Annotated in this window: 48 protein-coding genes (1 of these 48 running past the window's edge); 24 read left to right on the top strand and 24 right to left on the bottom strand. The window is 43.8% G+C overall.

Annotated elements, in window-relative coordinates:
• Positions 1-1,225: the 5' portion of a TIGR03013 family XrtA/PEP-CTERM system glycosyltransferase gene (locus OPS25_RS01845; protein WP_265615944.1), read on the bottom strand. 188 nt of this gene lie to the left of the window's left edge; the window shows 1,225 of its 1,413 coding nt (coding positions 1-1,225); the start codon lies at positions 1,223-1,225; its stop codon lies beyond the left edge, outside the window.
• 151 nt (positions 1,226-1,376) lie between these two features.
• On the opposite strand from OPS25_RS01845, the gene OPS25_RS01840 reads away from it, so the two are divergent.
• From OPS25_RS01840 to OPS25_RS01825, 4 genes are read left to right on the top strand one after another with little or no spacing between them, the layout of a single operon-like run.
• A complete protein-coding gene (locus OPS25_RS01840) occupies positions 1,377-2,018 on the top strand; it encodes an XrtA/PEP-CTERM system exopolysaccharide export protein (protein ID WP_265615943.1) in 642 nt (213 codons plus the stop codon).
• Between the two features lie 18 nt (positions 2,019-2,036).
• Positions 2,037-3,599, top strand: coding sequence for an XrtA system polysaccharide chain length determinant (locus tag OPS25_RS01835; RefSeq protein ID WP_265615942.1), 1,563 nt, complete (start codon positions 2,037-2,039; stop codon positions 3,597-3,599).
• The gene (locus OPS25_RS01830) at positions 3,599-4,486 is read left to right on the top strand and encodes an XrtA-associated tyrosine autokinase (RefSeq protein ID WP_265615941.1); all 888 of its coding nucleotides are present in this window, start codon (positions 3,599-3,601) and stop codon (positions 4,484-4,486) included. The genes OPS25_RS01835 and OPS25_RS01830 overlap by 1 nt, the downstream gene beginning before the upstream one ends.
• The gene (locus OPS25_RS01825; RefSeq protein ID WP_265615940.1) at positions 4,467-6,125 is read left to right on the top strand and encodes a hypothetical protein; all 1,659 of its coding nucleotides are present in this window, start codon (positions 4,467-4,469) and stop codon (positions 6,123-6,125) included. Before OPS25_RS01830 ends, OPS25_RS01825 begins: the two co-directional genes overlap by 20 nt.
• An 86-nt stretch (positions 6,126-6,211) precedes the next feature.
• On the opposite strand, the gene OPS25_RS01820 is transcribed toward OPS25_RS01825, so the two are convergent.
• Both OPS25_RS01820 and hldE read right to left on the bottom strand, forming a co-directional pair.
• Complete coding sequence (locus OPS25_RS01820) at positions 6,212-7,297, bottom strand: XrtA/PEP-CTERM system-associated ATPase (RefSeq protein WP_265615939.1); 1,086 nt, start codon at positions 7,295-7,297, stop codon at positions 6,212-6,214.
• A 93-nt stretch (positions 7,298-7,390) separates the two neighbouring features.
• Positions 7,391-8,824: a bifunctional D-glycero-beta-D-manno-heptose-7-phosphate kinase/D-glycero-beta-D-manno-heptose 1-phosphate adenylyltransferase HldE gene (hldE, locus tag OPS25_RS01815; RefSeq protein WP_265615938.1), complete on the bottom strand. Its 1,434-nt coding sequence runs from the start codon at positions 8,822-8,824 to the stop codon at positions 7,391-7,393.
• Between the two features lie 40 nt (positions 8,825-8,864).
• Between hldE and OPS25_RS01810 the strand changes: the two genes are divergently transcribed.
• Positions 8,865-9,209, top strand: a complete 345-nt coding sequence (locus OPS25_RS01810) for a GIY-YIG nuclease family protein (protein ID WP_265615937.1) — start codon at positions 8,865-8,867, stop codon at positions 9,207-9,209.
• Here the strand turns inward: OPS25_RS01810 and OPS25_RS01805 are convergent.
• A complete protein-coding gene (locus OPS25_RS01805) occupies positions 9,201-10,112 on the bottom strand; it encodes a DUF350 domain-containing protein (RefSeq protein ID WP_265615936.1) in 912 nt (303 codons plus the stop codon). The two genes, OPS25_RS01810 and OPS25_RS01805, sit on opposite strands and share 9 nt — an antisense overlap.
• Before the next feature lie 123 nt (positions 10,113-10,235).
• On the opposite strand from OPS25_RS01805, the gene glnE reads away from it, so the two are divergent.
• On the top strand, positions 10,236-13,097 hold the full coding sequence (glnE, locus tag OPS25_RS01800; protein ID WP_265615935.1) for a bifunctional [glutamate--ammonia ligase]-adenylyl-L-tyrosine phosphorylase/[glutamate--ammonia-ligase] adenylyltransferase: 2,862 nt from the start codon (positions 10,236-10,238) through the stop codon (positions 13,095-13,097).
• Positions 13,098-13,164: 67 nt separating this feature from the next.
• On the opposite strand, the gene OPS25_RS01795 is transcribed toward glnE, so the two are convergent.
• The 7 genes from OPS25_RS01795 to OPS25_RS01765 form a co-directional block, all read right to left on the bottom strand.
• A complete protein-coding gene (locus OPS25_RS01795) occupies positions 13,165-13,785 on the bottom strand; it encodes a toxin co-regulated pilus biosynthesis Q family protein (protein WP_265615934.1) in 621 nt (206 codons plus the stop codon).
• A gap of 83 nt (positions 13,786-13,868) precedes the next feature.
• Complete coding sequence (gene lpxL, locus OPS25_RS01790; protein WP_265615933.1) at positions 13,869-14,795, bottom strand: LpxL/LpxP family Kdo(2)-lipid IV(A) lauroyl/palmitoleoyl acyltransferase; 927 nt, start codon at positions 14,793-14,795, stop codon at positions 13,869-13,871.
• A gap of 99 nt (positions 14,796-14,894) precedes the next feature.
• Entirely contained in the window at positions 14,895-15,152 is a 258-nt protein-coding gene (locus OPS25_RS01785) for a DUF3081 domain-containing protein (protein WP_265615932.1), read from the bottom strand.
• Positions 15,153-15,227: 75 nt separating this feature from the next.
• Positions 15,228-15,782 carry an outer membrane beta-barrel protein gene (locus tag OPS25_RS01780; protein ID WP_265615931.1) on the bottom strand — a complete coding sequence of 185 codons (555 nt, stop codon included), beginning with the start codon at positions 15,780-15,782 and terminating at the stop codon, positions 15,228-15,230.
• A gap of 24 nt (positions 15,783-15,806) precedes the next feature.
• A complete protein-coding gene (locus OPS25_RS01775; RefSeq protein WP_265615930.1) occupies positions 15,807-17,033 on the bottom strand; it encodes a hypothetical protein in 1,227 nt (408 codons plus the stop codon).
• Positions 17,005-17,751, bottom strand: a complete 747-nt coding sequence (locus tag OPS25_RS01770) for an outer membrane lipoprotein-sorting protein (RefSeq protein ID WP_265616138.1) — start codon at positions 17,749-17,751, stop codon at positions 17,005-17,007. Before OPS25_RS01770 ends, OPS25_RS01775 begins: the two co-directional genes overlap by 29 nt.
• Positions 17,752-17,785: 34 nt before the next feature.
• Positions 17,786-20,104, bottom strand: a complete 2,319-nt coding sequence (locus OPS25_RS01765) for an efflux RND transporter permease subunit (RefSeq protein ID WP_265615929.1) — start codon at positions 20,102-20,104, stop codon at positions 17,786-17,788.
• A 229-nt stretch (positions 20,105-20,333) separates the two neighbouring features.
• Here OPS25_RS01765 and OPS25_RS01760 point away from each other — a divergent pair, with 229 nt between their 5' ends.
• The 4 genes from OPS25_RS01760 to OPS25_RS01745 all read left to right on the top strand — a co-directional run bounded on the left by OPS25_RS01760 (position 20,334) and on the right by OPS25_RS01745 (position 26,691).
• Entirely contained in the window at positions 20,334-22,586 is a 2,253-nt protein-coding gene (locus OPS25_RS01760) for an acyl-CoA dehydrogenase (RefSeq protein ID WP_265615928.1), read from the top strand.
• Positions 22,587-23,030: 444 nt separating this feature from the next.
• A complete protein-coding gene (locus tag OPS25_RS01755; RefSeq protein WP_265615927.1) occupies positions 23,031-25,055 on the top strand; it encodes a putative bifunctional diguanylate cyclase/phosphodiesterase in 2,025 nt (674 codons plus the stop codon).
• 7 nt (positions 25,056-25,062) lie between these two features.
• Entirely contained in the window at positions 25,063-25,653 is a 591-nt protein-coding gene (locus OPS25_RS01750; protein WP_265615926.1) for a thymidine kinase, read from the top strand.
• A gap of 546 nt (positions 25,654-26,199) precedes the next feature.
• Complete coding sequence (locus OPS25_RS01745) at positions 26,200-26,691, top strand: GAF domain-containing protein (RefSeq protein ID WP_265615925.1); 492 nt, start codon at positions 26,200-26,202, stop codon at positions 26,689-26,691.
• 12 nt (positions 26,692-26,703) lie between these two features.
• On the opposite strand, the gene upp is transcribed toward OPS25_RS01745, so the two are convergent.
• The 5 genes from upp to OPS25_RS01720 all read right to left on the bottom strand — a co-directional run bounded on the left by upp (position 26,704) and on the right by OPS25_RS01720 (position 32,416).
• Complete coding sequence (gene upp / locus OPS25_RS01740) at positions 26,704-27,333, bottom strand: uracil phosphoribosyltransferase (protein ID WP_265615924.1); 630 nt, start codon at positions 27,331-27,333, stop codon at positions 26,704-26,706.
• 54 nt (positions 27,334-27,387) lie between these two features.
• Positions 27,388-28,308 (bottom strand): class I SAM-dependent methyltransferase, encoded by a 921-nt coding sequence (locus OPS25_RS01735; RefSeq protein ID WP_265615923.1) that lies wholly within the window; start codon positions 28,306-28,308, stop codon positions 27,388-27,390.
• Positions 28,309-28,820: 512 nt separating this feature from the next.
• Positions 28,821-29,318, bottom strand: coding sequence for a GAF domain-containing protein (locus OPS25_RS01730; protein WP_265615922.1), 498 nt, complete (start codon positions 29,316-29,318; stop codon positions 28,821-28,823).
• A 142-nt stretch (positions 29,319-29,460) separates the two neighbouring features.
• Entirely contained in the window at positions 29,461-31,362 is a 1,902-nt protein-coding gene (locus OPS25_RS01725) for a M1 family metallopeptidase (protein WP_265615921.1), read from the bottom strand.
• 163 nt (positions 31,363-31,525) lie between these two features.
• A complete protein-coding gene (locus tag OPS25_RS01720; protein WP_265615920.1) occupies positions 31,526-32,416 on the bottom strand; it encodes a substrate-binding periplasmic protein in 891 nt (296 codons plus the stop codon).
• Positions 32,417-32,736: 320 nt separating this feature from the next.
• Here OPS25_RS01720 and OPS25_RS01715 point away from each other — a divergent pair, with 320 nt between their 5' ends.
• Positions 32,737-33,870 (top strand): NAD(P)-dependent alcohol dehydrogenase, encoded by a 1,134-nt coding sequence (locus tag OPS25_RS01715; protein ID WP_320411943.1) that lies wholly within the window; start codon positions 32,737-32,739, stop codon positions 33,868-33,870.
• Positions 33,871-33,899: 29 nt separating this feature from the next.
• On the opposite strand, the gene OPS25_RS01710 is transcribed toward OPS25_RS01715, so the two are convergent.
• The gene (locus OPS25_RS01710; protein WP_265615919.1) at positions 33,900-34,460 is read right to left on the bottom strand and encodes a hypothetical protein; all 561 of its coding nucleotides are present in this window, start codon (positions 34,458-34,460) and stop codon (positions 33,900-33,902) included.
• A 171-nt stretch (positions 34,461-34,631) separates the two neighbouring features.
• Here OPS25_RS01710 and OPS25_RS01705 point away from each other — a divergent pair, with 171 nt between their 5' ends.
• The 5 genes from OPS25_RS01705 (at position 34,632) to OPS25_RS01685 (ending at position 38,992) form a co-directional block, all read left to right on the top strand.
• On the top strand, positions 34,632-35,450 hold the full coding sequence (locus tag OPS25_RS01705) for a type 2 periplasmic-binding domain-containing protein (protein ID WP_265615918.1): 819 nt from the start codon (positions 34,632-34,634) through the stop codon (positions 35,448-35,450).
• Between the two features lie 182 nt (positions 35,451-35,632).
• Positions 35,633-36,658, top strand: a complete 1,026-nt coding sequence (locus OPS25_RS01700) for a phospholipase A (RefSeq protein WP_265615917.1) — start codon at positions 35,633-35,635, stop codon at positions 36,656-36,658.
• 44 nt (positions 36,659-36,702) lie between these two features.
• On the top strand, positions 36,703-37,422 hold the full coding sequence (locus OPS25_RS01695) for an SDR family NAD(P)-dependent oxidoreductase (protein ID WP_265615916.1): 720 nt from the start codon (positions 36,703-36,705) through the stop codon (positions 37,420-37,422).
• Between the two features lie 29 nt (positions 37,423-37,451).
• Positions 37,452-38,150, top strand: coding sequence for a class II aldolase/adducin family protein (locus OPS25_RS01690; protein WP_265615915.1), 699 nt, complete (start codon positions 37,452-37,454; stop codon positions 38,148-38,150).
• Entirely contained in the window at positions 38,147-38,992 is an 846-nt protein-coding gene (locus OPS25_RS01685) for an amidohydrolase family protein (protein ID WP_265615914.1), read from the top strand. Before OPS25_RS01690 ends, OPS25_RS01685 begins: the two co-directional genes overlap by 4 nt.
• On the opposite strand, the gene OPS25_RS01680 is transcribed toward OPS25_RS01685, so the two are convergent.
• Together OPS25_RS01680 and OPS25_RS01675 are read right to left on the bottom strand one after the other, a co-directional pair.
• Positions 38,974-40,116, bottom strand: a complete 1,143-nt coding sequence (locus OPS25_RS01680) for a histidine decarboxylase (RefSeq protein WP_265615913.1) — start codon at positions 40,114-40,116, stop codon at positions 38,974-38,976. The genes OPS25_RS01685 and OPS25_RS01680 overlap by 19 nt on opposite strands.
• Before the next feature lie 66 nt (positions 40,117-40,182).
• Complete coding sequence (locus tag OPS25_RS01675; RefSeq protein WP_265615912.1) at positions 40,183-41,772, bottom strand: ABC-F family ATPase; 1,590 nt, start codon at positions 41,770-41,772, stop codon at positions 40,183-40,185.
• 253 nt (positions 41,773-42,025) lie between these two features.
• Here OPS25_RS01675 and OPS25_RS01670 point away from each other — a divergent pair, with 253 nt between their 5' ends.
• Both OPS25_RS01670 and OPS25_RS01665 read left to right on the top strand, forming a co-directional pair.
• Entirely contained in the window at positions 42,026-44,050 is a 2,025-nt protein-coding gene (locus OPS25_RS01670; protein WP_265615911.1) for an NADPH-dependent 2,4-dienoyl-CoA reductase, read from the top strand.
• Positions 44,051-44,612: 562 nt separating this feature from the next.
• The gene (locus OPS25_RS01665) at positions 44,613-44,795 is read left to right on the top strand and encodes a hypothetical protein (protein ID WP_265615910.1); all 183 of its coding nucleotides are present in this window, start codon (positions 44,613-44,615) and stop codon (positions 44,793-44,795) included.
• Positions 44,796-45,072: 277 nt separating this feature from the next.
• On the opposite strand, the gene OPS25_RS01660 is transcribed toward OPS25_RS01665, so the two are convergent.
• Positions 45,073-45,528 carry a hypothetical protein gene (locus tag OPS25_RS01660; protein WP_265615909.1) on the bottom strand — a complete coding sequence of 152 codons (456 nt, stop codon included), beginning with the start codon at positions 45,526-45,528 and terminating at the stop codon, positions 45,073-45,075.
• 172 nt (positions 45,529-45,700) lie between these two features.
• Complete coding sequence (locus OPS25_RS01655) at positions 45,701-45,967, bottom strand: hypothetical protein (protein ID WP_265615908.1); 267 nt, start codon at positions 45,965-45,967, stop codon at positions 45,701-45,703.
• Positions 45,968-46,235: 268 nt separating this feature from the next.
• Here OPS25_RS01655 and OPS25_RS01650 point away from each other — a divergent pair, with 268 nt between their 5' ends.
• Positions 46,236-46,883, top strand: coding sequence for a hypothetical protein (locus OPS25_RS01650; RefSeq protein ID WP_265615907.1), 648 nt, complete (start codon positions 46,236-46,238; stop codon positions 46,881-46,883).
• A gap of 154 nt (positions 46,884-47,037) precedes the next feature.
• Here OPS25_RS01650 and OPS25_RS01645 read toward each other — a convergent pair whose 3' ends face one another.
• Positions 47,038-49,419, bottom strand: coding sequence for a TonB-dependent receptor (locus tag OPS25_RS01645; protein WP_265615906.1), 2,382 nt, complete (start codon positions 49,417-49,419; stop codon positions 47,038-47,040).
• Positions 49,420-49,742: 323 nt separating this feature from the next.
• Here OPS25_RS01645 and OPS25_RS01640 point away from each other — a divergent pair, with 323 nt between their 5' ends.
• The 5 genes from OPS25_RS01640 to OPS25_RS01620 all read left to right on the top strand — a co-directional run bounded on the left by OPS25_RS01640 (position 49,743) and on the right by OPS25_RS01620 (position 55,953).
• On the top strand, positions 49,743-50,789 hold the full coding sequence (locus tag OPS25_RS01640) for a Fe(3+) ABC transporter substrate-binding protein (protein ID WP_407080204.1): 1,047 nt from the start codon (positions 49,743-49,745) through the stop codon (positions 50,787-50,789).
• 84 nt (positions 50,790-50,873) lie between these two features.
• On the top strand, positions 50,874-52,511 hold the full coding sequence (locus tag OPS25_RS01635; protein ID WP_265616136.1) for an ABC transporter permease: 1,638 nt from the start codon (positions 50,874-50,876) through the stop codon (positions 52,509-52,511).
• Between the two features lie 3 nt (positions 52,512-52,514).
• On the top strand, positions 52,515-53,585 hold the full coding sequence (locus OPS25_RS01630; protein WP_265615905.1) for an ABC transporter ATP-binding protein: 1,071 nt from the start codon (positions 52,515-52,517) through the stop codon (positions 53,583-53,585).
• A 416-nt stretch (positions 53,586-54,001) separates the two neighbouring features.
• Entirely contained in the window at positions 54,002-54,715 is a 714-nt protein-coding gene (locus tag OPS25_RS01625) for an ABC transporter ATP-binding protein (protein ID WP_265615904.1), read from the top strand.
• Entirely contained in the window at positions 54,715-55,953 is a 1,239-nt protein-coding gene (locus tag OPS25_RS01620; RefSeq protein WP_265615903.1) for an ABC transporter permease, read from the top strand. The genes OPS25_RS01625 and OPS25_RS01620 overlap by 1 nt, the downstream gene beginning before the upstream one ends.
• 406 nt (positions 55,954-56,359) lie before the next feature.
• On the opposite strand, the gene OPS25_RS01615 is transcribed toward OPS25_RS01620, so the two are convergent.
• On the bottom strand, positions 56,360-56,548 hold the full coding sequence (locus OPS25_RS01615; RefSeq protein WP_265615902.1) for a DUF3185 family protein: 189 nt from the start codon (positions 56,546-56,548) through the stop codon (positions 56,360-56,362).
• Between the two features lie 172 nt (positions 56,549-56,720).
• Positions 56,721-57,389 (bottom strand): haloacid dehalogenase type II, encoded by a 669-nt coding sequence (locus OPS25_RS01610; RefSeq protein ID WP_265615901.1) that lies wholly within the window; start codon positions 57,387-57,389, stop codon positions 56,721-56,723.
• Positions 57,390-57,671 lie beyond the last annotated feature (282 nt).

Here is a 57,671-nt window from a genome sequence, read left to right as displayed (position 1 = left end):
GATTGTAGTATGGGACTTCTCTAACTAACTTCTCTACAAATTCAGGGCGTTCAGGTCTGGGCCCAATGAAAGCCATCTCACCCTTGAACACGTTAATTAGTTGTGGAAGCTCATCGACGCGATATTTGCGAATAAAATGCCCTATCCGGGTCACTCTATCATCATTCTTACTGGCCCATTTCGCACCATCTTTCTCTGCGTCAGGCCGCATGCTGCGAAACTTTATTATATTAAATAGCTTTCCATTAAGGCCAACTCGTTCCTGTTTATAAAAGACCGATGTGCGGGTGCGCCTGCCGTCATCCAACCAGATAATCAGGGCGGTGAGTAACATGAAAGGCCAGGTGAAAAGAAGGACAAATGTCGCCAGGAAAGCATTTAAAAAATAATCTAAAGCATCTCGTAAATAGTTTTGACTTTGAAAGCCATTCGAATAAATTACCCAGCTAGGGTACATTAAATTAACCACAATCTGGCCCGTTTCACGTTCCATAAAGTCAAGTAAGTCGGTTACTTCCACGCCGCGCAAGCGACATTCAAACAATACATCGATGGGCAACGTGCCGCGGCGCTGATCACAGGCAATCACAATCTCCTCAACATCATTATCCGCGATGAATTGCTGAAAATTTTCATCAACCTTTACATGAATGATCTTTTCTTTGCGAATTCCGTCTTCACGGTTATCGCCGGGAATCGGGATAAACCCAAGTAGTTCAAAGCCAATTCGATCAACATCACGGCGCATTCGTTTTTCTATTATTGAAGCACGTTCCCCTGCCCCAAGAACTACGATGCGCATTTTCCCCAGACCTAGCAATCCTAGTCTATTGGTGAAGTATCTAAACACAACAAGAGTTATGATAATCGTACAAACCGCAGCAGGAAGAAAATACGGATGCATCATCAATGCGTCGAAGAATGTGCGGCTGATTAATTCTACAAAGAAATAACTCAACCCCACACTGACAAATATTCGTCTGATTATTCCTCTGAATGTTTCTCTGAGTTTGGTTTCATACAAACCTACTGACAAAGAACATATCAATATTGCGATAGTTAACATTCCTACATTAACCATCAGCTTTTCAATAGGAACCGAAGGGCTAATATTAATTTGAGCAAGGATAAAGTGTGTAATATATCCCATGTAAGCGATTAATAAAGCTTCTGTAATAACCAGAATATTGGAACGCTTACTTTGATTACGCCTGTTTAGTGCCACCCTTGGCCCCCTAATTTTACTTCTAAAGTGAACATAATAATGATAATTATTGTAATAGACTACAAATGATGATGGCATTATAGTGGTATTTACCGTAGGGTAAATTACATTACGATAAAAATTTAACCATTCGAGCGCAGGATGATCTCTTATGTACTGTTCTAAATCTTTATTATATATAGCACTTGGAACCTCAATTACGCTTTTAGCAGGTTGCAGCACGTTAAATTCAAGTTCAACCTTACCTGAAGCAAGCACGCACGCATCACTTACCACTGATGTGAGTGAGTATCAGTATTTAATTGGTCCTGGCGATACGTTGAATATTTTCGTTTGGCGAAACCCTGATATCTCAGGCACGTTTACTGTAAGACCGGATGGTAAAGTTACTACATCGCTAGTAGAAGATATTCAGGTAGCAGGTAAGACGCCGACTCAGCTCGCTAGAGAAATAGAAGATAAATTATCTACATATATCAATAACCCGCGAGTGACGATTAGTGTTAATTCGTTTTCTGGACCGCTCAGTGAACAGGTTAGGGTGATTGGTGAAGCCATGAATCCTAAAGTTGTTAATTATACTAAGAATATGACGTTGCTTGATTTAATGATTGCGGTAGGCGGTTTGACCGAGTTTGCAGATGGCAACGATGCCAAGTTGGTACGAGTGGTTGATGGTAAAAAACGAACATTTGATATAGATATAGATGATCTTATTCGAAAAGGAAACATATCTAAGAACGTGGATATTCTTCCTGGTGATATTATTATTATCCCAGAAGCTTGGTTCTAGCAGCATCGGAACAAATTAATGCAGGATTTACAACCATCTATAAACCAGTTGCTCGACTTTTTGAAGGGCATCTGGATAAAAAAGCGCATCATAATAATTTGCTCATGGATAATCTGTCCAATCGGCTTTTTGTATGTAGCAACATTACCTAATCAATATCAGTCAAACGCGACTGTCTATGTGGATACTGGCTCACCTTTAAGGCCTATATTGCAGGATATTGCAATTCAAACGGATCCAAGGGAAGAGATTCAGATGATGGCGCAAACGTTGTTGAGCAGATCGAATCTGGAAACAATTGCCAGAGAAAGTGATCTCGACATAACTGTAAAAACTGACAGGCAGTTTAGTGATCTCATTGACCGACTTAGCGATGACATCACTCTCGAGTCTACTGGCAAAGATAATATTTTTACTATTAATTACCAACACCGAAATCCAAATGTTGCGCAGCGGGTTGTGCAGGAAACATTGGAACTGTTTGTTGAAGGTTCACTGGGTAACAATCGGCGGGATACCGATACCGCAGGACGATTCCTGGATGAACAGATAGCCGATTATGAAACTCGGTTATCTGATGCGGAACAAAGGTTAGCCGACTTTAAACGTAAGTATAGTGACGTCTTACCGCTTCAGGGTACTTTTTACAACTCATTGCTAGAGTACAAAAACCAGCTTGAAGCTACTCAATTGGAAATTGAGCAGACCCAGCGCCAAATTGAAACTGTCAAAGGGCAAATTTCTTCAAAAGTCTCGGATAGCTTTGGCGTTCGAAGTGAAGGCGATGTAGGTTTGCAAACTCGCTATGATGACCGCATCAAGGCGTTAGAGGATCAGCTGGATAATCTTACGCTTCGCTTCACTGATCAGCATCCGGATGTGATTGAGACAAAAGCTCTGCTCGCGCAACTTGAAAAATCTCGTGATGAAGAACTCCGGCAGTTTCTTGAAGAGCAAGGATTAGCTTCGGGTCAACCTGTAGGGGAGCTCAATAGTCAGCTTGCGTTGGAAGTGAGTCGGTTACAAAGCCATATCGCCTCGTTGAAAGTTAAAGAGAAAAGCTTACAAAATAAAATCACCAGCTTAGATTCAAAGGTGGATTTGGTGCCTCAAATCGAAGCAGAGCTTGCCTCTCTAAACCGCGATTATGGCATCACTAAGAAACGTTATGAAGAGCTGTTATCCAGACGAGAGTCTGCTGATCTTTCGCGTCGAGCAGAAGTCTCTGCTGAAGAATTCCAGTTTAGAATAATTGAGCCGCCGCTGGTGCCAAACGAACCAGCCGGACCAAATAGAATCTTGCTGTATTCGATGGTATTACTTGTTGGTTTCGGCGTGGGCGTAGCCATAGCGTTTTTAATAAGCCAGTTAGCTCCTGTTTTAGTAAGGGCTAATCAACTGTCCGATATTACCGAGTACCCTGTGTGGGGTGTAGTGAGTCATTTACATGCCGACTCGATTTTGAAGCGTAATCGTACGCATATGGCAATATTTGTAGCCTCATCGAGCGTTATTGTTCTAATGTATGGATTTCTGGTGAGTACAGTAATTTTTAATATACAGATACCGGGTGTGTTGTAATGAGAAGTACCATTGAAAAAGCGCTACAAAAGCAACGGGAAGCTCAAGCATTAAAAAAACAGCAGGATGTACCTACATCCTCTGCGAATGTTGCAGTTAAGCCAGAAGTGGAACGCCCCCCCGTATCACCAGTCCGCATCAGCGATACCGAATCTTTTGATATAGACTTTAAACGTTTGACAGAAAATGGTCTGGTTACATTAGATGGCGGGCGAACACAGATAAATGAAGAATATCGAGAGATTAAGCGTAAGCTTATAAAGAACGCTTTCGGTCCCCTCTCGAAAACACTTAATAACAGCAACATTATAATGGTGACGAGTGCCCGACCATCTGAAGGTAAAACCTTTACCGCGGTAAATCTAGCCTTGAGTATTGCTTCAGAACAAGATAAAACGGTTCTGCTCGTTGATGCAGATGTATTAAAGCCAAACGTATTGAATACATTTGGTTTACAAGGTCGAAAAGGCATTATTGAGTATTTAACAGGGGAAGTTGATGATATTGCTGATGTGTTATATCCCACAAATGCAGATAAACTGAAAATTATCCCAGCAGGTAAATCTCATCATTCAACTACTGAACTACTGGCAAGCAGAAAAATGCACAAGACAGTGGATGAATTCGCCAATAGATATCCGGATCGAATTGTTATAATCGATACCCCTCCTCTGATAGGAATTAATGAAACCGCAGTGCTGGCGAATTTTGCAGGACAAGCGGTTGTTGTAGTCGAAGAAGGAAAATCTAAGCTGTCAGATATTAGATATGCAGTTGAACGCTTAAGCTCTAATATGGCAATAGGATTCGTAGTGAATAAATCTATTGATTCCGATCCCGAAGGAGCTGGTTATTACGGATACTATTATGCAGAAGACCAAAATTAATAAGCCCCATAGTTTTAAGGCAGCGGTAAAAAGCAGTGTTATTGCTACCAGTATAGCATTAACAACTTTTCCCACTTTCGGTGCAGTTAATTTTGAGGCTAGTGTTGAATCAGATTTGATATATCAAAACATTGACTCCAACCGGCTAGGCAATAACGATGTGTTTTCTCTCCAGTTAAAGCCGGTAGTTGGAGCTCAAGTCGAAACGAAGTCTCTCAAAGGCCACTGGATAGGTTCTGTTACCCACCTTCAAAGAGAAGGATCATCGGCCCCTGACAGCGATACATTTCCTGAATATGAATACAACTTAAATTGGGAAGCTATTGAAAATTTCCTCACTTTTTCTGGAGCCGGCAACCTGCAATACAGAAATGTGAGTGCTGGGGATTTTTTGATTGCAGATAAGTTAAACAGTGATGACAATCTAGTTAGTGCTCAAACTGACCGATTCGGTGCGCGCTTGACTCTACTCCAGGGTGATTGGTTCAGGAGTGTTGCGTCAATTAGTTATGGAGAAACTGATGCAGACGATTCCTCTCTATTTAGAGATTTTGCTGTAGATAGTAAGAATTATAATGCTAGAGGAAGACTGTATAACGGTGATGAGGCTAAGCGATTGTACTGGGAGGCTAAGGGCTCTTATAATAAAACCGAACGTTCTTCTCGCGGCTTAGATGATTTTATTAGTCGGGATGCTAGCGCCTTTGCTGACACGCTCGTTTATGGCAACTGGGGTGTCAGACTTACAGGCTATCATGAGCAAAATGAAGTTTCTGAAAATCGAGCGGCGCTTAACGACAGAGATGAATTCTCAAGCGTTGGAGCCGGGGTTGTTTACCGACAATCGAGTAATCGGTATATTGCTTTAACAGTAAATGAGTCTATATCCGATGATCCGAATATTGATGGTGAACAATTCGTTGGCGCAGATCTAAAATGGGCATTTTCGCCCCGTACATCGGTAGATTTGGATTTAGGCAAAAATAATTACGGACGGCGGGCATCTGCTGCAGTTAATTATCAAACTAAATATACCAGCGCAAGCCTGGTCTATCATGACCGCGTTACCAACACGACTCGTTTACTTACAGAATCCACTCCAATCGGGATTTACGTATGTCCGCTTGATATTGGGACCCTCGCAGGGTGTGATGCGCAAGATGATCTAAGTTATATCCCTGTTGAAGGTGAGCAAGTTATCCCTATTTTGGAGGAAAATTTTTCACTGGACGATAGCGTAATTTTGCGCGAATCGTTAATCGCAACCGTTGGATATGAAAAGGGAAAAATGACCCTAAACGTCTCCTTCCAAGTGAGTGACGAAGAGTCTCTGGGACGTCAACTAAGTAGAGAGACTGACGCTGTATCGGTGGAGTCAAGATATCGCTTAAATAGAAATCTTTATTTTATAAATAATTTAGCTTACGCCATCTCAACTCAGCGTTCTCCCACCCTCACTGATGGTGAGACCAAAAATTTATCCATACACACGGGCTTCGATAAATACCTTAATCCCCGATTGCTTTTTCAGAGCTATTTAACCTTTTTAGATAAAAACGGAAATTATGGTTCTGGCAGATATGGCTCTGACTATAGGGATATAAGATTAAGTGTAGGCGTGCGCTATATGTTCGACTGATAAACCCACCCAGGTGACGAAACTGTAGGAACTATAAAGCCCACACTAGCGGGAGCGGGAAAGACCAACTAGTGAGGCCATTTTTATTAGTCTTCATCACCTTTTAGACGCACATAGGTGCGATATTTTTTCTTCAACAATTTATCTATATATTGCGTCAGCTTAATTTTATGACTAATGGCATCGTCCAACGCATCCACCAACTCGCTTAACATCCCTTTATAGTACTCGACTTCCTTAATTTCATTCCCATTGGGCGTAAGAACCTTTTGAGTAGGTTTGAAGGCTCCCTCATTAGCGCTATTCGCTCCTTGAGACTCTTGTTGCTCCTCTGGCTCTTCGAATTGTGGCGTGTGAGGAACAAACATCTCATCTTTCACTTCGTCTATTACCGCGTTGACCGCTTCTTCTGTTAACACCTCTAACTCTTCAAGAAATCCGTATAACAAAATACGGTCCATCAATGTATTGATTTTTCTTGGTACCCCACGGGTGAACTGATATATATGAGAAAAGGCTTTGTCCGATAACAGTCGGTGGCCCTGCCAGCCTGCGTGCTGCATTCGAAACTCAATATAATGTTGTGTCTCATCCTCGGTCATCGGCGCCAGATGACAAGAAGCCACAATACGTTGCCTAAACTGTTCCATATTTGGCGCGCGTAATATGGGTTGCAGCTCTTCCTGTCCTAATAGAAAACTTTGTAATAGAGGTTTTCCAAATTGTTGAAAGTTAGACAGCATGCGCAGTTCTTCAATCGTTTCGAGCGGCAAGTTTTGCGCCTCATCGACTAGTAGCAGCGCTCGCTTACCTTGCTTACTCAAGTCATATAGAAAGTGTTCGAGCACATCTAAAATATCAGCTTTGGATAGTCCGGCTACTTCTAAGTCAAATTTAGCCGCCACCATTTTTACCAATTCATCCGGAGATAATTTAGGCGTTACAATTTGCGCTGCGACGATATCGTCTTCGATTTCTGCAAGCAGGCTGTTAGCAATAGTGGTTTTTCCTGTCCCGATATCGCCCGTGATGACGATGAAACCTTCAGCTTGAGACAATCCATATTGAAGATAGGACATAGCCCGTTTATGCCATTTACTGGCAAAGAAAAACGCCGGGTCTGGCGTGAGCTGAAACGGCTTGGAATCCAGCCCATAATAACTTTCATACATGTATGTTACCGCTTATCTGTTTGGCTATGCTAAAAGTGCTAGCTTATATGAATAGCCGTTTGACAGCTATTCATGTTATTTACATATAATCACTTACTGTAGTTTTACGTTCTTACCGACAATTTGTTCAATTATACCCGTGGTCGACACACCTTCTTCAAAGTGGAGTACCCTGACTTCCCCACCATTGGCTTGTACCTCATTTGCACCGGCGATCTTTTCCACTGTGTAATCCCCGCCTTTTACCAGAACGTCAGGTAATAGTCGGCCGATCAATCGCTGCGGAGTCTGCTCAGAAAATGGCACTACCCAATCTACCGCGCTTAATCCCGCCAGCACCGCCATGCGTCTGTCGACCGAATTAACCGGCCTACCTGGCCCTTTTAATCGAGTCACAGACTCATCAGTGTTTACCGCAACTATCAATCTGTCACCTAATTGCGCCGCTGCCTGAAGATAAGATACATGCCCTGCGTGCAATATATCAAAACAACCATTGGTCATCACGACCCGTTCTCCATTGCTTTTTGCCTGTTCAACAGCGCGTATCAACTGATCTTCGTTCATAACCCCACCATCAAGGTGACCGCTTTGTTCATTCAAAGCTAATGCCAATTCTGTGGGTGTTATAACGGAAGTGCCTAGTTTACCCACTACTATTGAGGCAGCTATATTTGCCAGCACGCAAGCTTGTTGAGTTGTTTGGCCACACGCCAGCGCGACTGCGAGTGTGGATACAACGGTGTCACCTGCTCCGGTAACATCAAATACCTCTCGTGCTTTCGCAGGCAAATGAAAAGGAGCATCAGCACTGTACAAAGACATACCTTTTTCAGAGCGGGTTACGAGTAAATTATCTAGCGCCAGCGAGTCTTTCAAGTTTGTCGCCTTTTCCGATAGCTGAGACTCATGCACGATCTCTCCCACGATAGCTTCTAGTTCAGCCATATTAGGCGTTAATACACTTGCCCCTTGATACTTTGCAAAGTCACTGCCTTTAGGGTCAACGACAACGGGTTTGTGCTGTTTTTTAGCCTCATCAATCAGCGCTCTCACATCACTGAGCGCCCCTTTGTTATAATCAGAAAATACCACTAAATCTGCATTATGCAGTTGTGCTGAGAAATGCTCAGCCAGGGGCGTTTTATCAACCTGGGCAAAGCTTTTCTCAAAATCCATACGTAATAATTGTTGATTCCTGCTTAACACACGCAGTTTAGTGATTGTAGCGAACCCTGAAACAGGCAAAAAGCAACATTTCACCCCGTAGGATTCCAGCCTCGCTCGGAGTATCTGGGCATTGTCATCTTCTCCACACAAACCTAACAATGTCACCTTTGCACCTAATGATGCAGCGTTAATTGCCACATTCGCAGCCCCACCCGGGCGGTCCTCTATTTCATCGATGTTAATCACTGGGACCGGAGCTTCAGGAGAAATACGACTTGTGCCCCCTTTCCAATAACGGTCTAACATTATGTCGCCGACAATTAAAATTCGAGCTTGAGTAAAATCTGGTAGAATCATGATTTCTATTAATTTCTAAATATTGGTTACTAGTATAACAGTGGAAGCAACGGTTGAGGACTCACAAAAGCCTGTCTGGTATGTTTACCTGATTGAAACACATTGTGGCATGCTATATACGGGGTCAACCACTGACCCTAAACGTCGATTCAGGCAGCACTGTGGTGTATTACAGGGCGGTGCAAAGTTTTTAAAAGCCCGTAAACCGCACACCTTCAGAGCCATCTTTAAACTGTCAGATAAATCCACGGCCTTAAAACTTGAATGGCGCATAAAACGCCTGAGTAGATCCCAAAAATTATCCTTGCTCACGTCCCATCGACTTGACGAGGTTCAGCTAGTTTGTGCGCTTGATGCCGTTCAAAGTGATAACTCTTCAACCTAAGAACCCCAGCACGCCGTTAACTATTAGCGCTATGCCGATACTTAAGGTTAATGCCAAACACGCCACACCCACGTTATGCTGTTGATCAATTTCCTGACGAAAATCCATACCAAATAAGATAACGTGCTTACTTAGTGTTACCAACACCATCAAGGAAATAGTCAGTACCACAGAAACGCCGAGCCAGCCAGAAACATTGCTGACATACCCCACTGGGTTATAGTCTAAAAGACTGCCCGCTGAGGAAACGATGGTTGCGGTCCCTAGCAAATTCCCCGAATGTTCAATGGCAAGTGCTAACTGTCCTTTGCGCAAGGCGCCTTGAAATGAATCGTTTTGATTTCCCTTCGCATACCTTCTTTCAATTAGTCGAGTTAGCACCAGCAATACAGCCAGCACCACTAAAAAGCCTGTCGTGATAGCGATAATGGCATTTGCGTCACTACCATCAACCCAAAGCATCATGCTGCGCAAGATGATGGCGCTAGCTATCAGGCTTGCTGCATCAACTAGCGCTACACTGACGCTTCTGTCAGCGATCATCGCCTGACTATCGATTCGATTCAGCACGAGTTTGTCGTGCGCAAAGCGACCGAATTTAACCAGAATTATTCCCACCAGCCCGAAGGTTAGCATACCGACAGCGGCTTCTTCGTAGCCCAGGCCCACATGTCTGCCAACTACAGAACTTAGCACGATACAAAGCGATAACATACCGCCAGCGATGCTTATCCCAAAAGCAAAATTATCCTTGACCCCAAGCTCTTCGGTCACCGAACTTTTTCTGAATGCACCCGCCATCCACTTCAATAGCAATAACAACAACAGCGCCAGACCCAGGTCTATGAGTAGATACACCCACAGATCAGAAGGTAAGTCGACCATCTTTACAAGTGTTTCCATCTAACAGGTACCTTATTTCTGAATTAAAAAAACTTTTTGTATCAACGTATTGTCATTACCGAACTAGAGCAGATAATGTAGTTAATATTACTTTTTATATAACACTCCTTCAGCATGCATACGATGAGCGAAGAAAACAAGTTTATTCAAGCACGTAGCGAACATTTCTTATCGGAGATGAAGAATAAGTTGCCAACTATGTCGGATAGACATAAATGCATATTGAGCAAACTTGTAGGATATAGCGACTTCGCGGCACGACAATTAACCCGTCATCCCGAATGGATTGAACACGTACTCAACACTCTTGATTCCAGTGACATGAATTATGTTGAGGGTCTGGCCCTGCAGCTAGCCGATGTAACGACGCTTGAACACTTATATCAGGTGCTTCGTACCTATCGACACTTTCACATGCTGTGCATATGCGCACGCGATTTGTTGAATATCCAAGATATTGAAACGTCCTTGCGACACGTATCACAACTGGCTGATGCGTTAATTATGGGTGCATACAATTGGCTCTACACTTATTTTTGTAACAAGCATGGCGTACCTGAAGGTGAACATGGTCCGCAGCCTCTTATTATCCATGCGATGGGGAAACTCGGTGGCAAAGAGCTGAATTTTTCATCTGACATAGATCTAATCTTCACTTTTCCCACCAAGGGCACCACTCGGGGAGTTAAGAAACCGTTGGAACATCAACAGTTTTTTATCAGACTCGCGCAACAATTAATAGCCGCTCTAAATAAAATCACTGACGAAGGGCAGGTTTTCAGGGTAGATATGCGTTTGCGCCCGTTTGGAGATAGCGGCCCTTTGGCCATGCATTTTGCCGCGTTTGAAGATTATTACCAGGACCAGGGACGCCACTGGGAGCGGTTTGCCATGCTCAAGGCAAGAATCTTAAATCCGCCCTCTCCTTATACAGTTCAGTTAGAAAACATTCTCAAGCCCTTTGTTTTCAGACGTTATCTTGACTTCACTACGCTGGATGCACTCCGGGATATGAAGCAGCTTATCGCCCGTGAAATCAGGCGCAGACAGCTAGCCAATAATATTAAGCTTGGCGCTGGGGGGATCCGTGAAGTCGAATTTTTCGCGCAAAGTTTTCAGCTTATCCATGGCGGGCGTGAGCCTGCCCTCCAATGTAAGAGCCTAAAACAGGCCCTGTTTGCCTTGGTGGATTTAGACATTGTGGAAGAAGACGTTATTTCCACACTCTATAAACATTATTTATGGCTGAGGAAAACTGAACATACCCTTCAGCAACTGGACGACCAGCAGACTCAGACATTGCCAGCAGAAGAGTGGCAACTGTACATCCTTAGCCAAGTCATGCAGTTTGATAATATAGAGGCTTTCAAACTGCAATTAGCAAAGGTGATGGAAAATGTGCACAGCCAGTTCAATGATTTAGTGGAAGAAACACATGAATCCCATAGCGAAGACGATTCTCTCTTTATAAAGTGCCGAGACTGTTGGCGCATGCCTCTGGAACAGGACGAGTTTGTCGAGCTTTTCAGGGAGCATTTAAGCGCAACCGAATGTAAAGGCATCCACCAACAGTTAGAAGAGTTTAGTCAACAAATGAGAGGTTTTCGCTTAGGACAACGCGGCGAAGATTCGTTGAAAAAATTGATGCCGGAAGTATTGTATGTGTTAGTTGAGCAGCACCCGCAGCGCTCAGACAAAGTGTTAAGTGCCGTTCTTCAGGTAGTTAACGCCATTTTAGGACGAACTACCTATTTAGATCTGTTGCTAGAAAACCCTGACGTATTACAACAATTAGTGTCACTGTGTTCCCGAAGTGATTGGATAGCTAACCAAATCAAACATTTCCCGTTGCTGCTGGACGAATTGCTTTCGCCTGTATATTTGCAAAAACAATGTGTGAGTTTGGAAGAAACTAGGATTGAACATGCCGACGAGCTTCGTCAACACCTGCTAAGAATCGACCCAGATGATATAGAACAATGGATGGAGGCGGTAAGACAATTTAAGTTATGTCAGCAACTACGTATTGCGGCGAGTGATATCAGCGGTTCCCTACCTGTTTCAAAGGTAAGCGACAAGTTAACCGTGCTCGCCGAAGTATGTATCAGCACTGTTTTTCAACAAGCGTGGCAGCAAATCACGGCGAAATACGGAAAACCCGAACATTTGGTTGACCAGGACACCGGCTTCGCCATCATTGGCTATGGGAAATTGGGCGGATACGAATTAGGATATGGCTCGGATCTGGATTTGGTATTTTTGCACGATTCCCCCCCACAAATTCAAACTAGCGGCCCTAAGAAAATAGGTACGACACAATTTTATATCAAGCTGGCACAACGCATTATGCATTATCTCACTACCTCTACCTTGTTTGGCCGCTTATATGAGGCTGATCTGCGTCTACGGCCGTCGGGCGACGCCGGGTTAATGAGTTGCCATATTGAAGGATTTGCCAGTTACCAACAAACAGAAGCTTGGACCTGGGAACATCAGGCACTGGTAAGAGCCCGGGTGGTATGGGGAGGGAAAAAACTAACGGAAAGATTTAATACGATCAGACAGACCACTCTGGAAAAACAAAGAGCCAAGAATAAGCTTAGTGTTGAAGTAGTGGAGATGCGCCAGAAAATGCGTGACCACTTACTGAAAAAAGATGCCAAACAAATTGATTTGAAGCAATGTGAAGGGGGGATTGCTGACATCGAATTTTTAACCCAATACTGGGTATTAGCCTTTAGTTATGATCATCCAAAACTGGCTCAATATACTGATAACCTGCGAATCCTCGATGCCGTTGCGAAAGCCGAGATAACTGATAATAAGATCACCAACACCCTGAAATCGGCGTATTTAGCCCTGAGAGCGGAATACCACCAACTCACTTTGTCGGGAAATAAACTGGCGGACGACACCGATGAACTCTCATCAATCCGCTCGAGGGTAACTCAAATATGGAATGAAGTTATGTTGCCAGGTACGTGACTATTAAGAGTATCGATACTTGGCAACCTTATTAATAAAGCAACGTAAAATGTACTAATTATGTACCTCAAGAACGTTTCACTTCACTGCATTCGGCTTTTAGGTATTTGGTTTTATTTTCTGTGACCACCAACGAACGTTGTTTAGGGCAAATATACGTTCTCACTTCACCTGAAAAATTACTGTCTATCGCCGTCGCAATATCTGAGAGCGCTTTCACAATGGTACCGTCAATCTGAAAATGGTGTTTGATGACAAAATCTTGATCAAGATCCCAAATTACTTGCATCCCTTCCAGCTCGGCATAGGATGAAATAGTTTCGCGAAGCGTCCCTCCCGCTTTAAAACTACGCAGCTTATACTCACCTACCCAACGTTTGTTGATAGGCTTAAGATCACTGGACATATCCTGAAGTTTACTGTCGAGGTTTTGCTCACCATTCGTCACATCAAGAACAAAATCACCATTATTTTCTTTAATCTTTTCGTCAGACGACATGCGAAATTCTCGATAGAAATCGCTCAGTCCATCTGCAACGCTTTTTTGCTTGGTTTCACCTTCGGGAACCGGCGCAGATTCGTTTTCAGATTGCATGTAAATTAAGACCCCGGCGATAATAATTAGTGCCAGGGCTAACCCTAAATGTTTTGCCCAAAACATTGAGCTAGAAAAACCTTTTTGTGCCATATTCTTACACCGTAATTTACGCACAACACCGTTTGCTAGCGGCTTATAATATTGGTATCGGCAGCGCGTGTATTATTGTTATTTTAATAGAGTGACGACGCCATGTCGTGTGGCCTTGTTTTAAAGCGTTTATGCATCCACAAATAGCTTTCTGGCTGTTCCTGGATGATCTCTACTATGCGTGCATTAAGCAGTGTCAGCGCTTCTTCATCATTCATATCAGCCAGCTCGGACATAGCAGGATATATTTTAACCTTATATCCATCACTTGTGTACTGAGACGTTATAAGAAGTGGAACGCAATTTGTACGTCGAATAAACATTAGCGTCGCAGTGGTGGTGGCGGTCTCTTTTACCCCTCCAAATGGAACAAAAATACTTTGCGCCCGGCCATAATCCTGATCGGGTAAATACAAACACAACTCGCCTTCATCCAGTGCTGATAACAATGCTTTTGCATTCCGTTTGTGAATCATATATTTATTTGATTGGGCACGGCCGCGGTACTGCATAAAATCGATCAGGTCATTATTATGCTTACGGTAAAACCCTACTGAAGGCCACGTATACCCCATTCCTCTGCAAGCAAATTCCAGATTTACATTATGCAGGGCCATACCGAAGACGCCTTTGCCTTGGGCAAAAGCTTTTTCAATATGCTCAAAACCTTCAACGTGAAAGACGCGCTTTACCCGCCACGCTGGCCACCACCACCCCATCGCGGTCTCAAAAAGTGCCATTCCGGTACGTTTAATATTTTCCTGTAGCAGCTTTTCGCGTTCATCTACCGACATCTCGGGGAAACAAAGTTCAACATTTCGTCTGGCTACCAGCACACGTTTAGGCGCCACCCTGCCCATTAGTAAACCCACCTGAGCGCCCAGCCAGCGAATAACAGGAAGAGGTAACCAGGTGACGAGATACAGCGCAGCACTACCCAGCCATATAGGCCAATACTGGGGTAAAAGAAAGCGTAGGGAAAATTTGGGCGGCTTAATGGCAGCAGACAACGATACAATTCCAATAGTTTTTCAGATATTGTACCCTCTTAGTGCCTTGCATTGAAGTACGAGCAGCATTGCCTGACGTTTAGTCAGACAAATAGTGAATTAATACTGTTCGTCTATTTGTTTCAGTTTTTTCTGAAACTGTTCGAAATGTTCAGATGACTCATAATCAAAGTGGTATTGATTATGAAACCCAAATTGCAGCTTCACCTTGGGATCTTCCACAAACAACGTGTAACCGTCTAGATCAGTAAAGGCGGTAATTCCGTTTAGACGATACTTATCATCCTGTTTTTCACCAAATTGACGTATCTTCTCAAACACTTGCAGTAAGAATTTGGCATCCAGCTCGTTTTTCATAGTATGTTTTTCGCTTTTCACTTTTCGCATTCAAAAGAGGTCTAAACAAAAGTACTGCGTTTATACCAATATAGATTAGTTAAAGTTATACCGAATACCCAAATTAACCACATTTGCTTTAAAATCTTTTTCGCCACGAATATGCTCGATTTCCAAACGGATCATCGTTCGTAAGGTTAAATGATAGTCAAATCCCAAGGCTATCATACCACCCAGCAATCCTTCATCGTAATCACACAACCCAGACATTGCTGACACACTGCCTAACGTACATGATTGTGCATCTGCTGGTTGATAGCCCTGCACATCTATATTCATCACGCCTAATTTATAAAACAGTTCACCCACCTGATGGCCAGCTTTACCCAATACAGCAAGATACATGGAGGACGCTTTCATTGCAGTCATAGCTGCCTTTTCATCAAGGAGTTGGCGCAAGCCTACTTCCGCATACCACTGGCGCTTGAATTGATGACCAAGGCCGAGCGAGTAATTAACGCTATCCGTTTCCAGTTCATTAAATTTCAAATCGGTATAGCCAGACGTTACGACCCCGTACATTTTCTCGGTGGCGAACGCATTAAAGGAAACGCTCACGCAGAACGCCCCCATCGCAAGTATTTTTTTCATCACTATTATTGTTATTTTAAATGGTTAAAAGAAATGCTCTAAAGATAACTGAATATGATCATCTCGTCTTAAAAAATAAAAAGTATCCGTTTCATCATCGGACGAAAAGAAGTATGCGTCTATCTTCCAGCGCCAACTATCTGTTATTCGGCTCGATGCTTCCACAAACCCACTGTACGTTTCAAAATCATCCAGATCCTGAATATAACCAAACAAGAACTCAGTACCGTCTATATCATTCCATACCCAGCGCACCCCTGTCATCAGGTCATTCTGGCCGGTGGCGAAAAAATTGTCATCGCGTTCATCATATTGATATTCCATCAACAACCCTAAATCGTATTGGGTATCAAATACACCTACACTTGTTCGCTCAAACCCAGCTACCGCCGCCGCAAAATCTTCACTTTGCCCTGTACGGTAAATACCTTCAAATTTTAGTAGCCACGCACCCTGTACCTTGAGTAAGTCAACACCAAACTGTTCGATTTGCGCATAGTAAGGCCTGATACTCGCGTTGCCAGTGCCGTCGAACTGGGTAAGTAACTCAGGTTCACGGGATGTACCATCAAAAAAAGATACGCCTACTTCCCATTGCCCAATACTGTTGCGCCAACGAAGTGCGTAATCGACATGAGACTGTTCATCGTCAGACTCATATAAAGCATTGTCGCCGTCAATAGGAATCGGCGGACGAAGACGTCCATCCATTCCCGCAAATGTTCGCTCTCTAAAATAGGGTAATACAAACGCCGACAATGTGCCCCAGTCACCAAACACATTTAAGTTCACCATGGGTTGGCCAAGTTTATCTTCGCCATCTACTGCTTCAATTGAGTCAGTCTGGTTAATAATATCCACCAAATGGATAGACTCGGTTTGTCCCCAAAAAACGTGTGCCACGCCAACTCGTGTTTCCCAGTTCTCAGACGCATGCAGCCATTGCAGCTCACGTATATCGAAATGAGTTCTTTCTTCGTCATGCTGGTCTATCCGGAAAAAAGGCTTGAATAGAATGCTGTCAGCACGGTCATTCCACTCATAATAAAACTCAGGTTCAATATACGCGGAAAGGTACTCACGTTGTTGTTCTGGGTAAGCAGCGTCCTGCAAAAAATAACGGGCTTCAATACCAGCTTGTCCCCCAATATCCACCTCTGCCCTGGCTGAGAAACTAACAAGTAGAAATCCTGCACTCACTAAAATTGTTTTTATCACGGTTTTATCTTGCTCTTCGTAAACTGTTTTCATCAAAATCTGAGTCTTCTAACCCGACACCAAACTCTAATTCATGTGTGATTAGCTCAGTGGATTTTTGGGTTTGAACGTTATACATGAAACTTTTTAAAGGCCGCCAGAACTTATCATCAAATAACGTATAGTCTTCGAATTCCAGTGTTTTTAGCAAATCGCCTTTCCGATCGAAGAACTCTACCTTCCTCACCCGGTAATGCTCTTTATCGATCCACACAATTTGCTTCGAATAACCTGAGAAGTCGTCTTGCGGGATTTGCGTGATGACATACACATCGTCACCCTGATATGTATCTTCCCGCAAGAAGTCGTAGGTAAATTTATCCACCTCAAATGATGTCATGTCTTCAAAGGCAAACTCACTACCCATAAACGGACCCGACTTATTTTGAGAAGCTATGCGTTTTACGCGCTTAAGTGCAGGCAAATAAATCCATTGTTCATCCGGCTCTTTAGAATGAGAAAAACTGAGGAAAGCCGTTCCGCTGACATCCCTTGGCGAGTCGAAGATAGTCAAGGCTTTATCTCCATCTTCCTGTACTTCTAACGTCTTCACACGCAATCTACGTTCTGATTCCTGACCCTGTGCATTCCTTAAAATCATAGACATATCAGCCAAAGAGTTATCCCAGCCACGATCGCTGTTTTTGCGCTCAGTAGCAATGCGCAACCCTTCTTTTTCTGATTCTTCATCAGCCTTAACGATAGGTGTCATTAATATGGCACAGGTGATCAGGCCCCCTAACCAATTATGTTTGTTCGCTAATCGGATCATGCTTAACCGCCCCTTTTCGTTTGTTTAACCACATTAAAAATGCGGGTAAGAATAGTAAATCTATTAATAATGCAGCAACAATGATAATGACTGTCAGTGCCCCCATGTCAGCATTCAAGGCGAAACTCGATAACGTAAGTACACCAAAACCTGCTGCTAATACAATCGTTGTAGTGGTTAAGGCTAACCCTACGGTTCTGAATGCATAATGAACAGCCTCTTCAACGGTTCGTCCTTCCTGACGCGCCACCTGATATTTTGAAAGAAAATGCACCGTGTCATCTACAATGATACCTAACGTCATGCTTAAAACCACCGATAAGGCCATATTGATTTCGCCCGATAGTATCCCCCATACGCCAAATCCTACCCCTGCGGGGACCAAGTTGGTGAGGAGACTCACTCCACCTAAAAACCAGGAACGTAGTGCAATGACAATTAAACCTGATATCAAAACCAGCGCTAGTAACGTTCCGCCCACCATACTTTTCATATTGCGCTCACCAATGTGCGCAAACATGAGCGGTGGACTTGCCGCTTCCAAACGCAAATCCGGTGCCAATTCCGCAAATCTGGCCTTAGCGCGGCGTTCGAACTCAGTAAATTCCTTACTGCCCAAATTATCCAATACGGCAATGACCCGCAAAGCGGATTTATCAATATCTATCTGATTATTAAGATCAAGACCGTAGGGCAACGACATCTCGTAGAGCAGCAGGTATTGGGACGCCAGCTCTCGGTTTTCTGGCAAACGATAAAATGCAGGTTGATCTGCATGCATATTCATGTTCAACCGCTTCATCGTATCGGAAAAGCTTAGTACGTGCTGAACTTCAGGCTGCGTTTCCAGCCACGTGGCGAACTGCTCGATTTTGGTTAAAAATGCCGGATCGGTTATCCCATACTGTTCATCGGTATAGGCAACAAAATCCATATTCGACATTCCACCAAGATACTCTTTCTGAACATCAACGGCCTGACGAAAGGTACTTGACTCATCGAAGTAATTCACCGCCACATCGTTCAACTCGTTCTTAGCGGAGAACAATGAAACCGCTATCAGGATGAGCGCAGAGACAGGCAAGACCTTTCGGTAATGCTGGGTTACCCACTTCCCTGCTTGCTCAAAACTCTGTTGCTTATTTGCCTGCGATGACGCCCCTTTAAACGGCATCAAGGTGAGTAATGCGGGTAATATCGTCAACGAGAATACGCAAGCCAACATCACGCCAACCGCCGTCATATTGCCAAGGTCAGCGAGTATAGGAACCGCAGAAAAATTCAACATCAAAAAGCCAATGGCGGTGGTCACACTGGTAATAATGATGGGTTTTTTGTTGATAAGCAGACTTTTGTGTATCGCATCAGATTTAGACATGCCTGTATCTAAAAACAGACGCATGCCCACAATGATATGTATACAGTCGGCGACTGCCAAGGTCGTCACCATGGTGGGCACATTTACGGTTGCCGTACTTAAAAACAAACCGTACCAACCGGCTAGCCCTAATGTGATGGAGATGGACGCCGCAACAATAATCAATGTTGAAATAGCCGCATATAGTGAGCGGGTTAATAGCCCAATTAATACAGTAATAATTAAAAACATTAGCGGCACCAATGTTTCCGCATCATTTTGGGCGGCCACGGCAAACGCATCGTTCATTATCACCATACCATTTAAATAGATTTGGTGGTCTGGATAGGCTGCTTCATATTTTTGTTCAAGGGTGCGGGCATAGTCAGCAATTTTGATGACTTCCTTGGTCTGGTCTCCATCAGGCAATTGTACTGTTACATCAACTACCGTGACCTTCCCTTTATCTGATACCAATCGTCCTTCAATTTCGGGTGTGGAACGGACTATATCCTGCACCCAGTTAATATGCTCTTGATCTGTCTGACTTTTCCGAATGAGATCAGTAACAATCATGTCATCTTGTTCAGCGTAGGTGTGCTGGTAGTTGGAAAGAGATTCTACCCGTAATGATAAAGGGAGCTGCCAGGCATCTTCCGTAAGCGCCTGGGTTAACTCAAACGTACCAGGCTGATAAACGGTACCGCTGTCCGGCACAATCAGAAAGGAAACATTTTCGCTTTTATTAAAAATGTTTTGCATTTCTTCAAAGGCGACACGTTGGGGATTGTCCGCTTCAAAGAAGACTTTGTAGTCACCACGAAAATAGAGGTTTTTGGCACCAATCGTCGCTAAGACGCAAGTAACCAGGAATAACGCCAAACCTAATTTAGGGCATTTAATAAACCATGCAATCCAGTTGGGAAGTGCTCGCATCAATGATTACCTGCTTTTTATGAATCGGAACAATAGTTTGGGATTAAGTGTATGCCACACAAGCGCTTTTTTCGATACCCAAGTACGAAAATCTATCTCAGATTATAGCGTGTACTGCAGCTAACGATCTGTTCGGGTATAAGGATCGCTTTTTTACGGAAAATTTGATCTTTAGATAAAAATATGTAGTATGACTACAAACAACTGGTCAGATGAGCGGATGAGTATTATGAGTATCAGAACTAGCTTGAAAAAAGTATTGCCACCAATTTCGATTACCGAACAAGAAGCCCTTGATGCGGGCGATGTTTGGATCGAGTCTTCTATTTATCGTGGTAAACCGGATATGCAAGCACTACGCTCCATTCCACAGGCAAAGTTAAGCGCAGAAGAGCAGGCCTTTTTAGATGGGCCCGTTCAACAATTGCTTGAAATGGTAGATGATTTTGAATTAAGCAATGACAAACATATCCCCCAGGAAGTATTAGATTTCTTAGGTGAAAATCGCTTCTTCTCGATGATTATCCCGAAGAAATTCGGTGGTTTAGAGTTTAGCCCTTACGCGAATTCCACCATCGTTGCGACTATTGCAGCCAAAAGTGGTGCGATTGCCGTTACTGTCATGGTGCCTAACTCATTAGGTCCAGGCGAACTATTAATGCACTACGGTACTGAAGAGCAGCAAAACTATTGGTTGCCTCGTTTGGCCGTTGGAAAAGATATCCCCTGCTTTGCATTAACCAGCCCAGAGGCTGGGTCTGATGCCGGAGGGATCCCTGACGCAGCTATCGTCACTAAAGGGGAATATAACGGCGAAGAAGTACTTGGGTTATCTGTTAGCTGGGACAAGCGTTATATCACGCTTGCTCCGATTGCGACGGTACTTGGTCTGGCATTTAAAGTTTACGATCCGGAGCAATTGTTAGGTGATAAGCTGGAACTGGGCATCACTTGCGCATTACTCCCTAAATCACACCCAGGTGTGGAACTGGGTAATCGCCACGACCCTATGGGAGTACGCTTTTATAATGGTACTACGCGTGGTGAAAATGTATTCATACCGATGGATTTCATCATTGGTGGTCAGAAAAACATTGGTCGAGGCTGGCAAATGCTGGTGAGCTGTCTAGGGGCAGGTCGCGGTATTTCACTTCCTGCCATGGGTACAGCGACGGGTCAATCTGCGTTAAAGAGTACCGCTGAATATGCCTTCGTACGTGAGCAGTTCGGTCTGCCAATTGGTCGTTTTGAAGGTATTCAAAGTAAAGTAGCTGACATTGCAGGGAAAACTTTCTTGCTTGAAGCAATGCGCGTGTTAACAACTGAAGGACTTGGGCTGGGTGTAAAACCAGCGGTAGTGACTGCGATAGCCAAGTACCACATGACTGAACTGGCGCGCGACGTACTTAATTCAGCGATGGATATTCAGGCAGGTAAAGCGATCCAACGAGGCCCCCAAAATACGCTGGCTGGTGGCTATTCAGCTTTACCCATTGCCATCACTGTGGAAGGGGCAAATATTCTTACCCGTAACCTGATGATTTTTGGTCAGGGGGCGATGCGTTGCCATCCGTACCTGAAAGAAATGGTGGATTTGATTCATAGCAACGATTCATCCGCCGATGGGGAATTTAACCAAGTATTGAGAAAGACGATTGGGTTTAGTGTCAAAAATGCTTTCCGTAGCTTGGGTAAGAGTTACCTGCCGTTTATCCGCGAAGCGGAATCCAGTTTACCAGAAGTGCGTGTATACGAAAAACGTATGAATGCGTTAGCTGCGAAACTTGCCCCGCTGGCGGATTTATCATTGCTTGTATTGGGCGGTGATCTTAAAAAAGCGGAATTGCTTTCTGCTCGCCTAGGCGATGTGATGAGCTATCTATACGGTGCGATGGCTTCCATCCGCTTTTATGAACAGCGTATCGAAGACCGTAAGTTAGCTAAGCCTTATTTTGATTATGCGATGCAATGGTCACTTCAACAGGGTGAGCAGGCAGTTGTTGATTTCATCAACAATTTCCCCAATGCAGCGACTCGAGGCTTGATGCGAGTGTTAACAAATACGTATTCTAATAGCGTAAGCAGTATCAGCGATGACTTACTACGTGAATTGTCGTTAGCGGCTATGCAGGATGACAGCGTCAAAGCCCAGCTTACTCATTTAGTTCGCCCTATTCCTGGTGATGGGAATGATATTAACGAACAGGCGTTTAAAGCCAAGCATGCTGTAGCGCACTTACTGACGAAAGTACAAAAAGCATTACGCAAAGAGCCGGTTGTGCCGTTTTTATCGCTGGAGAATGCGTTGAACAAATTGCAAGCAAAAGGGGTCATCTCAGCTGCTGAAGCGACATTACTTCACGATTACAATGAGAAACGCAAGCTTGCAGTTCGTGTCGATGAATTTACTTTCGATATGGAACTGCTTGACGCTAATGGCAACCTCCCAGCGGAAGAATCAGCCAGACAAGACGCGGCATAGCAGAACTGTAAAGTTATCTCTTAGGCAACCTCCGGGTTGCCTTTTTTATTGCCACTTTGTTATACCATTCCGCTAACACAGGGAGTTAGTATACAGTTGAGAAGCACATTTATAGGAGTAACTAGGCGGTAATGTACAGTTAACGAGCACCCTTTTGGGCTTAGTTTTCGGCCGGAAGACATAGTTTGCCAGTTTCTTTAATTTGAAAGGGAGGCATTCTCACCCGTTAGAGGTGCAACATCTGTATTGTGTTCAGCCCCCTCTCGTCTTTTACGGCATGGGTTTTCGCTACAAAGGAAGCTTCCATCACGAGGCAAGGAGATTTCAGCGGGAACTTGATTGCCTATGTCCATTTTCACACGAGTAGATTTAGACTGTATGACGTATTTCTTGTAATGTACTCTCTACATTACTAATTTTAAAATACTTAGGTAGGCAACCAGCTTGGACGTCAAGTCATTGTTATTAGCCCGACCAGAAGATCAATATAGTAGCTATGACGTGATATCACTGCTTCATGGCAATATTCTCATTGGTTTGCTAATGACAATATTGGCCATGGCGTGCCTGGTATTTGGTTTCGAGAACCCCGCGATTCATTCAGTCAAATTGTATTTTTGGTATACGTTAATTGGCATTGTAATGCTTCGCCTTGCCGATACTCTTTATTGGCGGTTGGCCTTACAGGGCACGGACTACGATCCGGAAATCCCGTTAATTAGATTTTCAGCCGGCGCTATAGCCAATATCACACTTTGGTCAGCGTACGTAACTGTTTTGTACCACCACATGAACACGATGGAAATTATGACTACTCTAGTCATCGTGTCTGCGATGGCTGGCGGGGCTGCCACGCTACTTGCACCAAGCCGGCCACTGGTTTCCCTCTACTGTACGTTGCTGATACTGCCTGTCTCAATTTTGGCACTTACTGACATGCGCTATGAGTTTAACGTTATCGGAACCCTTGGCGTCGCCTACTGGATACTTTTATTTAGCATTTCTCTCAAATCCAGCGCTTTTTTCAGCAAGGCGATTGAGATAAAAAAAATCAATGAATCGTTAATTAACCAGCTTAAAAGCGAACGCAACGAAGTGGCCAGGGCCAACGAAGCGTTAAAAAGTATCAATGAAAAGTTGGATAATTCCAACGTTACCCTTGAAGAGGAAGTACTGAAGCGTACCGATGACATTCACCGCTTATCGAACCGTGACCCGCTGACTGAATTATTGAATAGGGCGGGATTTAAACGTCATCTTGAAAGCATCATTAAAACCAGTCGTAAGCATGATAACGGACTGGCTGTACTATTCGTCGACTTAGACGGGTTTAAACAAGTCAATGACAGCTTGGGGCATCAAATTGGCGACAAGGTGCTTATCGAAGTAGCTACGCGATTGCGACGTTTCTGTGAACCCGATCATATTGCTCGCTGGGGCGGGGACGAATTTGTAGTGGCCCTACCCTACGCCAACCGGGATACCGCTATCGCGGTTGGGCAGGCCGCTAGAAGTGGGCTTACGATTCCGTTCACTGTGGATGAAAATCAAATTTTACTGGATGCCACCATCGGTATCGCCCTTTTCCCTGAACATGGAGAGTCGGCTTCGACATTGATTCAAGAAGCCGACGTCACTATGTATGAACAAAAGCGCATTCAACCGGGAACAGTGGGGGTATTCAATGCAACAATTTACGATTCCTTGCGCAAAGAGCAGGCATTGAGAGATGGATTACGTCAAGCAATCAATCGACGTGAGTTTTCAGTGGTGTACCAACCTATCGTTAATGGTCTGGACAATGGGGTTTGGGCTGCCGAAGCGCTGTTGCGATGGACATTCCACGATACACCTGTCAGGCCTGATTATTTTATCCCCATTGCGGAAAAAATCGGACTCATCCACGAAATTGGAGACTGGGTGCTTAATCGTGCCTGCATCGATGCAACGCAATGGTCTTTAGGACATAATGTAGCCGTGTCCGTCAATGTATCGGTTATCCAGTTAATGGATAATAATTTTATTCAATCCCTTGATCGGGCGTTAAAAAGTTCAGGACTTGCACCCGAAAGGCTACACCTGGAAATCACTGAGTCGGTGTTTGCCGACAACCGAGAAAGAGTGCAGCGACAGGTTAATGCGATCAAGTCGCGCGCAGTACAAATTTCGATCGACGATTTCGGCACCGGTTTTTCGTCACTAAGTCAACTGCAAACCCTTAATTTTGACCATATCAAAATTGACCGCGCTTTTGTGCAGAATTTAGAGGAAGGCAGTGATACTATCATTCGAGCAACCTTACTAATTGCGAAAGAATTTGGTTACAAGACGGTAGCAGAAGGGATAGAGACACGCGATCATGCAGAACGTTTAACGCGTATGGGTGTAGATTTTTTGCAGGGTTATTATTATGCTCGCCCCCTCCCTGTGCGTGAGTTGACCAACTGGTTCGAACAACACCAACAATAATAAAGATATGGCACAATTATATTTCTATTACTCTGCAATGAATGCAGGCAAATCAACATCATTGTTACAGTCCGCCTATAATTATCGCGAGCGTGGTATGCATGCGGTTATCTTTACCGCAGCGATTGATAATCGTTACGAAGTAGGCAAAGTCACTTCGCGTATTGGCTTGCAAGCAGAAGCGCAGCTATACCAGGAGAGCGACAATATTTATCAGCGGGTGGCGGCACTTCAGGCCGAAAGGCGATTAGACTGCATCTTCATTGACGAAGCACAGTTTTTAACTAAACAACAGGTAATGCAAGTTGTTGAAGTGGTTGATGAACTAGATGTGCCGGTTTTAGCTTATGGCCTTCGTACCGATTTTTTGGGTGAAACCTTTGTCGGGAGTCATTACCTGTTGGCCTGGGCGGATAAACTGTTTGAACTTAAAACGGTTTGCCATTGTGGCAGAAAAGCCAATTTTGTCGTGCGTTTAGACGAAAAGGGCAATGCGGTTACCACAGGCGATCAGGTGGTAATCGGGGGGAATGATCGATACGAATCTATGTGCCGAAAGCATTTTAAAGAATTAGTCTGGGGCGATTTAAGTGGGTAACCTATTCCGTTGATACGGAATGCCACCCGATTTTTTTATTTCATAGATAGAAATCGCAGCCGGCTTTTTTTTGTAAAACTCATCCTCACGTATACGACGTTTTCGCCATGACTATACATAGTAAACGTAGTGGCAGCCTAACCCCGAACACCATTCAAGTGGTAGCATTACGCTTAGTAACGAGGGGTTCAAAGAAAACAATGGCTGGTTAGCCCAGAATTTAAACAATTATCTGCGTTTATTGGCCATACAAGCATACGTGATGGATGTGAAATTTTACCGGCAGTCACAGCGGAGCCCGCCACTTCATTACCCCTTATGGAAATAGTAACTGATTCGCCCCATCCGCCAGAGGGCCCGGTTCACCTACATCATTTCGTGGCTCTACTAATCCGTCTATTATATAAACATTCTTTCCAGTGAAAGAGACTTTTTAGTTAATAAGTCAAGCAATGCACAATCTCATTTTGCTACTTTTCAGTTCGTTAATTTGATATGTTCATCTATACATTGCATTTGATCTCCTAATTCGTAGTAAACCCCATTATGGTTGACATTGATCCGCTCACTGATCTCACGATAAAACTTAGCCGTCATTTAGTAAGCAGAGAAAGCAAATTTAAAGAAATATGCGTCTGCGTGAGTCGGGTGATACGCAGTGCAAATAGGATCTCTCTGTGGCAATTTAATGAAAGTAGAAATGCAATAACCTGTTTGTGTTTGCTGGAAGATGACACTTTTTCATTAGATGTTGATCAGAACTTGTCAAGTACATCATGCCAGGATTATTTTTCCGCACTTTTCCAAAAAGACGTGGTAATAGCACCTATCGCACAAGAACATCCAGATACCAGTTGTCTGAGTGATTCCTATTTACAACCTAATAACATTTATTCACTGTTAGATTACATCTTCCATCAAGATTTTGTACCCATTGGAATTATTTGTTGCGAGGCAACAGACGCGCCAGTGGCTTGGACTGAGCATGACGTTGCTATGTTGAGGCGAATAGCCAATATCACTTCAATGTTTTATTAGTCGTTGTGTGCATTAGCGGGTACCAAAAAGCTTATCCCCGGCGTCACCCAGGCCAGGCAATATATACCCTTTCTCGTTAAGTCGTTCGTCAATTGATGCGGTGAAAATATCGACGTCCGGGTGCTTTGAAGTGACCGCTTCGATCCCTTCAGGTGCAGCAACCAGAAATAGCCCCATAATATGCTTACAGCCTTTTGATTTTAATAAATCGACGGTGGCGTTAAAGGTGCCTCCAGTGGCCAGCATAGGATCCACAATTAACGCCATGCGTTCCTCTATTTGCGCTGCCACTTTGTCAAAATACGGTACCGGCTGTAGCGTTTCTTCGTCTCTGTAGAGGCCGACCACACTGATTTTTGCGTTAGGGATCAACTCTACCACCCCGTCTAACATACCTAATCCCGCGCGTAAAATAGGTACGATGGTAATTTTTTTTCCTTTAATGCGTTGGACTTCTATATCGTCACCAGTCCATCCTCTTATCTTGACCGTTTCAGTGGGAAGATCTCGGGTTGCTTCATAGGTCAGCAAATTACCTATTTCGCTGGTTAAATCTCTAAAATCCTTAGTACTGACATTTTCTTCACGCAACAAACCAAGCTTATGTTGCACCAACGGATGTTTAATTTGATGCACTGACATCACACTGCCTTAATTTCGGTTACTCTATAATTATTTAAACAGGAAACACCGGATTTAGAAAGCATGGTGGCGATTTAAGTTGGTATCGGTGCTCTTTTTTCGAATGACAAAGACCAAGTCATTGTGTTGCCAGGCTAAATATCCAAGCGATAAAAGGCTGATGAGCATAGCGCTGTATTTCACCATTAAACTGGAGAGCCGCCTTTTCTTTATATAGTTATTTTTACCTAACTCTGTTACGAGTTCCAGATTATTCCTCTTACAATAATCTCTAATCCCAGCACGGGATATGCAGTCATCGTAAACGACTGGGTAAGGTGCGAAACCTGGTTTTCCTGCATTTTCACATTGTTTTACGTGGCGATAATAAAAAATGTGCGACCAGTGCGGAGAGTGACGGGCAAGAAAGCCATATACAGAGTCGCGATCAGGAATTTTTAAGATCAGCAAACCATTTGGTTTAAGCCAGCGATCAAAGTTATTCAACACCTGTACGGCGTTTTCGATGTGCTCCAATACAAAAGCGTTATAAATTAAATCAAACTGCTGAGCGGGTAAGTCTAATACCCTCAAATCTCCAACAATTGCTGTGTTCAAGTCGCCACTATTTTGCATTCTCAGAGCTAGTGCATCTTCGTCGACATCAATACCTGTAAGCGTGTAATCAGTGCCATTTAAATCCAGAGCCCAACTTTGCCCACATCCAGCTTCAAGAATAGATAGATGATCGAGGTTAGAAAAGTGCTTACGCACATAGTCAGCGAGCAGCAATGATTCCACTTTGGAATTCTCAATTATTTTAAGGTCCCGCACACTCGCATTCCTTAGATACCCTCGCTGAAATTGAATTATGACCCACTCGTTTACGTTCGGGGTGGATATTTCGTTCAGCAGGATCAGGAACATGCTAACAACTATCGCCCCGCTCTCAGCTGGACTGGCAGTGAGCCGGCGGATGGTTACTTGCGATGGCATATTTCTCAAGTGTCCAGATTTTTAACATCGTGAGCATCTCGCGAAATGGGAAACTATAATATTCAACAACTTACACAATGGCATCATTAATGCTTAAGTCATTTTGACATAATTAAATTCAACCATATTACACTGTTGAATTGTTTTCTCTGGTCAGTCTCTGGCTACTCACTACGAAAAAAGCGAACTAATTTAGTTCGCTTTTTTTCGTTTAGCATAACTCTCAACTGGCTATATCTGCAGGTTATTCTATTCCGTGCACTAAGAGCTGACGGGACGATGGTATCCTATCCCCTAAAACCCAACCAGCTTTACACATGGTGAGAGCGTATAGTGACCAAATGAATATATGTCATAAATAAAAGTATCTGCTCCCGTGTAAAATATAAGGGTTCCCCTGCTCAGACTCACGCTGGGAAGAAAGCTCCACCATAGAGTCTGAGCAACGCGGCCACTATTTCATGACGGTTAAGTGCATCCTCAACGTTGTACTAACCACTGATAAACATAACTTAGTTTGGAGTGAAACCTTTTTTGAATTCTTGTTCGACCATCTCCCCAAAGTTTTTCAACATCTCTATATCTTTTGGTGAAAATTCGCGGGGTTTATCATGAATTATACATAATGTGCCAAGTTCATGCCCATCTGGGGAGTGCACAATAATACCCGCATAAGCGCGAATAAACGGATCACCTGTTACCAGTGGATTTTTAGCGAATCGGAAATCTTCATGGGCGTCCGGAATAATTAAATATTCTTCTTCCGCTATAGCGTATGTGCAAAATGAAATGTCACGTGGGGTTTCACAAACATTCAGGCCCTGCCTCGATTTGAACCATTGTCTATCTTCCGCCACCAAACTTATTAAACAGATTTTGCATCGAAAATATTCCTGCGCAAAACGGGTAATTTTATCGAAACGCTCTTCGGGAGGCGTATCGAGGATACTCAGTTCATATAGTGATTGTAAGCGCTCAACTTCATTTTTTAGTTCCGGATAGCTCCGCATCGACCTCTCCCAGTGATGACTTTTACAAACTACGTGCCATGATAAAAAAGGGGACTCACCCACTTTTAACCCTTCTCTTTGATCTAGAGTGAGGGGATTTGGGAGAACTAATAAAAGAGTCCCCCCTTTTTATCGTTAATTGCTAATTTACAAACCCTTCATTCGCCTTAATGGTTAACGGATGATAGCCCGATTTCGCTTCCTCGAACGCCCTTTTAGCAAATGCTTTGCCTTCTACTGTCTTTGATAACTCACGGTACAAAGGTTTAACCAGTTTATTGCGACCAATGCTGACGAGATATTCATGCAACCTGGAAAACGCTGGTTTATATTCATTTTTAACCGCGATCAACAGCCAACTATGGGCAATTTCGTTATTTTTACTAGCGGTAAGCGCAAAAGCCTTATCCAACTCGGCGAGTTGCTCATCAGAAAGGGACTCTGGCATATTATTCAAAAAGTAAAGCCATTCGTGTACAGTCCACTCTTGTGTAGAAATATCCTCGGCCGCCACCTCATTGTTTAACCATGCCGAACGAGTCGTATCTATGTTGAAAAATGCATTAGATTGCGGCTCTGGCGCTCCCTCAGGAATACCCGGCTCAAATATCCACTGCTCAATGCGGTTCCGATCTAATTTATCTGCGTAAGTGCTCAACAACGTCTTATCTAAGTAAGCAATAAATTCATCCGTAGTAATACTTTGAAATGCGAAGTGGTTAAAATATTCTCTTAAAAAGGCATCAAAGTTATCTCTGCCAACTTTTTGTTCTAGTTCTCTTAAAAATAACGCGCCTTTTTCATAAGGGATATTAGAAAATACATCATCGGGATTTCGTCCGCGCAGATCAATCGCCAGGATTTCATCAATACTTTCCAAGGCTTCCAAATCTGCTTCAAGATCCTGATATCCCAGCACGGCTTCTTTTTTAAATCGGTCATGGCCATATACCATTTCCATAATTCGATAGGTCAAGTAGGTGGTAAAACCTTCGTTTAACCAAAGATCGCGCCAAGTGGCATTTGTGACCGTATTCCCAGACCAGCTATGGGCAAGTTCGTGGGCAATCAGTGATACAAGACTCTTATCTCCGGCAATGACGGTGGGCGTTATAAACGACAATCGCGGATTCTCCATCCCCCCGAATGGAAACGATGGAGGTAAAATAAGTAAGTCATATCGATCCCAACTATAAGGACCATACGTTTTTTCTGTTACCTTGAGCATGGCTTCGGTATCTTCGAACTCTTGAGCGGCAGCATTAAGTAATTCAGGTTCGGCATACACGCCTGTACGCTCGCCCATGGCTTTAAATTCCAGGTTTCCTATTGCCAGTGCAATTAAATATGAAGGAATAGGCTGCGGCATAATGAATTCGTATTCACCATCTCGTGGCGTATCAGGGTCGTTTGCCGCACTCATTACTGCTAACAACTCTTTCGGGGTACGGATGACAGCGTTATACGTTACCCGTACTTGGGGAGAATCCTGTAATGGTATGAAACTTCGTGCATGCACTGCCTGGGCCTGGGTAAACAGAAAAGGGTGTTGTTTCCCAGCCGTTTGGGCGGGTGTCAACCACTGGACGCCCGACGCCTCTGGCGATGTCGCATAGGCAATAGTCACAGTATCGGCGTTTTGAGGCAAAGAGATGGTCAATGCCGCGCCCAGTTCTTCGTCTGCTTCACCTAGCTTGTATTGTACCGGCATTCCGTCCACGGTAACATTTTCTATCACCAGGTCACGGGAATCCAGTATCAGTGTATCTGCCTTTTCCTGCTGTCTTTCCAACGACAACGTCGCGTGCCCTGATAACTGTTTTACCCTAAAGTCAGCGGTTAAATCCAGCGCTAAATGAGTCACCCTAATTTCATCAGGATTGGCAAACGAATGGTAATCTTTGCCCTCTTCCATTGATGATTTCACTGCAGTGGCATCGGGTTGATCGGCAACGGCACGCGCCTTCGAAGCCTCTTTGGTTTGAGAGTCCACACAAGCGCACAATAAAGTAGCAGTCATCGCTACTATTCCAAGCTTTAGCATAGTTGTCCTTTTATTTGAATTTAACACCACCGCCTATATTACCGTCTTTTACGGTATTTCCTACCGTTAACATCTTACACAAAAAGTAAGCGTCATAATTTAATTACAAGCTCACTATAGTGACTTATGATGCCTCTTTGCGTTAAACAAAGGATGGATAAAGTTAATAACGGGAATAAGAAGACCATATTGCGCCAAGTGATTCAGGGGTCGCCCGCTCCAAGTACTCATTCATATACTTCTGCGTTATGCGATTAACCATCCCATTGCGTTTCAAGCGATAGAGCTCTATGTCAAATTGCATAACAAAGTCGTCTTTGAAAGGATAGTTTTCATCGTTAATGCTGGTATACCCCAAGTAAGCATCATTGGTCGAAATTACATCCATCTTAACTAACCTGACCATATTACCTTGTGATCTTTTAGAACCTTGTACTTCCTTGGCGAGTTCACGGCTCAACCAGTCATAAGGTATTTTCGATGTCACTGTACAATCGGCTCTGCCCAGACGCAATATTTCAATAGCCGTCTTTACGTCGTTTACCCGGGAGACTGAAATTCCACTCTCTTTTTCCATTTGATCAAATTTGGTTCCCGCTCTGCCATCGCCACGCCACATAACGAAATTCAGCCCTTCATAGTCCTCCGGGAAATTGGGCCGGGCCTGCACAGCCGTTTCTTCGTTGCACACAACAATATCGTGCTGAGTGTATAACGACATTGAATAGGGCCAGATATAAGGTTTATCAGTCTTTTCACTTAACCAGTCGTGGGCATGAAAATAAGGGGCTAATATAGCGAACGCTTCGCCCTTTTCAGCCATCATTTTAGCGCGCTGCCAAGGCACAACCTTAAACACCACTTCGTACCGGGGCATTTGCCGGATTACCGTTTCGACCAATTCCACGTACAGTCCGGTTAACTTTCCATTTTCGTCAGTATAGGCAAAAGGAGGTAAAGTATTATACGTGTAAACTTCTACACGCTGGACAGCGGCGTAAATCCAGTTGGAATAGAAACCTGAAATCAAAATCGATACAAATAGAAGTCTCATCCTTCTCTCCTCTTCACTGTATAAGCATAGCGCTTTATAACACGGGTAAAATTAAATAGTTGCGCAGGAAAAATCGTATACGCTGGTGCGTATTGGAAAGGTATGTTGCGTTCCACTGTATTAAAACTGCATTGTATCTAGAGTTAGACGGGAGCCAGTGAGAAAAGCTACGTTACGCGTTCCTTAAGATGAAATAATTTAAATATACTGACCCTTCGCATGCAGAGGCACGTAGGCAACGTGAACAATAAATTATTTATTATCAAAAACCCTCACAAATTCCACCGCCATTTGCGGTGGAAAGTAAAAGGAGAATGGAAATGAAAGTATTCGGTTTTGGCGCACAGGATGCCGATAAAGAGTTAACCCCTGTCGTATTTGATCGAAAAGATCCCAGACCAGGTGAGGTAGCATTCAAGGTAACATATTGTGGCGTTTGTCACTCCGATTTGCATCAAGTGAGAAATGACTGGAGTAACACCAAATATCCTTGCATACCCGGTCATGAGGTAGTAGGAGAAGTCACTGAGGTGGGTGACGGCGTAACCCGCTTTAAAAAGGGCGACCTTATTGGCGTCGGCTGCATGGTTAATAGCTGCCTGGATTGTGAAAAATGTGATGATGGAGTCGAAAACTACTGTCAGGGTCCGATTGGTTTTACAGGTACCTACAATGGACCAGTTAAAAGGAAAGATCAAAACACCTACGGCGGTTACTCTTCACATATGGTTGTACGCGAAGAGTTTGGCATCACCGTTCCCCACAACTACGATCCTAAATACGTTGGCCCTGTCATGTGTGCGGGGATAACCGTTTATTCACCGATGAAACATTGGGATGTCAATGAAAATACTACATTGGGTGTCGCTGGTGTAGGCGGCTTGGGCCATATGGCCATTAAACTGGGTAAGGCGTTAGGGGCGAAAGTGGTGGCTTTGACGCGCAGTGAGGGTAAAAAAGATAAGCTTCTTAAGATGGGCGCGGATAAAGTAGTGATATCAGAAAATGACGACGACATGAAGGCTGCGGCGCAAAGCATCGATGTATTAATAAACACTATTCCAGTCCCCCACGATATAAATCCCTACGTCAATTTAATGAAGCCCGATGGTACGATTGTGATCGTCGGTAATCTCATCAATTTTGAAAATGTGGTACCCGCTCCTCTCATTATGAATCGCGTCAGTATCGCAGGTTCGTTAATTGGGGGAATTAAAGAAACCCAGGAAGTACTGGATATTTGTGCTGAGCATGATATTTCACCCGATATAAAAATGGTCAAAATGCAGGATATAAACGATGTAATGGAGACCTTGGCGAAAGGCAATGACAATGACTTCCGCCATGTCATTGACATGCAGTCGTTACATGACGAAATTGATAATTTGCACGACAAAGCCACGCAAATAGATAGTCCGGACCGTGGCGACGTAGTTAATCGGAAAGCTGGCTAACCGAAATATCGCCCGCCCTGCGGGCGCTTTTACTCTATTGTCACGAATCCATCTGCTGGCCAACTGGGCTCCCCGATTCGTTTCAAATTTAATTCAATGAACGTAAAGGGGGGTTGGTTTTCAACAATTCGCTGTCCGATTTCGTGCCATGTATCCTCTTTGATCGTTGCTGTATAGAGAATGGTGGCGGACGGTGTTTTTATCTCCCACTTGAATCCATCATCTGTCACTTGCATGGGGTAGTCACCACTTCGCCCCATCGCATAGGTGCGGAAATTATAGGCGTGATTGTTCGGGTCATAAGAAATAATACCTAAAGCATTAAAATTAAGGTCCCCTTCAAGCGAATACCCCCGACCTTCTATCATTTTAATATCACCACCGAGGAAGCTACCAACGCGTTCTGTTTGAATAAACTCAATTTTTTCACCGTCTTTTGTCATTCTCCATGACTTACCTCTCCACTCACCATCTAACTTGTCGAACTTTTGAATTGCTGCCTTTTGCTGTGTGTCGGCAATAGCAGGTGTTATACTTACCAGAACGGTCAATATTATTGTTTGCAGAATATTGCGATTGAGAGCGTACATTTCCATTTCCTTTTGAGTTTTATTGCTATGGTTAATAATTACGCTATATCGCAACTGTGTTCAAGTACTTCACATTGCTTAGTATTTGGCAACTAATATGAATAAAGATAAATCTCGTGAAGCGGTTAAAATGGCTAAATGTAAAGTTTTTTTAAGTAGAAGCGAACGGTGATGAGCGTAAGGTTTACTAATTTACTCTTTTGTAAATTCATCGCTGCCTCACTGCTTTGGTTGATGTCTAATAATGTGTATTCAAACACCTATCTTGTAGGTATCCAGCAATTAGACTACTACCCACACTATGACCTTTCTAGAAGCGGCGATAAGGGCATCGCCTGGCATATATTAGAACAATTTTCCCGACAGCATAATGTCTCCTTTGCGTATATTCCTTTACCTCCAAAACGTCTTCAGTTGGAATTGGGTAAAGGCACTATCGATTTCGCGTATCCTGATAACCCAAGATGGCAACCCAAGGATGAACAACCGGGTCGAAATAAAGTGTTTAGTCAGGGACTGGCACTTGGCATTTACGGCACCTTAGTTAAAAAAGAAAAAGTAGGCCAAAAATTGCGTCAATTTTCACGGCTGGCTTTCCCTCTCGGCTTTACACCAGTAAAGTGGCACGAATTAATAACGCAAAATGGTATTGAGACGATAGAAACTTACGACGCCATGGGTGCATTACGTGCAGTAGCGAGAGGCCGCGCCGACGGGGCCGATGTGGAGTATAATGTAGCGGCATACCTTACTTCTATAACCCCAGATAACATCCATTTAGTTCTCGATCCTGAGCTTCCTTTCAGCGCAGTTCAATTTTCTCTGTCCACCTTTGCTTATCCGGAGCTGATTGAAAAATTCAATCAATTTCTCATTGCTGAAAAAGATCAGATCGAGAAAATTAAGGCGAGATATCGTTTAAAACAATCTATAGAGCCCCGAGACTATTATACCAATGAAGATAACCTGGTCGAACACTCAGCAAAATAGACAGAATCGAGACGCCACGCGTTGTTATGCTTTCTAATTTAAAAATTGTGGCTGAATGAGGATGTTTTAATCGGGTTATGATAATCATTTATTATTCTATTTAACTTCTATTACGATAAACAACGTGTTCGCACCATGATAAAAACGATTCAGCTTATTATGTTATTGGCCAGCCTATTCTCATGACGAAATATATCATTTGCTGTTTAATATTCTCCCTTATTACGGCGAATGTGCTCGCAGATAGTAATTTTGAACAAAGGTGTGTTCTTGACCTTTACCAGTCAGGTAAAGGTGACTTAACTCTGGCTGAACTAAGAGCTATATGCGGTACCATTCCTCCATCTCACACAGATTCTGAGCAAGTAGAAAGTGCACAGGATACCGATGTACTATTGGGTGGAATCTCTCGTCGCATAGTGAGCGAGCGAAAAACTGAATTCGACCCCTATGTCATCACTCCGCACAAAATGAATTACATTTTACCAGCCTGGATATCCGATGAAATTAATCGACAAGCCTATCGAACATTAGAAGGATACGAAGGCAATTTGGAAGATATAGAAACGAAATTTCAATTAAGTTTGAAGGTGCCACTGAATACGGGCTCGATGTTTATTGACGGCGATGGGCTGTATTTAGGCTTTACTTTAGAGGCTTGGTGGCAAACCTATTCAAGTAATATTTCAAAACCCTTTCGGGAAACCAATTACCAGCCCGAATTATTCTATATCGCTCCCCTCCCCTGGCGTTTCGTCGGCGGCAATACTGGTTTTGTGGTGGGGGTAGAGCACCAGTCGAATGGGAGGGGACAGCTTCTGTCGCGTAGCTGGAATAGAGTGTACAGCCATTTTTTATTTGAGAAAGAAAACTTAGCACTATCTTTTAAACCCTGGCAGCGTTTAGTTGAGGAAGCGAAAGCCTCGCCCCTGGACACAGATGGTGATGATAACCCAGACATTGAAGACTATTTAGGTCATTTTGAGTTGAGCATGGTTTATCGGTGGCAGGATCTTGAATTCAGTATTCGTACTCGTCAAAATCAACGCACCCACAACGGGGCTATGGAAGTAGGATTGACCTTCCCCTTATGGGGCAAGTTACGCGGTTTTGCCACAGGCTTCACCGGTTATGGGGAAAGTTTAATTGATTACAATCATAAACAAACTCGCATGGGCATTGGAGTGTCGTTAAACAATGTTTTGTAAAACATTTTATTATGGTTCACTTGTGGTCTGAAAAGGTAAATTAGATGAAAAACTATATCGTTTCTGGTGGTTCCACCGGCATCGGCAGAGAGGTCATTAAGGCACTGCTAAAGCAAAACAGCAAGGTCATTAATATTGACATTAAAGCACCCGAAACATCTCTTGCTGGTGAATCATTTATCAAAGCGGATATGGCAAACTATCGGACGTTAGCGACAAATGTTGCGTTAACGGGTAAATATGACGGAGTTTTCTTAAATGTCGGGATCCACCGCAGTGGTTCTATCTTCTCGCAAGATTTAGATGAAATTGAAAACATAATTAATACTAACTTACTGTCACATATCGCTCTATTGAAAACACTTGAGCATAACCTTAATAACCCCGCGTCCATCGTTTTGAATGGTTCTGACCAATGCTTTATCGGCAAGTCCAATAGTTTTGCCTATGGATTGACCAAGGGCGCCATCGCTCAAATGACTAAATCGCTGGCTTTGGATTTAGCTAGTCGCAATATTCGGGTGAATACTGTCTGTCCCAGCACCACGGATACCCCTTTATACCAACAAGCGATAGCACGTTATGCCGAAAAATCGAATAAACCGCTCTCTGAAATCGAGCAAGCTGAAGCGGCTGAGCTTCCCATAGGTAGGATCGCTTCGCCAGTGGAAGTGGCAGCAGTAGTCATATTTTTATTAAGTGATGCGTCTAGTTTCATGACAGGTTCTTTAGTCCCTGTTGACGGCGGTTACACAGCTAAATAACCGGAATAACTATATTATCTGGACCTCCCATGCACCCCAATGAAAAAGAAATTCGACATAAATTAGCTATAACGCACCATGTTATTGCACATTTTGGATGGGATGAGCTAGTGGCTACGCATGTCTCTGCCAGAATACCCGATACCGATACCGTACTTATCACGCCTAAAGATACGGCTTTTAACAACGTCACCGCAAGAAACCTGGTCCTGGTGAACTTAGAGGGTAATATACTTAGTGATAATGGCCACGCGGTTTTGAAGCAAGCCGCCAATATTCATCTGGCAACCTATAAAATTAGACACGATATTCACTGCATCATTCATACCCATAGCATGTACCCTACTATCGTTTCATCGTTGGCAGCTGGGTTCCAGTTTACCACTCAACACAGCCTGCGTTTTTATGACGATATAGCCTATCATCAGTTCAATGGTTTAGCCCTTGAGAATGAAGGCGCCGCCATCGCCAACGATTTGGGCGATAAAAAAATATTGTTTGCGCGCAATCATGGTGTTATCACCACGGGTTGTAGTGTGGAGGATGCTATTTACAGCCACTACCACATAGAAAATTGCTGCAAAGTGTTGGTAAACACCCTGCAATGTGGAGTTAGAATGATAGATATACCCCATGACACATGCAAACTGACTAAACAGCAATTTGATAAGATAAAAACTCCCGAGGTGGAATTTCAACATTTTACCGCTTTGGTTACGTCAGCTTGAAGGCATTGAAATTTATTGATTCACATATTCATTTTTGGGATGTCAGAAATGGATTCAACGAATGGGTGGAAGAAACAGCCCTGCCTGGTTATGTCACACCACAGCATTTTAGTGCAAACGGCTATGTTCATATTGAAGCACATGGTGAAACTCATTCCTCTTCATGTGAACTTAACTGGTTAAAAAGTCAATTTCCCCAGAGCAACATCAAACTGATTGCCTTCATTGATTTTAACCTTCCAATGGACCAGTTTGCGCACGAATTGTCATTGCTATCTGCGCAACCAGATATTGTAGGGGTACGACAGATTATGGCATCGTCTACACGATTTGGTTACAGCCCGTTTCAAAGTGAAATCCCCAAGGATTTAAGCCAAAAGTTAGAGTTGCTCGCAGCTTGTAATATGATCTTCGAGGCCCAGATGTATCCCGGGCAATTTTTTAAGGTACTTGATGCTATCAGTGCCTCATCTGTTACCATGGCGATTGAACATATGGGCTTGCCAGTAATTTCTTGTACTAAAAATCAAAGGGATTGGTTAAGCCTGGTAAAGGCAATTTCTCACCAGTCTAATTGGTTCTTAAAACTTACGGGTTTCGACATGTTGAATAAGGGTGAACGAGTTACATCGACTCTCGATGTAATTTTCGAAACCATTGCTGTTTCTCAACTTTGTTATGGTTCAAATTACCCGGTATCTCACCCCAACCATTATGACAGTTGGTTTAATACACTTAGAGAATATTTAGCTGATGAGGTTATAGAAAAAGATGTCTTCTATAATACGGCGAAGCTACTTTACTTCAAAAAGCGCTCGCTAGGCTATAGAGATTCTACCTGATAATCAAATTGCTTCGCTCGGGCCATATCGATAGCGTCTGGATTTAGTGCATCGGTGATAAATTCGTTTAACATTTGTGGAGTAAATTTGGGCAAGCAAGTTAAAGTAGAACGATTGCGATACTGTGGGAAATGCCATTTTTGAGACACTGGGGCGGGCAAATCTTCTAAAACGATGGTAATGGCCTTTTCATTTTTCCAGCAATTAATGGAATGCTGCTGAAGAGTTAGCAAAAACGCTTCCGCTTTTTTTAAACAAGCCAGGTACTTCTCCTTCATCCCTGCTTGCGAGTTTAACGCTTTGATCGTGTTGTAGATGAGGACTGGGGTTAAGCCATTTCTGCTGCCGCCGATGGTGATATCGTCATTATTGATATACTGAATGTATTCACCCGAAACAAATTGCTTATCAATCAATAATATGCCGGAAGGCATAGGTGCACCCAAAAATTTATGTCCACTCACATTGACTGAAGTAAAATATTCTCCTAACCGATACTTTTCGACCAGCGGAAGAAATGCACCGTCAAACGCACCATCTAAATGAATAAAATACTCCACATCGGCCGTCAAAAATGCCGATTTAGCGGCGGCTACATCGTCATACGAGGAAGTGATTGTCGACCCCATTGTCGCCACCAAAATATAGCTATACTCAGGAGCAGCGGATATTACTTCACTTAATGCATCGATCTGAATGCTGCCATTGGGATGTGATGGGATAATCTGATGTCGGATCCCTAATATGTTCGCTATTTTTGCGTTACAGTAGTGCGCATACTCTGACGATAACAGTATTACCTTGTTGCTGGCCTCTTCCCTATAGCGCCAGCAAGCATACAGGATGGCTTCAGTGCTACAACCAGCCACATAACCCCAGGCGTTTTCTACACTGGTGTGATACAGCTGCATAAAAAACTCTACTACCGCTCTTTCGTGCGCAAAAGTACCAAAACACGTCGGCCGATTAAATGGGTCGCCAATGTTGTTTAGATGATGATTGAGTAATTCGAAACTATGTTGGTTATCAAAATCAGTAGAGGTGGGGTAACCCACATATACCTGTTTATTGTGCGTTAGCTTACTTAACAAGTTTGCAATATCCGACACGCTTCGCTTTTCCATCTATCCATTGATTCTTTACTATAGCATTGCCGCCACGGTTTTCCCTATGGTCAACTTCAACAATTTTTAAGCGGCCCGATGGGCAATAAATTCGTTGTATGAGCCTTCAAAGTTATTAATTCTTTGATTGCTAATTTCAATTACCTGGGTAGCCAGAGAAGACACGAATGTACGGTCGTGACTGACAAAAATAACCGTTCCATCGAATTTAAGTAATGCTTGGTTCAATGCCTCAATGGATTCCATATCTAAATGATTGGTGGGTTCATCCATCACCAATACATTGATATCCTGTAACATCAGTTTACCAAAAAGCAGGCGGTTTTTTTCTCCCCCTGAACATACCTTTACTTTTTTATTAAAGTCGTCTGAGCCGAAAAGTAAACGGCCAAGCATTCCTTTAACCTGCAAATCATCATGTTGGGGGCCTCGCCATTGCGACATCCATTCAAAAAGGGTGAGATCGCAGTTAAAGTCTTTGCTACTGTCCTGAGGGATGTAGCCTATCGCTGCATTTTCAGCCCACTTGACTGTACCTTCGTTGGCCTCTACATCGCTGAGCAGACATTTAAGGAAGGTAGTTTTTCCAGCGCCATTCTCCCCGATAATAGCAAGGCGTGAGCCGGCCTCTAATAGCAAATCTACCTCGCTAAATAATGCCTGGTCTGTATAACCATGACCCAGAGCTTCTAATGTAATCGCCAATCTGTGTAGCTTTTTATGTTGTTTAAACTGAATAAACGGCTTACGGCGACTGGATGCCTTGACTTCAGCTAACTCTATTTTTTCAAGGCGTTTAGCGCGTGAAGTAGCCTGTTTAGCTTTCGAAGCATTTGCTGAGAAGCGCGCTACGAAGCCTTGTAGTTCCTGTATTTCGGCAGATTTTTTGGCGTTTTCATGATGCAACTGTTCCTGTACCAGTGCGGCCGCTTGTGTGAAAGCCTCGTAGTTGCCTGGATAAATGCGTAATTCACCATAATCGATGTCTGCCATATGGGTACATACAGAGTTTAAAAAATGACGATCGTGGGAAATAATGATCATGGTAGATTTGCGTTTATTAAGCTCTTCTGCCAGCCAGTTAATGGTGTAGATATCCAGGTTGTTGGTAGGCTCATCCAGCAATAAGATATCCGGATTTGCAAACAGTGCCTGTGCCAGTAGTACCCGTACTTTGCGTCCTGGCGCTACTTCTTTCATTAGGCCAAAATGATAAGATTCTTCAATGCCGGCAGCACTTAAAATATCCCCGGCCCGGGCTTCTGCGGTATAGCCATCCATTTCCGCAAACTGTGTTTCCAGATCAGCGACGCGCATGCCTTCATCTTCAGTCATGTCAGCTTTACTATAAATCTCGTCACGTTCGCGTTTAACTTCCCACAGTTCCCTATCGCCCAGGATGACCGCATCGACCACACTCATCTCTTCGTAGGCGAACTGATCCTGGCTGAGTATGCCCAACTTAGTGCCAGGCGCATAGGAAACATTTCCCGACGTTGGTATTAACGCCCCGCTGAGTATTTTCATAAATGTGGATTTTCCACACCCATTCGCACCAATTAATCCGTAACGATTACCGTTACCAAATTTAGCGGATATATTTTCGAAAAGCGGCTTAGAGCCAAACTGCATTGTAATATTGGCGGTGGTGATCAAAACAGGACTTCCAGATAAAAAATGAGAAAAGACGGTACTCCGAGCAGGAGTCAGGCGCGCAATATAAAGAAAGAGTGGCCCACTGTCGAGGAAATTTTGAGCAAACCGTATCGATTGTTGATTGATGGTGTAAAGTTGGAAATTAGCGAGTGCATGCTGCTACCTTTATTATGATGTATCAGTTGCAGCAATTCAGTTTATTATCAGCTAGACTCGTCATTGGACCACTTTACCTTTAAGAACACTACCGCATATGACTCAAACTGCCTACCCTAACTTGCTAAAGCCCCTTGATCTCGGGTTTACACAATTACGAAATCGCACTTTGATGGGGTCTATGCATGTTGGTTTAGAAGAAGAAAAAAATGGCTTTGAAAAACTCGCCGCATTTTACGCAGAGCGGGCTCGTGGAGGGGTTGGGTTAATTGTTACCGGTGGTATCAGCCCAAACATAGAAGGTTGGGTTGCGCCATTTGGCGGTCGGATGAGCAGTTATCGGCATGCTAAAAAGCACAAAGTGGTCACCGCAGCAGTGCATGCTGAAGGTGGCAAAATTTGTATGCAATTGCTACACACGGGACGATACGGTTATCACCCGTTCGCTGTTTCGGCTTCGCCAATTAAATCGCCGATTACCCCATTTAAACCCCGGGCGCTGTCTAGACGTGGGATCAGGCGCACCATTAAAGATTATGCGAAATCTGCCCAACTCGCTCAAAAAGCGGGCTATGATGGTGTAGAGATAATGGGGTCAGAAGGCTATCTCATCAACCAATTTTTTTGCCAACGTACCAATAAGCGGGACGACGAATGGGGTGGAAGTCTAGAAAATCGCGCCAGGTTAGCCGTCGAAACGGTGCGTCAGACACGTGAAGCAGTGGGCACTGATTTTATTATCATTTATCGCTTATCTATGTTGGATTTGGTTGAAGGAGGCGCCGAGTGGGAAGAAGTTGTTTACTTAGCCAAAGAAATTGAAAACGCTGGAGCGACGCTCATTAATACGGGAATTGGGTGGCATGAAGCACGTATTCCCACCATTTCAACGTCCGTCCCCCGCGCCGCTTTCACCTGGATAACGGGGCGTATGAAGAAAGAGGTCTCGATACCGCTTATCACGACGAACCGTATCAATACGCCTGAAGTGGCAGAAAACATTTTGGCAAAAGGTGAAGCGGACATGGTTTCGATGGCGAGACCTTTTTTAGCAGATTCTCATTTTGTGGCCAAGGTGATGAAGAATCAAGCCGACAGAATTAATACCTGTATTGCCTGTAATCAAGCTTGTCTGGATCATGTCTTTCAGCGTAAGCGTGCGAGCTGTTTAGTGAACCCTCGCGCATGCTACGAAACAGAATTGAATTTTCCAGCTACCGATTCACCTAAGAAGTTAGGCGTTATTGGAGCAGGTCCGGCTGGCTTGGCGTTCGCCACTTATGCTGCAGAACGTGGACATGAAGTACATCTGTTTGACAAAGCGAATGAAATTGGCGGCCAATTCAATTACGCCAAGCAAATCCCAGGCAAAGAAGAATTTTACGAGACGTTAAGATATTACCAAAAGCAAATCGAACTACTAGATGTGAAATTACATCTGAATAAACCGATGACGGTTGATTCTATTGTCGCTCAACAGTTTGATGAAGTGATATTAGCCACAGGCATAAAACCAAGAGAACTGGATTTTCCAGGCATTGATCATCCAAAAGTGTTGTCGTATCTCGACGTATTAAGAGACAAAAAACCTGTAGGACAAAAGGTTGCCATCATCGGCGCTGGTGGCATCGGCTTTGACGTGGCCGAATACCTGGTCGAGGACGAACACCTGACCGTCCATCCCGATAAGTGGTTAAAACATTGGGGTATAGATAAAACCTATGCACGAGCTGGTGCCATTATGCCACCGCAAATCGAACGTACTCAGCGCGAAGTATTTTTACTGCAACGTAAAGGAACCAAGGTGGGGGCGGGTTTAGGTAAAACCACCGGCTGGATCCATCGCGCGTCGCTCAAAAACCATAATGTGACAAAAATTAACAAGGTCACGTACCAGAAAGTAGATGACGAAGGTTTGCATATTGTTGTTGGTGAAGAACCTAGGGTACTGAAAGTAGACAATATCATTATATGCGCAGGCCAGGTTCCTCTGCGCGAATTACAGCATGGGTTAGAACAATCAGGTCAGAAGGTGCACATTATTGGGGGCGCGGACGTAGCAGCAGAACTTGATGCAAAACGAGCCATCAGGCAAGGGGCTGAATTAGCTGCTGCCATATAACTCACTTCAAAATAATCAGCTGCAATGTTTTTGGACAAACCTCGTTTCGCGTTAGTTACGAGAGCTCAATTTCACCCAGAGTCCTAAGCGAAAGTTGACTACGCAGATACTCCATCACTCCCACGGGTTCTACATCGTCACTCCCAAAAAACTTACCGCGTCACTCCCACCAAGGTGGGAGACTTAAGAACGTGTTGTCACCAACAGGAAAGACGGTTGCTGAACACCTGTTAGGTGCGAAAGAGTTCCTCCGCCTTCGCGGAGGATGACGAAAGACTGGTGGAGGATGACGAAAGACTGGTGAATGATGACAGAAGACTGCCGGCTGATGACAGTTACCGGGTCAGTGGTGATTATCGACCTGCACACCCGATTTAATTCCCATGAAAGAGGAATTCGAGAAAACCTCGTCTCTCCCACGAAGGTGGGAGGCTCAAAAACTTACTTCGTCACTCCCACGAAGGTGGGAGACTCAAAAACTTACCTTGTCACTCCCACAAAGGTGGGAGACCTAAGAACGTGTTGTCAACAACAGGAAAGATTGTTGCTGAACACCTACTAGGTGCGAAGGAGTTCCTCCGCCTTCGCGGAGGATGACGAAAGACTGGTGGAGGATGACGAAAGACTGGTGGAGGTTGACGAAAGATTCGTGGGGGTTGACGAAAGATTCGTGGGGGTTGACGAAAGATTCGCGGAGGATGACGAAAAACTGGCAGAGGATGACGAAAGATTGGGAGGAGGATGACGAAAAAAACTGCTGAATAATTACGATAGACTGGTTAATGACAACGAAAGACTAGTTAATGATGACGAAAGACTGGTGAAAAATGACGGGAAACTGAATAGATCGAATAACGGAATTTCCCACTAACCAATTTCATACAATGAAAAGCCACTTCCTTCCCAAGACCTGCGCCAGAAGTGGCTTAACAGTAGCTCTACTGTGATCGACCAATCATGTAAAACTGATGATATTAATTATTCGTGACAACACAAAATTACTACAATTGCCAACCTTTGGGCTATTTGTTTCGGAATTTCATTTCTTGCAATAAGACAGTACTCATTACTGTTCGATACTCTGCTCTATCACCGCTTTCTTTTTCCATCGAATCCAATCCCTTTTTCACCCACTCCATGTACTTCTTGCGGCGTTGCTCATCTTCTTCCACTGTGCCCATATTTTTGAACATAACGGCTAGATAAAGATCAGGCTCATTGTGTCTGGCATGTATATTCGCTAATACCTCATAGCGAGTTATCCAGCCTTCTGATTTAGCAAACTCCATGTTTTTTTTCCATTCGGTAGCTAACCACTTTCCATATTTTAATCGCCCGCCATCAGCCGTTTTGATCCCTGTTACTTCCCAGTATTCACCGCCTATGAAGGGGGGCTCATGGTCATCGGCATATGTGTTTTGCAGTGCCAATAAACTCACAAAACAAAAAACAACTCCTCTAATTAAATTTTTCATCATTTTTTCTATCTCCTTTTATCAGAATGTGTGAATACATTCCTATGAAAAAAAATAGTAGAAAAAATATATTTGTCTAATTTTTAACCAGAATTTTGAGCTAGGATAATGTGCTCTCGGAAGAGGTTCGCACACAGAGAAACCAAGCGGTTTCTCTGTGAGAAGAGGTAATGAGCTAATTAATGTGGGAGTCGTTTTGGTTTAAACTATTAAATTCTTCGTTCAGTTGATATTTTTTATCTGTAACGATTGCTTCTAGCACTTCAAGCCGCTTTTTAATAGCCGAAAATTCGTTGAGCATGTTTTGCTTTTCCGATTTGCCTAATTCTATATTCATTTTTGCCATATCTTTCTTATGCCCTGTCCACATACCTATGAAAACAATGGGTAGTACAAATGCAAACAGAATCACCAAAACAAAAATCATTCCCTCATCCATCATAACCTCCGCAAAATTTAAGTGTAGTTAGTATATTAGATTACTCTCTAAACACACATCGTACCAAAATATTTTTTCAAGTTCTTTCAGATGCTTACAGGCATTTCCTATTAGGAGATTTCACTAAATTTAGTGGATTTCGCTAAAGATTAGTCAGTTCAGGGACCATTTTGCTATGTTTACCACGCTCGAGATAGTAAGCTTTTCCCCAGCCGTAGTGATCTTACCAGATAGTTATGACATTACTGCCTCATCAACATAAAGGGATATTATGACTTTTCACGAATTAACTGCAGCCAGAACGTTTCTTTTACTTCTATTGATAATAGTGGCAGGTGATATGGTATTCGTATTGATGCACATTTTACAAAAGTTGAAGTTCATCGCCCATACTCAGTTTCTTTTAACCACGGACGGGGGATTTGCTGAAGTCTACCAGTACGTTAAAGAGGGCTCGATAGCGGTGATTTTTCTGTGGGCGGCGGTAAAACATCGAATGTTAATATTGCTTGCCTGGTCCGTATTATTTCTATTCTTATTGCTCGACGATTCCCTTCAACTGCACGAAAAAACTGGAGAAGTGTTTGCTGCCGCTTTCGAGATAAAATCAGTTTTCAATTTGGCCCCACGCGATATTGCGCAGCCCTTAGCAGTGTTCTTGTGGGTAACACCAATCTTCGTGTTACTAAGCTACTCCTACTACTATGCTAGCGCTGCCGAAAAAAGAATGTCACATAGGATGATAATGCTAGTAGCGGCAATTGGATTTTTCGGGGTTGGGGTCGACCTTATGCATGCTGCAGCGCCCTGGGGGCTTGGTATGTTTGCATTAATCGAAGAAGGAGGAGAGATGATCGTAATGAGTATCATGCTAACGGTTTGCGCCTATAACTACTTACCTGCGTTCAAACAACCGTGAGCGCTTAGAAAGTATATATCTGAGGTTATTCGGTTTTCGTACAAAATATAGGATAACAGACAATAAAAAATCCACCAGGTCGTCCCTTTGCGACAAAACACTTCTTACCGCTGCTTCAGGGACGACCTTAAGCCCATTTTTCATTTAGCTCACATTAAAAATAACCACGAACACCCAAAGCAATACTGCGGCCTGGGCGCGGAGCTTCATCTTTTAAGAACGAAGTGTGAACCCTCGCTTCAGTATCAGTCAGATTACTTCCTTTTAGATATACAACCATATCTTGCTCATTAAATGATAAGTTGTATGAGACACTGGCATCTACCATTGTGTAACCGTCGGTTATCGTCTCTTGCGCCGCGATCTTATCTTGTTGCTGATAGTGCGTTATATCTAAATGCGCGGCGAAATGTTGTTTTTCAAAACTAAATTGTGAGCCAAATCGAAGAGGAGGTGTACGCGGGAGATCACCTCCTCCTTGTAAACGCGCGCGAACATAGTCAGAGAAGACAGTGGCTTTAAACATTTCTGTCGCCTGCCACGCAACCTGGGCTTCAAAACCATGCAGAATAACATCGTCAGTTTTATAAATATAAACCGGGAGGTCGTCTGCGTGAACATCATCCTCATGCTCTTCATCTTCGCCATGCGCAACTTCAGCAAATAATCCGGTGTTTAATTGATAGTAATAATTGTTGACGTGGTTATAAAAAGCATTGAATACAAAGCCCACATTGCCTTGCTTTTTCCGCAAAGTCAGGTCGATATTGTTGGCAACTTCAAGTTCGATATTGTCATTCGCCACTTCCACATGAATTTCATCTTCTTCATGTAGTTGATATAACGCACCAATTTCATAGCTACCTGAACCTATATGCGGTCCAAATGACAACAACTCAGCGGCAGAAGGAGCGCGCTCTGACCGTGAAACGGATAAACCTACATTATAGCCAGCGGTGAAATCCCAGACTAATCCTGCGGAAAGCGTTACTGGAATAAAATCTTCTTCGACAGAAAAAGTACGAGCGACGTGCAGCTCTTCCTCACCATGCTTAGTTTCACTTTCTCGGTGTCCGTGAAATTCAATCTCGGGTATCGTCACCTTGTCCGCTTCAAGGGAAACCCGTTCGATTCTACCGCCTAGTTGTAGCAAAAACTTTCCTAAATGGCGTTCTTCCATTATTGCTAATGCGAGCATTTTATGAGTAGATGCCGGCGTAAATGCTTCATCACCTTTGGCAGCGATATCACTGTTTTTTACATGTAAGCTGACCCCGCCATTCCATTCAGCAAACTGATCATGCATCAAATCAACTTTTAATTCCTGAGTAGTGCTTTCAAACACCGTTCCCACAGCACCATTTTCAATTTCTGCATGTTCATAATCCGTGAATCCCCCCCGTAAATTAATACGTTTTATCCAATTTCCATCCACCTCAAACTCTCCTAAAATCTGACTACGAGTCTGGGTCAAATCGGCCAGTACACTCTCCTCTGCGACATGGTCTTCAGCATGTTCGTCGGTATGGCCAGGAATACCGTATTCTCGATTAAACTGCTCCACTGCCACGCCGACATAACCTTTATCGAAAAGGTAACTTGATCCCAGCGTCAATCCGTCTGACTGCTCGTGACTATTTTCTACAACATAATCTTCTGTCCCATGCCGCTCATGTCCGCGTTGGGGGGGAACAGGCGTCTCATAGTCATCTGATTCTCGCCAATAGCCATCGGCATAAAACGCGAAAGCATTCACACCGGAAGTGACATTAAATGCAGCCAACTTTTTATCATTTACCGATTCACCTTCAACCAGCCATTCACCTCGTGTAGTTTTGTCAATTGGCACACGGCCGTCTACTACGTTGACGACCCCACCGATGGCGCCACTCCCATAGAAGAGTGTCGCAGGACCGCGTAACACTTCAATTTGTTGAGCTGTTGATGCTTCTGATGCCACCGAATGATCGGGTCCTACTCTTGATACGTCACCTACATCTAACCCATTTTGAGCAATCGTTACCCGTGGCCCACTCAATCCACGAATAATGGGGGTACTGGCAACATTTGCATGAAAGCTAGTATGCACACCGGCGACATCCTCAAGGGTGTCACCCAGTGAAGACGATTGGTGTCGGCGAAGTGAGTCCCCACCCAGAACACTTACAGGAGACGCCGATTCCATTACAGACATATGAACAGGAGTCGCCACTACATCGATAACTTCAATTGGTGAACGCTCCAGTGTAAAGGTGAGTTGTTTAACTTCATTTTCACCTATTGAGATGTCCGCGTGATGGTGAGCAAAGCCGGCAGCAGTAATGTGCAACTCCTGTAGTCCAGAAGAAACCTGTGAAAAGGTAAAACGGCCGTTTTGATCAGTTATCGTTTTTAGATCCGTGCCTTCTACTTTGACAGTAGCATTGGCTACCTTATTGCCATTCGGATTAACCACAACCCCTTCAATAGATTGTGCCACCACACTTACTGGGAAAAAGACGCTCAAGAGTAGTGCTTTTCTAGAAATTCTGAACATAGGCCTATATACCGCAATGTTATACTATATCAATATCGAGGAATGTTATAATGTAACAAGAATAAGGTCAATATTTGCTTTACAGTAGGTGTCTTATCGGGTGAGTAGGTGACCCAGAGATATCAATATCGATTAGACGGATTATACAGTCTGACGTGGAACAACTTGACGCAGTAGCAGTATTTTTAACACTCGAAAGCTTTTATTGAAATTTAACGCCACAAAATGCCATCAGGACGGCAAATCTGCTATTGAGAATAATTATCAATAAGAATACACTTACCCCATCACAACTTCTACAAACGAAGGATTCGATATCTACTATGCATTTACTTAAAAACTGTCATCTATCCAGAGCGTTAGCAATCGGCCTCATTTCGCTAGCCTCCACTTTGTCGTTTATGGGTTCTGTTAACGCAGAAGAAGTGAATGTCTATTCAGCCAGAAAAGAAGCCTTAATTAAACCTCTTCTGGATAAATTTGCTGCTGAAACTGGTATTGAAGTTAATTTAGTAACTGGCACGGCGGACGCCTTGATCAGTCGCCTGAATAGTGAAGGTAAATATAGTCCTGCAGACATATTGATCACGACAGATGTTGGCCGTTTAGTAAGGGCAAAAGAACAAGACTTAACCCAAGCGGTTGATTCCAGTGTATTAGCAGAAGCAATACCGGCTACGCTTCGTGATGATGACGGCCACTGGTTTTCATTAACAATGCGAGCACGCCCAATTATGTACGCTCCCGAGCGAGTTGATGTGGCGAATCTCTCCAGCATGGAAGCATTGACCGATGCCGACTGGAAAGGTCGTATCTGTATTCGCTCTTCCTCCAATATTTATAATCAGTCCATGGTCGCCGCGATGCTGCAGCAAAAAGGACACGCCGAGACGTTAGACTGGGCCAAAAAGTTTGTGAAAAATTTTGCTCGCCCGCCAAAAGGTGGTGATCGTGACCAGATTAAAGCGGTTGTTTCTGGCCAGTGCGATATTGCTATTGCCAATACTTACTACCTGGCGGGGATGCTCGATAGCGCTGACACTGCTGAGCAGAAAATTGCCTCACAAGTCAACGTATTCTGGCCAAACCAAGGCGACCGTGGAGCACATATCAATGTTTCTGGCGCTGCTGTAACCAAAAGTGCACCTAACCGAGGTAACGCTGTAAAGTTACTTGAATACATGGTAAGAAAAGAGGCCCAGGCTTGGTATGCCGAAACTAATCATGAATATCCTGTTTTAGATGGAGTTGAATGGAGTGAAACCTTAACGCAGTTTGGCACCTTCAAAGCTGAAGATATTCCATTACACCGCGTAGGTGAACTTAATGCGGAAGCTGTTAAAATAATGGATAAAGCGGGCTGGAAATAGCCGTTTCACTTTTCACTCTACCTAACCATTACGGGCAGTTATAACCAATTGAGTCAGCAGTTTAGTCTCTCTATATCTTCAACCGTGCGTGCCCTGCTCGACCCTTTGCAGGGCGCACTGTTAATATTGGGTGCAATACTCAGCCTGCCTGTTGTGGTGATCTTTGCCAGTTGGATAGCGCCGCAAACAGAGCTTTGGCAACATTTGCTCAGTACAGTTCTGCAAGACTATGTCATCAATTCGCTACTGCTTGCCTGTGGCGTGGGAATTGGTACTCTGCTTATCGGCTCTACTATTGCCTATATAATTAGCCGCTATGATTTCCCCGGGCGAACTTTACTTCACTGGTTCGCTTTATTGCCACTAGCCATGCCAGCTTACATAATTGCCTATACCTATACCGGCGTGCTCGATTTTAGCGGCCCCATACAGACGACTTTACGTGATAGTTTTGGCTGGGGGTATGGCGACTATTACTTTCCCGATATTCGCTCCTTATGGGGTGCCATAATTATTATGTCGTTGGTGCTCTACCCTTATGTATATATGTTGGCGCGGACCGCATTTAGTGAACAACCAGCCAGTCTTCTCCAAGTTAGTCAAATGATGGGGATCAGTAAATTCAAGTACATCACCCAGGTTTCGCTACCGCTGGCTCGTCCAGCATTATTTACCGGCACAGCATTAGCGATGATGGAAGCCCTTGCAGATTATGGGACCGTTCAATATTTTGGAGTAGCCACCTTCACTACCGGAATATTCAGAACGTGGTTCGGTCTGGGGAATGGTCTGGCAGCGGCGCAACTATCCTCTTTGCTATGCACCTTTGTGTTGATTGTTCTCCTGTTCGAGAAATGGTCGCGCAGGCATATTAAATATTATCATCAGGGGCAACATCATAATCTACAAAAACGTAAAAAACTTACCGGTACAAGGGCCCTTTCCGCGTTTGTTCTTTGTTTAGTCGCCCCCTTGCTAGGGTTTATCGTTCCTACTTTTCAATTATTGTATTGGGCAGGGATAACCTATACCAAAAATGTTGACGCGCAATTTATTACATTGGTGTTTAATTCTTTCTGCTTAGCCTTAGCCGCTGCCCTTATTATCGTCATCTTATCCCTATTGTTTGCGTATACCCGACGCATAAAAAACAACAAATTAAATAATTCCCTGGGACAAACGGTTTCGCTGGGCTATGCCATTCCCGGCACAGTTATCGCCGTGGGTGTGTTAGTTCCGTTAAGCTGGGCAGATAATCTTGTGAACATGCTTTCAGAGCATTGGTTTAATAACAGCGTCGGCTTGATATTTTCCGGCACCTTATTTGCCTTGTTATTTGCTTATAGTATTCGCTTTCTTTCCGTTGCATCACACAACATTGAAGCGGGACTATCACGCATTACGCCAAGTATGGACAATGCTGCCCGCTCGTTAGGCGCTTCGCCTGCGCGGGTGCTTAAACAAATTCATGTGCCGCTGTTAAAAACGAGTGTGTTGAGTGCAGCGTTACTAGTGTTTGTCGATGTATTGAAAGAACTTCCAGCCACACTGATCTTACGACCTTTCAACTTCAATACACTGGCGGTGAGAAGTTTCGAACTGGCATCTGACGAAAGGCTGGTTGATGCCGCCACCCCTGCGTTGGCCATTGTACTGGTTGGATTAATCCCCGTGGTTTTGATCACTCATGCAATTGATAAAACGATAAAAGGAAAATCTTAATTCATGCTGAGTTTGCACAATATCGATATCCGCTACGGAAATTTTTTAGCAGTTGACGGGGTTACGCTGGCGTTAAAACAAGGCGAAATTGGTTGCCTGTTGGGCCCATCAGGCTGTGGTAAAACGTCTATCTTACGGGCGCTCGCCGGTTTTGAACCCATCGGCAAAGGTAAAATATTTTTACGAAACGAAGTGGTGAGTAAACCAAACCATACCATCGCTCCCGAACATCGGCATATCTCAGTAGTTTTTCAAGATTTTGCCCTCTTCCCCCACATGTCGGTGACAGAAAATATTGCGTTCGGACTGCATAAATGGAAAAAAGCGGATCGTCAATCGCGCGTCGACGAAGTGTTACAATTAGTGGGTTTATCGCATGCTTCAAACCGATACCCTCACGAATTATCAGGCGGCCAGCAACAACGAATAGCCTTGGCGCGCGCCCTTGCGCCAAAACCAGAACTGTTACTCATGGATGAGCCATTTTCCAGCCTTGATGCAGAATTACGAGAAGAGTTAGCTAAAGATATTCGCACAATTTTAAAGCGGGAAAATACGAGCGCACTGGTAGTCACCCATGATCAAAATGAAGCATTTGCGATAGCTGATGTCATCGGCGTACTCAATGACGGAAAGTTACATCAGTGGGACGATGCTTATGCTCTTTATCACAAGCCTGCTACGCGGTTTGTGGCAGATTTCGTGGGCAATGGGGTGTTTCTAAACAGTAGGGTAAATGAGCGGGGAAATCTTTCTTGTTGTTTAGGAGAAGTGGCGGTTGATCCTTCTCGTTTGAATGGCTTCCACATCGGCCAGGAAATTGAATTGCTCATTCGTCCCGATGATGTGGAATACGACGAAGCCAGCAATTTAATTGCAACCGTGGTCAGGCGCTCTTTCAGAGGAGCCAACATAATGTATGAGCTTTCCATACCAGGTTCAGAACAGACCATCCTTTGTCTGGCCCCCAGTCATAACGATCATGCAGTGAATGAATCGTTCGGGATAAGACTGGACTTAGCGCATTTGGTAATGTTCGCTAAACCTTCCATGCCCGCCGGCAAGGTTAGGTGATGGCAGTGATAAATGATGAGGTTGCATCCGATAGCCAGCGCAATAGCGTTTATTATTTTGTCCAATATTTTCGCCTACTAGCTGTCATAACACTCGAATACAGAATACCCATTTAACCTTCTCTCAAAAATTTAAACTAGAGAAGTATATTGCCTATCTATCAATGTCTCAGCGCTAATTATAACGGCGATGGGATCCGCCTTCGGCTGAATTATCTGTTTTTAGTGTCCCTGTTCGAACTAACAAAAACATTACCCAATGATTCAAAAAAACAAAGTATATTGATACTGTTATAGACGCACATCATACCAGTCCCTTAAGAAAGGGAGATTACTTCCCGATGTATTAGTATAAAATAATGATCACGAGTCAATGACGTTTTATATAAACACGGTTTTATTTACCTTATAGTTGCAATGATGACATCCGAAACGCCTAACCAGTTAAATCAAAATGCGATTCAAGTGAACAATGTGCTTCACCGTTATAAGACCACAGATGACGACAAAGGTCTGTTTATTGCGCAATGGCGCGTGCAACGGGGTCAACAGGTCTTTTTACACGGGGAGTCAGGCTCGGGAAAAACCACTCTACTGAATCTGCTTGCGGGGGTTTTGACACCGAATGAGGGAAACATTCACATTCTCAATCAACCCTTCTCGACATTGAAAGCCCATAAGCGGGACAAATTTAGAGCAGATCATATTGGAGTAGTATTTCAGCAATTTAATCTTATACCTTACCTCAGTGTGCTGAAGAATATACAACTGGCTAATCACTTTTCTTCTACTCACCTGAATAATGTGGAAGAACGCGCGGCTGACTATGTGCAAAAATTAAAATTACCCGCTAACATTCTTCATACAGCGGCGAATGCACTGAGTATTGGACAACAACAGCGGGTTGCAATTGCACGTGCATTAATAAATAAACCTGAATTGTTATTAGTTGATGAGCCCACCTCGGCGCTTGATGCATCGGCCAAAGACGCTTTTATGAGGGTGTTGACAGAGGTGTGCGAAGCAGCCGGCGCCACGTTAGTTTTTGTTAGTCACGACATGTACTTGCGGCAATTTTTTCCAGTTAGTGTGGAGATGTCAGAGCTGCTTTCACAGAGGGAAGACGTATAATGTTAATGTCGCTTTCCTGGAACAGCCTCAGAAGTAGAAAGAAATCAGTTGTTCTAACCTTCTTTTCGTTACTTATCAGCATAAGTGTACTGTTGAGTGTTGAGCATATTCGTTTGCAGGCAAAAGAAAGCTTTAACCGCACCATCTCGGACGTAGACCTAATCGTGGGGGCCCCAAGTGGACAACTGAACCTGCTGCTCTATTCGGTTTTTAGAATGGGAAGCCCCACCAATAATATCTATTATCAAAGCTATGAAAGGTTAAAAAATCATGAGCAGGTCAGCTGGGCTATTCCCATTTCACTGGGCGATTCCCACCAGGGCTTTCGCGTTATGGGAACAAATGCAGCTTATTTCGCACACTTTAAGTATGGCAATAAGCAAGCGCTAACTTTTGAAAAAGGACAGCCATTTCAGAGCTTATTCCAGACGGTGATCGGCGCAGATGTCGCTAAAAAATTGGGTTATCAGGTAGGCGATGAGGTTGTAATAGCTCACGGTGCGGGCTCCACCAGCTTTACCCATCATGATGACACACCTTTCACTGTAAGCGGTATTCTTAAGTCCACAGGTACGCCTGTCGACAAAACGGTTCACGTAAGTTTAACGGCGATAGAGGCTATTCACCTGCCCCATCCCCAACAGACGAAATTGCTCGAAAATCCCTCTGCAGCAGCCGACCTCGCTCCTGAAAGTGTTACAGCGGTGCTGCTTGGCTTAAAATCAAAGTTTGCCATATTCAAACTTCAGCGCGACGTCAACAATGATAAATCGGACAAATTGATGGCAATCTTACCGGGCGTCGCATTAAACGAATTATGGCAACTCATGGCAACAGTCGAAAACCTTCTTCGCGTAATCAGTGTATTAATTCTTGTTTCATCGTTGTTCGGTTTATCTACCATGCTTTTAGCTTCGATGCAGCAGCGTCAGCATGAAATAGCGGTTTTGCGTGTGTTGGGGGCAGGACCGCACGTAATCTTTACCTTAGTACTACTGGAAGCGCTCATCTTGGTAGTATTAGCCATGCTAGCCGCGACAGGCTTAATTAGCCTTGCAATAAGTCTGTTGAGTGATTGGTTGTCGTCTACCTATGGATTATTTTTGTCCGCTAACATGATGCAGACGGAGATTATTCTGGTATATGCAGTTGTTATAATTGCATCGATAATTACATCCGCTATCCCAGCGTATGACGCTTATAAAAGCGCGTTGCACTCTACGTTATCGGCTAGATGACGAACATTCCCCCATAAATATATGATAAGTCAGCGTGGCAGGTAAGCAAAGTGCTACCCTGTCATACCATTCAACTCATGCGCTCAAGCCTGCGAAAAATGACTATGTACGACGAGCTTACTGCAGCGAGGGGGTGATAATACCCATTCGCACTGATGTTTGCTCACTCAGCGCGTGAGCTTTTACACTTTTGACAAGCCAATTGTGTAAACGTTTAGTGGGTTTTAATCGAGCGCATTTGGTGCCGCTAAAAAGCGTAAAAAAGCGCGCCCAAAGTGAGATAGAGGCGGATATCTATTCTGCGTAGCATTGCCTCGAAAGGCTTAGCATCCTTTACTTTTCACCAAAACGTCTTGACTAGATACCCGCCTTTATCTCTTCGCTGATCTGATATCAATATGGTTTGTTATTTAACTTTGAATAATCCAAGTAAAAAGCAAATACCGCCCCCCACCATACCAGCCCACGCTTCCCAAGGCGTTTCACCATCAAAAGCGCGTCTAAACTGAGAGCTGGCGGAGTCATAAATATCGAAGCCCCACCAAGCCAGGGCCACACCCACGACAATGAGAATTATTCCAATTATTCTGCTCATTTAATCACCTTCAGGGTACTAAGTTTTATGTTCTGCCTTTACAATAATTCACATGAATATGGCTGTCTACCACAAAAAAGTGGCCGTATACTTTGCTCGATTTATTAGAACTGTACCGGGTTAGCGCTTAGGCTCTCCAATGCTGCAAAATTTAGCTTGGTGACGGCTACAATTAGCCTATAGCCTCGACGAGCTCTTCCAACGAATTCACTCTAAGTGTTGATTCTGCTGCCAATGGATATTGACATTTTCCTTCACGGGCAACGAATGCGGTCTGCAACCCAGCACTGGCCGCACCTGCTACATCCCAACCATGGGCAGCTACCATCATACACTCTTCAACCGCGACGCCTATTTTCTGGCATGTCCATTGATACACCGGAGGGTGGGGTTTAAACAGGCCTATTTTCTCCACACTAAGTATCTCGTCGAAATATTTGGCTAAACCAGCATATTCCAATTGCTCGCACAATCCTTCAGTGGGCGAATTAGACAATGCGACTAATTTAACCCTTGCCTGACTTAATGAACGTAAGGCTTTTTCAGCATCTTCATAGGCGGGAAGTGTGGTCATGGCATCGCTAATAACTGATTTGGCGTGATCCAACGACAATGACAACCCTTGAGTATGCGCCACAATTTTAGCGGCAGCCGCGCCGATTTGGGTAAAATTGTGCTTTTCGCCAATAGCGGATTCAACAAGTGAATGATGAAGCAACGTTGAAAACCACAGTTGAACCATAACTTCTTCGTCATTGAAAAGCTTCGCAATCGCCGGTTTTGCATGGCTCAAATCCAGTAGCGTTTCATTCACATCAAATATTAGCGCGGATGGTTTCAATACGATCGACCTCAAGAGCAAGAATATTGGATATATAACTCCTACCCAGTTGTTTAGATCATTCCAACCGTAACTGGTACTACGTTGTTTTTTGCACCATATTCGTACCGAGGAGGTCCTCCGCCGGCGCGGAGGATGACAAGGTATAGCTTCGCGGAGGATGACAAAGTATAGCTTAGCGGAGGATGCCAAGGTATAGCTTCGCGGAGGATGACAAGGTATAGCGCGCTGAGAATGACAAGGTTTGGCGCGGGGAGGATGACGTAAATTTCCCAGCAGCAT

Origin of the sequence: Alteromonas aquimaris, assembly GCF_026183695.1 — a bacterium.
Classification (GTDB): Bacteria; Pseudomonadota; Gammaproteobacteria; order Enterobacterales; family Alteromonadaceae; genus Alteromonas; species Alteromonas aquimaris.
The sequence above is the reverse complement of the archived record's forward strand: the minus strand, read 5'-3'. Positions and strand labels throughout refer to the sequence as shown.

Bases quoted from the DNA above. Each gene is read 5' to 3' on its own strand.
- OPS25_RS01840 (WP_265615943.1), top strand. From the start codon at position 1,377: ATGTACTGTTCTAAATCTTTATTATATATAGCACTTGGAACCTCAATT.
- OPS25_RS01835 (WP_265615942.1), top strand. From the start codon at position 2,037: ATGCAGGATTTACAACCATCTATAAACCAGTTGCTCGACTTTTTGAAG.
- OPS25_RS01830 (WP_265615941.1), top strand. From the start codon at position 3,599: ATGAGAAGTACCATTGAAAAAGCGCTACAAAAGCAACGGGAAGCTCAA.
- OPS25_RS01825 (WP_265615940.1), top strand. From the start codon at position 4,467: ATGCAGAAGACCAAAATTAATAAGCCCCATAGTTTTAAGGCAGCGGTA.
- OPS25_RS01820 (WP_265615939.1), bottom strand. From the start codon at position 7,297: ATGTATGAAAGTTATTATGGGCTGGATTCCAAGCCGTTTCAGCTCACG.
- hldE (WP_265615938.1), bottom strand. From the start codon at position 8,824: ATGATTCTACCAGATTTTACTCAAGCTCGAATTTTAATTGTCGGCGAC.
- OPS25_RS01805 (WP_265615936.1), bottom strand. From the start codon at position 10,112: ATGGAAACACTTGTAAAGATGGTCGACTTACCTTCTGATCTGTGGGTG.
- glnE (WP_265615935.1), top strand. From the start codon at position 10,236: ATGAGCGAAGAAAACAAGTTTATTCAAGCACGTAGCGAACATTTCTTA.
- OPS25_RS01795 (WP_265615934.1), bottom strand. From the start codon at position 13,785: ATGGCACAAAAAGGTTTTTCTAGCTCAATGTTTTGGGCAAAACATTTA.
- OPS25_RS01785 (WP_265615932.1), bottom strand. From the start codon at position 15,152: ATGAAAAACGAGCTGGATGCCAAATTCTTACTGCAAGTGTTTGAGAAG.
- OPS25_RS01780 (WP_265615931.1), bottom strand. From the start codon at position 15,782: ATGAAAAAAATACTTGCGATGGGGGCGTTCTGCGTGAGCGTTTCCTTT.
- OPS25_RS01775 (WP_265615930.1), bottom strand. From the start codon at position 17,033: ATGAAAACAGTTTACGAAGAGCAAGATAAAACCGTGATAAAAACAATT.
- OPS25_RS01770 (WP_265616138.1), bottom strand. From the start codon at position 17,751: ATGACACCTATCGTTAAGGCTGATGAAGAATCAGAAAAAGAAGGGTTG.
- OPS25_RS01765 (WP_265615929.1), bottom strand. From the start codon at position 20,104: ATGCGAGCACTTCCCAACTGGATTGCATGGTTTATTAAATGCCCTAAA.
- OPS25_RS01760 (WP_265615928.1), top strand. From the start codon at position 20,334: ATGAGTATCAGAACTAGCTTGAAAAAAGTATTGCCACCAATTTCGATT.
- OPS25_RS01750 (WP_265615926.1), top strand. From the start codon at position 25,063: ATGGCACAATTATATTTCTATTACTCTGCAATGAATGCAGGCAAATCA.
- OPS25_RS01745 (WP_265615925.1), top strand. From the start codon at position 26,200: ATGGTTGACATTGATCCGCTCACTGATCTCACGATAAAACTTAGCCGT.
- upp (WP_265615924.1), bottom strand. From the start codon at position 27,333: ATGTCAGTGCATCAAATTAAACATCCGTTGGTGCAACATAAGCTTGGT.
- OPS25_RS01735 (WP_265615923.1), bottom strand. From the start codon at position 28,308: ATGCCATCGCAAGTAACCATCCGCCGGCTCACTGCCAGTCCAGCTGAG.
- OPS25_RS01730 (WP_265615922.1), bottom strand. From the start codon at position 29,318: ATGCGGAGCTATCCGGAACTAAAAAATGAAGTTGAGCGCTTACAATCA.
- OPS25_RS01725 (WP_265615921.1), bottom strand. From the start codon at position 31,362: ATGCTAAAGCTTGGAATAGTAGCGATGACTGCTACTTTATTGTGCGCT.
- OPS25_RS01720 (WP_265615920.1), bottom strand. From the start codon at position 32,416: ATGAGACTTCTATTTGTATCGATTTTGATTTCAGGTTTCTATTCCAAC.
- OPS25_RS01715 (WP_320411943.1), top strand. From the start codon at position 32,737: ATGAAAGTATTCGGTTTTGGCGCACAGGATGCCGATAAAGAGTTAACC.
- OPS25_RS01710 (WP_265615919.1), bottom strand. From the start codon at position 34,460: ATGTACGCTCTCAATCGCAATATTCTGCAAACAATAATATTGACCGTT.
- OPS25_RS01705 (WP_265615918.1), top strand. From the start codon at position 34,632: ATGAGCGTAAGGTTTACTAATTTACTCTTTTGTAAATTCATCGCTGCC.
- OPS25_RS01700 (WP_265615917.1), top strand. From the start codon at position 35,633: ATGACGAAATATATCATTTGCTGTTTAATATTCTCCCTTATTACGGCG.
- OPS25_RS01695 (WP_265615916.1), top strand. From the start codon at position 36,703: ATGAAAAACTATATCGTTTCTGGTGGTTCCACCGGCATCGGCAGAGAG.
- OPS25_RS01690 (WP_265615915.1), top strand. From the start codon at position 37,452: ATGCACCCCAATGAAAAAGAAATTCGACATAAATTAGCTATAACGCAC.
- OPS25_RS01680 (WP_265615913.1), bottom strand. From the start codon at position 40,116: ATGGAAAAGCGAAGCGTGTCGGATATTGCAAACTTGTTAAGTAAGCTA.
- OPS25_RS01670 (WP_265615911.1), top strand. From the start codon at position 42,026: ATGACTCAAACTGCCTACCCTAACTTGCTAAAGCCCCTTGATCTCGGG.
- OPS25_RS01660 (WP_265615909.1), bottom strand. From the start codon at position 45,528: ATGATGAAAAATTTAATTAGAGGAGTTGTTTTTTGTTTTGTGAGTTTA.
- OPS25_RS01655 (WP_265615908.1), bottom strand. From the start codon at position 45,967: ATGATGGATGAGGGAATGATTTTTGTTTTGGTGATTCTGTTTGCATTT.
- OPS25_RS01650 (WP_265615907.1), top strand. From the start codon at position 46,236: ATGACTTTTCACGAATTAACTGCAGCCAGAACGTTTCTTTTACTTCTA.
- OPS25_RS01645 (WP_265615906.1), bottom strand. From the start codon at position 49,419: ATGTTCAGAATTTCTAGAAAAGCACTACTCTTGAGCGTCTTTTTCCCA.
- OPS25_RS01640 (WP_407080204.1), top strand. From the start codon at position 49,743: ATGCATTTACTTAAAAACTGTCATCTATCCAGAGCGTTAGCAATCGGC.
- OPS25_RS01630 (WP_265615905.1), top strand. From the start codon at position 52,515: ATGCTGAGTTTGCACAATATCGATATCCGCTACGGAAATTTTTTAGCA.
- OPS25_RS01625 (WP_265615904.1), top strand. From the start codon at position 54,002: ATGATGACATCCGAAACGCCTAACCAGTTAAATCAAAATGCGATTCAA.
- OPS25_RS01620 (WP_265615903.1), top strand. From the start codon at position 54,715: ATGTTAATGTCGCTTTCCTGGAACAGCCTCAGAAGTAGAAAGAAATCA.
- OPS25_RS01615 (WP_265615902.1), bottom strand. From the start codon at position 56,548: ATGAGCAGAATAATTGGAATAATTCTCATTGTCGTGGGTGTGGCCCTG.